This is a genomic window from Gordonia sp. NPDC003429 (assembly GCF_053588575.1).
In genome coordinates, this window is sequence record NZ_JBSFQF010000014.1 from 48,382 (window position 1) to 89,361 (window position 40,980).

Annotated in this window: 35 protein-coding genes; 16 read left to right on the plus strand and 19 right to left on the minus strand. The window is 67.6% G+C overall.

Translation table 11 applies throughout. From position 1 onward, the window contains the following. Positions 1-47 precede the first annotated feature (47 nt). Genes mtrA through lpqB form a run of 3 tightly spaced genes read left to right on the plus strand, consistent with a single transcriptional unit; the run spans position 48 to position 4,245 of the window. A complete protein-coding gene (mtrA, locus tag ACWDSI_RS16190; protein ID WP_449745398.1) occupies positions 48-734 on the plus strand; it encodes an MtrAB system response regulator MtrA in 687 nt (228 codons plus the stop codon). Next, positions 731-2,500, plus strand: coding sequence for an MtrAB system histidine kinase MtrB (gene mtrB / locus ACWDSI_RS16195; RefSeq protein WP_449745397.1), 1,770 nt, complete (start codon positions 731-733; stop codon positions 2,498-2,500). Before mtrA ends, mtrB begins: the two co-directional genes overlap by 4 nt. Continuing rightward, positions 2,497-4,245 (plus strand): MtrAB system accessory lipoprotein LpqB, encoded by a 1,749-nt coding sequence (lpqB, locus tag ACWDSI_RS16200; RefSeq protein WP_449757171.1) that lies wholly within the window; start codon positions 2,497-2,499, stop codon positions 4,243-4,245. The genes mtrB and lpqB overlap by 4 nt, the downstream gene beginning before the upstream one ends. Positions 4,246-4,287: 42 nt before the next feature. Here the strand turns inward: lpqB and ACWDSI_RS16205 are convergent, their stop codons facing one another. Continuing rightward, the gene (locus tag ACWDSI_RS16205; RefSeq protein WP_449757172.1) at positions 4,288-5,001 is read right to left on the minus strand and encodes a ComF family protein; all 714 of its coding nucleotides are present in this window, start codon (positions 4,999-5,001) and stop codon (positions 4,288-4,290) included. A 441-nt stretch (positions 5,002-5,442) separates the two neighbouring features. Between ACWDSI_RS16205 and hpf the strand changes: the two genes are divergently transcribed. The 10 genes from hpf to ACWDSI_RS16255 all read left to right on the plus strand — a co-directional run bounded on the left by hpf (position 5,443) and on the right by ACWDSI_RS16255 (position 18,954). Next, the gene (gene hpf / locus ACWDSI_RS16210) at positions 5,443-6,216 is read left to right on the plus strand and encodes a ribosome hibernation-promoting factor, HPF/YfiA family (RefSeq protein WP_449745394.1); all 774 of its coding nucleotides are present in this window, start codon (positions 5,443-5,445) and stop codon (positions 6,214-6,216) included. 114 nt (positions 6,217-6,330) lie between these two features. Beyond that, the gene (gene secA / locus ACWDSI_RS16215) at positions 6,331-9,180 is read left to right on the plus strand and encodes a preprotein translocase subunit SecA (protein ID WP_449745393.1); all 2,850 of its coding nucleotides are present in this window, start codon (positions 6,331-6,333) and stop codon (positions 9,178-9,180) included. 45 nt (positions 9,181-9,225) lie between these two features. Continuing rightward, positions 9,226-9,813: an Rv3235 family protein gene (locus ACWDSI_RS16220; RefSeq protein ID WP_449745392.1), complete on the plus strand. Its 588-nt coding sequence runs from the start codon at positions 9,226-9,228 to the stop codon at positions 9,811-9,813. 110 nt (positions 9,814-9,923) lie between these two features. After that, positions 9,924-11,363, plus strand: a complete 1,440-nt coding sequence (locus ACWDSI_RS16225) for a wax ester/triacylglycerol synthase domain-containing protein (RefSeq protein WP_449745391.1) — start codon at positions 9,924-9,926, stop codon at positions 11,361-11,363. A gap of 181 nt (positions 11,364-11,544) precedes the next feature. Beyond that, entirely contained in the window at positions 11,545-12,111 is a 567-nt protein-coding gene (locus ACWDSI_RS16230) for a DUF6912 family protein (RefSeq protein WP_449745390.1), read from the plus strand. Positions 12,112-12,194: 83 nt separating this feature from the next. After that, positions 12,195-13,310, plus strand: a complete 1,116-nt coding sequence (locus ACWDSI_RS16235) for a ferredoxin reductase (RefSeq protein WP_449745389.1) — start codon at positions 12,195-12,197, stop codon at positions 13,308-13,310. Between the two features lie 129 nt (positions 13,311-13,439). Continuing rightward, on the plus strand, positions 13,440-14,552 hold the full coding sequence (locus ACWDSI_RS16240; protein ID WP_449745388.1) for a GNAT family N-acetyltransferase: 1,113 nt from the start codon (positions 13,440-13,442) through the stop codon (positions 14,550-14,552). Between the two features lie 157 nt (positions 14,553-14,709). Further along, on the plus strand, positions 14,710-16,194 hold the full coding sequence (locus ACWDSI_RS16245) for an FAD-dependent oxidoreductase (protein ID WP_449745387.1): 1,485 nt from the start codon (positions 14,710-14,712) through the stop codon (positions 16,192-16,194). 165 nt (positions 16,195-16,359) lie between these two features. Next, positions 16,360-17,676 carry a fatty acid desaturase family protein gene (locus ACWDSI_RS16250; RefSeq protein WP_449745386.1) on the plus strand — a complete coding sequence of 439 codons (1,317 nt, stop codon included), beginning with the start codon at positions 16,360-16,362 and terminating at the stop codon, positions 17,674-17,676. A gap of 63 nt (positions 17,677-17,739) precedes the next feature. Beyond that, a complete protein-coding gene (locus ACWDSI_RS16255) occupies positions 17,740-18,954 on the plus strand; it encodes a fatty acid desaturase family protein (RefSeq protein WP_449745385.1) in 1,215 nt (404 codons plus the stop codon). Here ACWDSI_RS16255 and rsgA read toward each other — a convergent pair. The 5 genes from rsgA to ACWDSI_RS16280 form a co-directional block, all read right to left on the minus strand. Next, positions 18,948-19,958, minus strand: a complete 1,011-nt coding sequence (rsgA, locus tag ACWDSI_RS16260; RefSeq protein ID WP_449745384.1) for a ribosome small subunit-dependent GTPase A — start codon at positions 19,956-19,958, stop codon at positions 18,948-18,950. The genes ACWDSI_RS16255 and rsgA overlap by 7 nt on opposite strands. A 52-nt stretch (positions 19,959-20,010) precedes the next feature. Further along, the gene (aroA, locus tag ACWDSI_RS16265; RefSeq protein WP_449745383.1) at positions 20,011-21,276 is read right to left on the minus strand and encodes a 3-phosphoshikimate 1-carboxyvinyltransferase; all 1,266 of its coding nucleotides are present in this window, start codon (positions 21,274-21,276) and stop codon (positions 20,011-20,013) included. A 25-nt stretch (positions 21,277-21,301) separates the two neighbouring features. Further along, on the minus strand, positions 21,302-21,688 hold the full coding sequence (locus tag ACWDSI_RS16270) for a VOC family protein (RefSeq protein WP_449745382.1): 387 nt from the start codon (positions 21,686-21,688) through the stop codon (positions 21,302-21,304). A gap of 76 nt (positions 21,689-21,764) precedes the next feature. Continuing rightward, positions 21,765-21,992: a hypothetical protein gene (locus tag ACWDSI_RS16275; RefSeq protein WP_449745381.1), complete on the minus strand. Its 228-nt coding sequence runs from the start codon at positions 21,990-21,992 to the stop codon at positions 21,765-21,767. A 36-nt stretch (positions 21,993-22,028) separates the two neighbouring features. After that, entirely contained in the window at positions 22,029-23,729 is a 1,701-nt protein-coding gene (locus ACWDSI_RS16280; protein WP_449745380.1) for a nucleobase:cation symporter-2 family protein, read from the minus strand. Between the two features lie 75 nt (positions 23,730-23,804). Between ACWDSI_RS16280 and ACWDSI_RS16285 the strand changes: the two genes are divergently transcribed. Both ACWDSI_RS16285 and ACWDSI_RS16290 read left to right on the plus strand, forming a co-directional pair. Continuing rightward, entirely contained in the window at positions 23,805-24,314 is a 510-nt protein-coding gene (locus ACWDSI_RS16285) for an NUDIX domain-containing protein (protein ID WP_449745379.1), read from the plus strand. Next, positions 24,311-25,168 (plus strand): class I SAM-dependent methyltransferase, encoded by an 858-nt coding sequence (locus ACWDSI_RS16290; protein WP_449745378.1) that lies wholly within the window; start codon positions 24,311-24,313, stop codon positions 25,166-25,168. The genes ACWDSI_RS16285 and ACWDSI_RS16290 overlap by 4 nt, the downstream gene beginning before the upstream one ends. A 9-nt stretch (positions 25,169-25,177) precedes the next feature. Here ACWDSI_RS16290 and ACWDSI_RS16295 read toward each other — a convergent pair whose 3' ends face one another. Beyond that, positions 25,178-25,939, minus strand: coding sequence for an SDR family NAD(P)-dependent oxidoreductase (locus ACWDSI_RS16295; protein ID WP_449745377.1), 762 nt, complete (start codon positions 25,937-25,939; stop codon positions 25,178-25,180). A 30-nt stretch (positions 25,940-25,969) separates the two neighbouring features. Further along, the gene (locus ACWDSI_RS16300; protein WP_449745376.1) at positions 25,970-27,727 is read right to left on the minus strand and encodes an acyl-CoA dehydrogenase; all 1,758 of its coding nucleotides are present in this window, start codon (positions 27,725-27,727) and stop codon (positions 25,970-25,972) included. A 177-nt stretch (positions 27,728-27,904) separates the two neighbouring features. Between ACWDSI_RS16300 and ACWDSI_RS16305 the strand changes: the two genes are divergently transcribed. Further along, positions 27,905-28,492, plus strand: a complete 588-nt coding sequence (locus ACWDSI_RS16305; protein ID WP_449745375.1) for a TetR/AcrR family transcriptional regulator — start codon at positions 27,905-27,907, stop codon at positions 28,490-28,492. 158 nt (positions 28,493-28,650) lie between these two features. Here ACWDSI_RS16305 and ACWDSI_RS16310 read toward each other — a convergent pair whose 3' ends face one another. From ACWDSI_RS16310 to ACWDSI_RS16360, 11 genes are all read right to left on the minus strand, one after another. Further along, positions 28,651-29,805, minus strand: a complete 1,155-nt coding sequence (locus tag ACWDSI_RS16310; RefSeq protein ID WP_449745374.1) for a M20 family metallopeptidase — start codon at positions 29,803-29,805, stop codon at positions 28,651-28,653. Then, a complete protein-coding gene (locus ACWDSI_RS16315) occupies positions 29,802-30,476 on the minus strand; it encodes a DUF1028 domain-containing protein (protein WP_449757173.1) in 675 nt (224 codons plus the stop codon). Before ACWDSI_RS16315 ends, ACWDSI_RS16310 begins: the two co-directional genes overlap by 4 nt. Then, complete coding sequence (locus ACWDSI_RS16320) at positions 30,473-30,925, minus strand: RidA family protein (RefSeq protein ID WP_449757174.1); 453 nt, start codon at positions 30,923-30,925, stop codon at positions 30,473-30,475. Before ACWDSI_RS16320 ends, ACWDSI_RS16315 begins: the two co-directional genes overlap by 4 nt. Beyond that, complete coding sequence (locus ACWDSI_RS16325) at positions 30,922-32,211, minus strand: flavin-containing monooxygenase (RefSeq protein WP_449757175.1); 1,290 nt, start codon at positions 32,209-32,211, stop codon at positions 30,922-30,924. The genes ACWDSI_RS16320 and ACWDSI_RS16325 overlap by 4 nt, the downstream gene beginning before the upstream one ends. Before the next feature lie 152 nt (positions 32,212-32,363). Then, a complete protein-coding gene (locus ACWDSI_RS16330; protein WP_449757176.1) occupies positions 32,364-33,278 on the minus strand; it encodes a carbohydrate kinase family protein in 915 nt (304 codons plus the stop codon). Beyond that, the gene (locus tag ACWDSI_RS16335; RefSeq protein ID WP_449757177.1) at positions 33,275-33,931 is read right to left on the minus strand and encodes a class II aldolase/adducin family protein; all 657 of its coding nucleotides are present in this window, start codon (positions 33,929-33,931) and stop codon (positions 33,275-33,277) included. Before ACWDSI_RS16335 ends, ACWDSI_RS16330 begins: the two co-directional genes overlap by 4 nt. Positions 33,932-34,012: 81 nt before the next feature. Continuing rightward, positions 34,013-35,764 (minus strand): sigma-54-dependent Fis family transcriptional regulator, encoded by a 1,752-nt coding sequence (locus tag ACWDSI_RS16340; RefSeq protein ID WP_449745368.1) that lies wholly within the window; start codon positions 35,762-35,764, stop codon positions 34,013-34,015. A gap of 246 nt (positions 35,765-36,010) precedes the next feature. After that, a complete protein-coding gene (gene groL / locus ACWDSI_RS16345) occupies positions 36,011-37,660 on the minus strand; it encodes a chaperonin GroEL (RefSeq protein WP_449757178.1) in 1,650 nt (549 codons plus the stop codon). A 101-nt stretch (positions 37,661-37,761) separates the two neighbouring features. Next, a complete protein-coding gene (locus ACWDSI_RS16350) occupies positions 37,762-38,823 on the minus strand; it encodes an NAD(P)-dependent alcohol dehydrogenase (protein ID WP_449757179.1) in 1,062 nt (353 codons plus the stop codon). Then, positions 38,820-39,650, minus strand: coding sequence for an iron-sulfur cluster assembly protein (locus ACWDSI_RS16355; RefSeq protein ID WP_449745365.1), 831 nt, complete (start codon positions 39,648-39,650; stop codon positions 38,820-38,822). The genes ACWDSI_RS16350 and ACWDSI_RS16355 overlap by 4 nt, the downstream gene beginning before the upstream one ends. Then, the gene (locus tag ACWDSI_RS16360) at positions 39,647-40,708 is read right to left on the minus strand and encodes an amidohydrolase family protein (RefSeq protein WP_449745364.1); all 1,062 of its coding nucleotides are present in this window, start codon (positions 40,706-40,708) and stop codon (positions 39,647-39,649) included. Before ACWDSI_RS16360 ends, ACWDSI_RS16355 begins: the two co-directional genes overlap by 4 nt. Positions 40,709-40,980 lie beyond the last annotated feature (272 nt).

A 40,980-nucleotide genomic window follows, 5' to 3' on the forward strand; every position in this document is an offset into this window, starting at 1 on the left:
GGCGCCCGGCGCGTCGATCACGGTGGTTGGGTCACAAAAGTGTCACCATGGACGCCATGAAGCCTCGCATCCTCGTCGTCGATGACGACGCCGCGCTTGCCGAGATGCTGACCATCGTGCTGCGTGGCGAAGGCTTTGAACCGTTCGTGGTCTCCGACGGTACCCAGGCACTGACCGCGGTCCGCGAGATCCGCCCCGACCTCGTGCTCCTCGACCTCATGCTGCCCGGGATGAACGGCATCGACGTCTGCCGCGTTCTGCGAGCCGATTCGGGCGTGCCGATCGTGATGCTCACCGCCAAATCCGACACCGTCGACGTGGTGCTCGGCCTCGAATCGGGCGCCGACGACTACATGGTGAAACCGTTCAAGCCCAAGGAACTCGTCGCGCGAGTGCGCGCCCGGTTGCGGCGCAACGACGAGGAACCCGCCGAACTGCTCTCCATCGGGCCGGTCGAGATCGACGTTCCCGCCCACAAGGTGACCCGCGACGGTGTGCCGATCTCGCTGACCCCGCTCGAGTTCGACCTGCTGGTGGCACTCGCCCGCAAACCCCGGCAGGTGTTCACCCGCGATGTCCTGCTCGAGCAGGTGTGGGGTTACCGTCACCCGGCGGACACTAGACTCGTCAACGTGCATGTCCAGCGTTTACGGGCGAAGGTCGAAACCGACCCGGAGAATCCCGAGGTCGTCTTGACGGTGAGGGGGGTCGGCTACAAGGCCGGCCCGCCGTGATCGGCCGTTCTCGACGACGCGTCAACAGCACCTTCGGTCGGTTCACCCGCACCGCAGCCGGCATCGGAAGGGCTTTCGGGCACCTCTGGCGCCGATCTCTTCAATTGCGTGTGGTGGTGTCGACCCTGGCGCTGTCATTTGTGGTGCTCCTGATCTTGGGTTTCGTGCTGATGAGCCAGATCACCGACCGGTTGCTGGAGGTCAAACTCAGCGCCGCCACCGAGGAGGTCGAACGCGCGCGGGTCGCCGTGGAACGCGACCTGGCCAGCGGCGACGGCAACACCTCGGTCCAGAACAGGTTGCGGCAGACACGCTCGCTGCTCACCGACCGTGACGTCGACACCGGCCAGACAGCGGGGACCGTCGGCACCTTCGACACCGTGCTTCTCGTGCCCGGAACCGGACCCGACGGCTCGGAATCCGGAGTGGGCCCGATCTCGGAGATCCCGCGCAATTTGCGTGACATGGTGCAGGGCGGGCAGATCGCCTACCAGTACGCGTCGGTGCCCAACGGTTCGGGTGGACAGATCCCGGCGCTCATCGTCGGATCGCCGACCAACTCGTCGGTCCCCGGCCTCGAGCTGTACCTGGTGTTTCCCCTCACCAGCGAGCAGAACACCGTCGACCTGGTGCGCGGCACCCTGCTGACCGGTGGTGTGGTGTTGCTGGGGCTGCTCGCGGCGATCGCCTGGCTCGTGTCGCGGCAGGTGGTGATCCCGGTGCGATCCGCGTCGCGGATCGCGGTGCGTTTTGCCGACGGTCGCCTCAAGGAACGTATGCCGGTCCGCGGCGAGGACGACATGGCGCGGCTGGCGATGTCGTTCAACGACATGGCCGAGAGCCTGTCCAAGCAAATCACCCACCTCGAGGAGTTCGGTGGGCTGCAACGCCAGTTCACCTCCGACGTCAGCCACGAGCTACGGACCCCGCTGACCACCGTGCGCATGGCCAGTGACGTGCTCTACGAAGGCCGCGACGATCTCGACCCCGTGCGCAAACGCTCGGTGGAACTGCTCGACAAGGAACTCGACCGCTTCGAGACGCTGCTCAACGAACTCCTCGAGATCTCCCGGCACGACGCGGGTATGGCCGAACTGGCCGCCGAGCGCATGGACATGGCCATCCCCATCGACGGGGCGCTGGCCACCGTCAGCAGACTCGCGCAGGACACCGACACCGAACTGATCCTCGACCTGCCCACCGAGCCCGTCATCGCCGAGATCGATCCGCGCCGGGTGGAGCGCATCCTGCGCAACCTGCTCGCCAACGCCATCGACCACAGCGATCGCAAACCGGTCACCCTGACGATGCGCTCGGACGGTGACGCCGTCGCGATCACGGTGCGTGACCGCGGCATCGGACTGCGTCCCGGCGAGGAGAAGCTGGTCTTCAACCGGTTCTGGCGTTCGGACCCGTCGAGATTCCGCAGGTCCGGAGGCACCGGCCTGGGTCTGGCGATCAGCATCGAGGACGCCCGCCTGCACCAGGGCCGCCTGGAAGCGTGGGGAGAGCCCGGAAACGGCGCCAACTTCCGGCTCACCCTCCCGCTCATCCGCGGGCACAAGGTGCTCGGCAGTCCGCTTCCGCTCAAACCCGTCGGCTCCGGCGCGCGGACGTCCTCGCGGAGCACGCCCGCCCTCGAGGCGCACGAGTCCCCGGCGCTGGCCTCGGGAACGGGCACCAGCTCATCTCCGTCCGGACCGCGATCACCGGCAGCACCCCAGTCGCCCGCGGCATCCGGCGAATCCGGGAGCGGCCAGCGGTGAACACACGCACTCACCCGTGGTGGCCGGTCTTGGCCGTCGTGCTCGCCGTCCTCGGATTGGTCACGGCATGCGGCGGCGTCCCCAACAGTTCGTCGCCGCAGCCGATCACCTCGTTCAAACGCGAGGCGCCGACCAATGCCGTGCCGGTCCCGCAATCCGACATGGACCCCGAGGCGCTCGTCCGCGCGTTTCTCAAGGCCACCTCCGATCCCGCCGACGGGCACGCCGCGGCCCGACGGTTCCTCACCCGCACCGCATCCCCGCAGTGGGACGAACGCGGTGACACGATGATCCTCGACGAGATCAACACGTTCGTCGATCAGCGCAGCCAGCAGTCGGTGCGGATGCGGCTGGTCGGCGACAACGTCGGCACCCTCAAGACCGACGGGCAGCTGGTACCCGCCACCGGGCGGGTGGAGACCACCATCAGCCTCGTCCGGGTGGGTGATCAGTGGCGGATCGACGGCCCGCTACCCGACGGCGTGATGATCGACCGCACGCAGTTCGAATCCGCCTACCGTGCGGTCTCCCTCTACTTCACCGACCGCACCCGCCAGCATCTGGTCTCCGACCCGCGGTGGTTGTTCGCCGGGCTCGACTCCGATCCCACCACGATCATCAACGAGCTCATCGCCGGTCCGGCCCAGGACCTCGACGCGGGGGTGGACACCGCGGTCCCCGCCGGAAGCTCGTTGCGCGGACAGGTGACCTCCATCTCCGGGGGAGGCGTGCGGATCGAACTCGTCGGGGTGGGTGACCAGTCCATCCGGGACCGGACGATGCTTGCCGCACAACTCATCTGGACACTCAACGGCGCCGACATCGGCGGCCCGTACGTCATCGACGCGGACGGGGCGCCGCTGGTGGCCGATCGGGCTTCGGGCTGGCAGACCGCCGACGTCAAGTCCTATGACCCCGCGGCGGTGCCGAGCACGGACGTCGGCCTCAACATCATCAGCGCCGGCGGGCTGCTCAAGGTGACCGACACCGGAACCACGCCGTCGGGCGGCACGCTGGGAACAAGCCGGCAGGTGCGCTCGGCAGCGATCTCCGCCGACGGTTCCGAGGTGGCGGCGGCTTCCGCGCGGGACGGCAACCCCGGGCTCGATCTGGTGGCCGGTCCCTACGGGGGCAGCACCGCCGCGGTCGCCTCCGGCGGTTCGATCACCCGCCCGTCCTTCGGCGGATACGGCAACGACACCTTCTGGGCGGTGATCGACGGAAAACCGGTCCGGGTGACCCGCGATCCGCAAAGCGGCGCGGTGGTCGTATCCCAGGTGGACGCGATCGCGGTGCAGACCGTGGTCCGCGGTCCGATCACCGAACTTCAGGTGTCACCCGACGGTGTGCGGGTCGCCATGATCGTGGGAGGCCAGGTCGTGTTCGCGATCATCGCCGCCAACGAGGACGGTCAGGTCGCCCTGTCCAGTCCACGGATCGCCGCCTACAACATCGGAAACCGCGCGGTGTCGCTGGACTGGGCGTCGGCGAGCACTCTCATGATCGCCCGCGACGCGCCGGATTCACCGGTCGTCCAACTCGCCATCAACGGCACGCCGGCGGCGGGCCTGATCAGCGGTAACATCGCGCCGCCGGTCCGGGCGGTGGTGGCCGACACGACGACGGTCTACATCGGCGACGAACGCGGCGTGCTCCGCCTCGGCAGCACCAACGGCCAACCCGATCAGTATTGGACCGAGGTCGAACCGGCGATGTCGCCCGGCGCCATCCCGGTCCTGCCCTGACCCCGTACTGGCCTGACACCGGGCTGGCCTGACACCGAGCGCTCACGCACCCGCGATCACCAGGACGAGGTCCACCCCGATGTCGCCGGTGGCCAGTACCCGCACCGATTCGGCAGCGGTGGCACCGGTGGTGAGCACGTCGTCCACCAGCACCGTGACTGCCGAGGGCACCACCCGCGCCGACGAGGATGGCCGAGACGACGCGTCGCGGCGCAGCAGCACACGGTCGCGCAGATTCGCCGAACGCTGTCTCGCGTCGAGACCGGCGGAGTCGCGCCCGCCGGCGCGAATCACGAGCAGCGGACACACCGACACGCGCGGCCCGAGGTGGCGTGCGGCGCTCGCTGCGATCGCCGTCACCGGGTCGCCGCCGCGGCGTCGCGCCGCCAGTCGCCGGGTGGGTGCCGGGATCAGCCGCAGACGACCGGCGTCGGGAAGCTCGCCCCACCGGGCCAACTGCACCAGCGCACCGGCCAGGGCGGCTCCCAGCGGGTTCGCGAGATCGCGTCGACCCCGCTCTTTGAGTGAGATCACCGACCGGCGGTACGGTCCGCGGTGGCGACCCAGTGCCCAGACCGGCGCACCCACCGGGATGCGTGGCTGCAGTGACACCGGCGCGTCGGCCAGGCGCGTGGCACATCGGGCACACCACGAGGTGCCCGGCGCCTCACATCCGCCGCATGTCACCGGCAGCACCAGGTCGGCGCCGGCACGCACCACCGCGGCCACCGAAAACTGTGGTGACGACTTGGCCATCGGCCCATCATCGCGTTCGGTGAGGGTCCGCGCGGCGTCATATCGCCTCACCGACGACCATCCGGTGGACGCGAACTCGTCTGTGGATCGCCCGGTCGGGGACGTTGGTCCCGATTCGCTGAGAACTTCATGATCACGGGGGAGAAAGATGGCCGGGAGGCAAACTTCCGACTACCGTCATAAGTGCAGCAAGTAGCCGAGACGTCCTCGGGAGGTGAGGCCCCTGACAGTGGGTGTCAGCCGTCCGGCTGGCATGAATGAAAGTCGGCATCTCACGTGGCACCGTCACCGTGGCCCTCCCCGCAGCGGACGTCAGTCACAGCCGAAGCTGCCTTCCCCCAACGTCTTTCGCCGACGCTCGGAGAAGATCGGCCGGGTTGTTCTCGCCGTGACGGCCATCGCTCGTGAGGATGCGGACGACAGATCCCAGGAGGTAGTTGAATGTCTCAAGTCATCCATCGCAAGGGTCAGCGGGAATCGAAAGTCCTCGGCGGCAATTCGGCCGACGACAACTACGATCCCGAATTCGCCTTTGTGCGACCCCCCGGAACCGTCGAATCGGAGGAGCCCGAAGAACCCAATGCCAAGGTCGTGTTCAGCGGCCGCAACGTCGAGATCCCCGAGCACTACCGCATCTACGTCGGCGACAAGCTCGCCCGGCTCGAACGATTCGACCCCACCCTCTTCCGCTTCGACGTGGAACTCGACCACGAACGCAACCGTCGTCAGGCGAAGGCGTGTCAGCTGGTGGAGATCACCGCGATGGGCAAGGGGCCCGTGGTCCGCGCCCAGGCGTGCGGTGAGAACTTCTACGCCGCGCTCGAATTGACGCTCGACAAGCTCGAGTCGCGTCTGCGCAGGGTCAAGGATCGTCGCCGGGTACACCATGGCAATCGCCGGCCGATGTCGGTGGCCGAGGCCACCGAGGTGGGCGCGCCGCCGTTACGCGGCGACCAGCTCGTGGCGCAGGACGTGCCCGACACGTCGTCGAACGCCGAGGAGAAGACCTGGGACGACGGGGTCACCGAGCACACGCCGGGGCAGATCGTGCGGATCAAGGAGCATCCGGCGGTACCGATGTCGGTGGATGACGCCCTCTACGAGATGGAACTCGTGGGGCACGACTTCTTCCTGTTCCACGACAAGGAGACCGATCAGGCGACGGTGGTGTACCGCCGTCACGCCTTCGACTACGGCCTGATCCGCCTGGCCTGAGCGCCGGTCGGTCAGGTTGCGTTCAGGCGACCTCGCTACCATGGATTCCGGTCTGTGTTTGCGCACAGGCCGGATTCCGTGTGTAAGCGACATGAGTAAGGGACTCGATCCACGGTGCTGAACAAGCTGCTGCGCGTCGGTGAAGGCCGCATGGTCAAGCGACTCGATGCCATCGCATCGCACGTCGAAGCTCGCTCCGACGAGGTGGAGGCACTCACCGACGAGGAGTTGCGTGCCAAGACCGACGAGTTCCGCGAGCGCTACAGCGAAGGCGAATCCCTCGACGAACTGCTGCCCGAGGCCTTCGCGGTGGCCCGCGAAGCGGCCTGGCGCGTGCTCGACCAGAAGCACTTCCACGTGCAGATCATGGGTGGCGCCGCACTGCACTACGGCAACATCGCCGAGATGAAGACAGGTGAGGGCAAAACCCTCACCTGCGTGCTGCCCGCCTACCTCAACGCCATCTCCGGCGACGGTGTGCACGTGGTGACCGTCAACGACTACCTCGCCAAGCGCGACTCCGAGTGGATGGGCCGCGTGCACCGCTTCCTCGGGCTCGACACCGCGGTGATCCTCACCGGCATGACCCCCGAACAGCGGAAGGTGGCCTACGCCGCGGACATCACCTACGGCACGAACAACGAGTTCGGCTTCGACTATCTGCGCGACAACATGGCCCACGCGCTCGAAGAACTCGTCCAGCGCGGCCACAACTACGCGATCGTCGACGAGGTGGACTCCATCCTGATCGACGAGGCACGTACCCCGCTGATCATCTCCGGTCCCGCCGAGGGATCGAGCAAGTGGTACAGCGAGTTCGCCCGGATCGCCCCGCTGCTCGAGCGCGACGTCCACTACGAGGTCGACATCAAGAAGAAGACCGTCGGCGTGCACGAGGCGGGCGTCGAGTTCGTCGAGGACCAGCTCGGCATCGACAACCTGTACGAGGCGGCCAACTCGCCGCTGGTCAGCTACCTCAACAACTCGATCAAGGTCAAGGAGCTGTTCCACCGCGACAAGGACTACATCGTGCGCAACGGCGAGGTCCTCATCGTCGACGAGTTCACCGGTCGTGTGCTCGACGGACGCCGCTTCAACGAGGGACTCCACCAGGCCATCGAGGCCAAGGAGCACGTGGAGATCAAGGCCGAGAACCAGACCCTGGCCACCATCACGCTGCAGAACTACTTCCGCATGTACGACAAGCTCGCGGGCATGACCGGTACCGCCGAGACCGAGGCGGCCGAGTTCGACCAGATCTACAAACTCGGTGTGCTGCCCATCCCCACCAACAAGCCGATGATCCGCAAGGACGAGACCGACCTCATCTACAAGACCGAGGAGGCCAAGTTCGCCGCGGTGGTCGACGACATCACCGAGCGCCACGAGATCGGGCAGCCGGTGCTGATCGGTACCACCAGCGTGGAGCGCTCGGAATACCTGTCGCGGCAGCTCAAGAAGCGCGACATCCCGCACAACGTGCTCAACGCCAAGTTCCACGAGCAAGAGGCGCAGATCATCGCCGAGGCGGGCCGCAGCGGCGCGGTCACCGTGGCCACCAACATGGCCGGTCGCGGCACCGACGTGGTGCTCGGCGGCAACCCCGACATCATCGCCGACACCCGGCTTCGCAAGGCGGGCCTCGATCCGGTGCGCACCCCCGACGACTACGAGGCGGCGTGGGAAGAGGCCATCGAACTCGCCCGCGCGGAGGCGGCCGAGGAAGCCGAGGCCGTCCGTGAGGCCGGGGGCCTCTACGTGCTCGGTACCGAACGGCACGAGTCGCGCCGCATCGACAACCAGTTGCGCGGACGATCCGGCCGTCAGGGCGACCCCGGCGAGTCGCGGTTCTACCTCTCCCTCGGTGACGAACTCATGCGACGGTTCAACGGCGCAGCGCTCGAGGCCATCATGAACCGCGTCAACCTGCCCGACGACGTGCCGATCGAGGCCAAGATGGTCACCAAGGCGATCCGCAGCGCGCAGACGCAGGTCGAGCAGCAGAACTTCGAGGTCCGCAAGAACGTCCTCAAGTACGACGAGGTGATGAACGAGCAGCGCAAGGTGATCTACGCCGAGCGCAAGACCATCCTCGAGGGCACCGATCACAGCGAGCAGATCCAGCAGATGATCGACGAGGTCGTCGCCGCCTACGTGGCGGGTGCGACGGCCGAGGGCTACGCGGAGGACTGGGATCTCGACGAGTTGTGGACTGCGCTTCGGTCGCTGTACCCGATCGAGCTCGACGCCAAGGAGGTTGTCGGCGAGAACGAGTACGGCGAACGCGACGACATCAGCGCCGAGGAACTGACCGAGACGCTCAGCGAGGACGCGCACAAGGCCTACGCCGCGCGCGCGGAGGAGATCGAGCAGATCGGTGGGCCCGACGCGATGCGGCAGCTCGAGCGGACCATTCTGCTGAGCGTTCTCGACCGCAAGTGGCGCGATCACCTCTACGAGATGGACTACCTGCGTGAGGGCATCCATCTGCGGTCGATGGCCCAGCGGGACCCGGTGGTCGAGTACCAGCGCGAGGGGTACGACATGTTCACCGGCATGCTCGAGGGGCTCAAGGAGGAGACCCTGCAGTTCCTGTTCAACGTGCAGGTGCAGGCCGAGCCGGCTCCAGTGGTGACGCCGGCGTCGGCGGCGGCCACAGCCGCCGCGGCAGCCCGCCAGCCGGCGATGGCCGGTGCCACAGCCCAGGGCAGCGGCTCCGGCGAGGGCTCGTCGTCGCAGGCGCCCGCGGCGCTGCGGGCGGTCGGCGTGTCCGACGAGTCCGAGCCGCCGATGACGTACTCGGGCCCCGACGAGGGCGGCGGCACCGCGGTGCACTCCGAGGACGAGGAACTCGACGACCCGGCACTGGTGTCGGCGAACCGCCGTGAGCGTCGTGCCGCCGCACGGGCCAACGCGAAGGGCACCCGTCCCAAGCCGCCCAAGTCCAAGCGCCGTCAGGGGTAGAAAAACTCATGGGAACCGAGTGGGCCCCGCCCGCGTCGGATTTCCATGGACTCCCCACGCATCCGGATACTGCCGGCCCCGTCGTGTGAACGCGCCGGGTCGGCGGTAGGTCTCGTCGACCCGCACCACGACTCCACCCTGCACCACGACCGCACCCCGTCGCGTCCTGCGGCGCCGCCGGTACCGCAACGGCCGCCATCCCAGGTGCCCCCTACCGGCTCACGGACGGTGGCCGCGGCCACGCTGGAGGCCCGACGGTTCGCAATCGCGACGGTCTCGTTGGCGTTCGAAGTGATTGATCGGCGTCGCTCACTGACCCACGTGCAGCCACGTGTCGCCCCGGCGGTACTCGACCAGCTCGGGGTACTCGTCCGGACCAACGTCGCCCGCTCCGGCGCCGACGGCGCCGACGGCGCTCGCATGCGGCGCGTCCACATCCAGATGTGCGGCTCGGGGGCGGCGGAGATCTTCGGCAGCTACGCGAGGGGACCGCGGGTGCGGGCATTCGCCGGACGCATCGAGCGGCTGCCGTGCCGGGTGCGCACACCCCAGTCGCCCGGTGACCGGCGCTATCAGAACACCGCGACCAAGGTCGAATACCGTTGGCAGTTGGTGTCTTTCATCCTCGCGTAACACGACTGGCCGCGGATGACCCGGATCGGCACCACCACGGGCCACGCGCACCGCCGACAGATCTGGGCGACCGCATTCGCCGTGCGCATCCGCGGCGATAGGATCGGTCGGTGGCGAACCGTCTGTCCGCGCGTGAGGCGGTCTCGTATTTCCTCGACGACGCGGGAACCACCACGCACCTGGGCGCGCTGCTGATCCTGCCCGGCGATTCGGGCAAGAAGCGTTCTGCGCCAAAGCCCGTCACGATCGGCTCGCTCGACTATCCGTCGCTCGCGCGGCTGGTGGAGAATCGGCTGCAACTGGCTCCCCGCTACCGGCAGGTGGTCCGTGAGGTCGCGTTGGCGCTCGGGCGGCCGGTCTGGATCGACGATCCCGACTTCGACATCAACTTCCACATCCGCCGCTCGGGATTGCCGAGGCCGGGAAACATGGGCGATCTCGACGACCTGATCTCCCGGGTGATGTCACGGCCACTCGATCGCAGCAGACCCTTGTGGGAGATGTACCTCATCGAAGGGCTCGCCGACGGCGGGCTCGCGATCCTGACGAAATCGCACAAGTGCCTCGTCGACGACGGCGATCGCGAGATCAGCACACTGATCTGCGACGACACCGCCCAGACCGCGGCACTGCCCGCCGATCTGTGGATGCCCGGCACGCCGCCCGGGGCTGCCGAACTGGCGATCGGGGCGATCACCGAGACGTTGGCGCGACCCGGCGAACTCATCGATTCGGTACTCGGGGGCAACGGTTTGCTGGGCGAGGCGCGCGCGGTGGTGTCGGGTGTGGCGCGCCGCGCGGGGAGGGTGGTGCAGCAGCTCACCGACTCCGCCCCGTCGAGCGTGCTCAACACCCCCGGATCGTCCACTCGGATGTTCACCGTCGCCACCGCACCGCGGCGCGGCGTGGCCAAGATCGCCGAGCGATACCGGTGCACGGTCAACGACGTCGAACTGGCCATCATCACCGGGTCGATGCGCCGCTGGCTGCTGTCGGTGGACGCGATGGGCGAGTTCGGTGACACAGTGCGTGCCATGCTGCCGTTGGGTGCGCGCGAGAAGGGCGTCACCGCCGATCCTGTTCCCGACAGCTGGATCAACGTGGACGAACCGACTTTCGTCACGGATCTGCCGGTGGGCGAGTCCAACCCGCAGGTTCGGTTGGCGCAGGTGGCGGGGCTGGCACATCGGTACTCGCAGTCGTCGCGTCGGGTGTCGAGTGGGGCGCAGCCGCTCTTCGCCGAACTCGGGGTGGTCCCCTTCGGCGAGTTGAGTTCGCGTGCGTTTCGTTCGCTGGACCGACGGGGGTACAACGTGCCGGTGTCGATGGGCACCGCACCCATCTCACAGCGCTACGTCCTGGGACGGCCGGTCGGCAGCCTCTACGCGGTGCCCAATCTGGTGAGTGGGCGGGCCCTGGCGGTCAGCGTTGTGGAGTACGTCGACCACCTCGGGTTCGCGTTCATCGCCGATCGCGGGGTGATGACGGATCTACCCGAAATGGCCGAGTACGTCACCGAATCGTACGAGGAACTCGTCGAGGGCAAGTGACGCGATCGCACCGACGGCATCACCGGGGCGGGTGCCATCCGCCCGCGCCTGTGGTCATCCGCCCGCGCCTGAGGCCATCCGCCCGCGCCTGTGGTCATCCGCCCGCCCGGGTGCCGCGCGGCGACACTAGGCTGAGATCTCAGAGTGTGAGTGCCGGTGTCGGCGGGGAGGAACGCAAGCGATGAGGGTGTACTTTCCGGCGACTTTGACGATGCTGATGGCACTCGCCGAGACCGGTGAATTCCGGCCGGTCGGCGGCACCGGCTTCGCCCTGACCCCGGCGCTGCGTGAGTCGTATGTGTCCGGCGACGACGAGGAACTGGCCGAGGCGGCGGTCCGCGAGGCGGCGCGTGCGTCGTTGCGGCTGCTGGCCGGTGAGCCGCCCGAGGCGGGTGATTCGTCGGCCGCCGCCGATCTCGAGGCCGATGCGCGCACCACGAAGCCCGGCGACACGCCGCGGCTTCCTCCGCGCCGCGCGGTGGTCGCCGCAGACGTCACCGAGGTCACCCTGCGCCCCGAACTCGACGACGCCGTGGTGAAGGTGGCCGGTCCGGTCCCGACCTCGGCGATCGCCTCGATCCTCGTCGACGGCGCCGACGCCGAGGACTCGGTGCGGACCGCGGTGATCGTGGTGGATGCCGCCGATCTCGGCGACGAGGATGCCGAACTCGCGATCGGTGACGTGGAGGACCACGACTTGGGGTGGTACGCCACACAAGAACTGCCGTTCCTGCTCGATCTGCTGTGACTCCTGCACGAGCCGCGGCGATCCCGATGAGCTAACCTACGGAAGCGTAGGTTGGCTTCGGCGGTGAGGAGATGTGGTCGGCGATGAGCTGGTTGGAACGCTTCGAGGCACCGGTGGCCGACGTCGCCGCCCGCCACCGGGGTGCGCAGTGGGTGCGCGCGGCGGTGTCGCGGGTCACCACACCGCTGTTGCCCGACGACTATCTCCACCTCGCCAATCCGTTGTGGTCGGCGCGCGAGCTGCGCGGCAAGGTGGTGTCGGTGGTCCGGGAGACCGACGACACCGCGACGATCCGGATCCGTCCCGGCTGGGGCTTCTCGCTTGACTACAGCGCCGGTCAGTACATCGGGATCGGGGTCCTGGTGAGCGGCCGGTGGACCTGGCGCTCGTACTCACTCACGTCCGTCCCCGATCTGACCCGCACCGACAAGACCATCGCGATCACCGTGAAGGCGATGCCCGAGGGGTTCCTGTCCAGCCACCTGGTCAACGGACTCTCGCCGGGCACCGTGGTCCGGCTGGCGGCGCCGAAAGGGGAGTTCGTGCTGCCCGACCCGCTGCCGTCGAAGATCCTGTTCCTCACCGCGGGCAGCGGTGTGACACCGATCATCTCGATGCTGAGAATGATGCGGCACCGGCAGCAATCCGGCGACGTGGTGCTCATCCACTCGACTCCCACCGACGCCGACCTGCTCTTCGGCGACGAACTGGCCGACATGGCGGCGTCGGGTCTGTTGGACCTGCACGTGCAGCACACCCGCAGCGACGGCAAGCTGACCCCGGATCTGCTCGCCGAACTGTGCCCGGACTGGCGCGAACGCGCGACGTGGGCCTGCGGCCCGGGCGGCTTCCTCGACATGCTCACCACCGCGTACGACGACGCCGGCGTGCCCGAGCTCCTGCACATCGAACGCTTCGCACTGGAGCGGGGTGCGGTGGGTGCCCAGGGCGGTGAGGTCACTTTCTCCCGAAGTGGCCGGACCGCCACGGCCGACGGCGCGACCACCCTGCTGGAATCGGGCGAATCCGCCGGCGTGATCATGCCGTTCGGATGCCGGATGGGAATCTGTCAGAGTTGCGTGGTGATGCTGGAGAAGGGCTGCGTACGCGACCTGCGCTCGGGCGTCGAACACGTCGAGGGTGAACGAATCCAGACGTGTGTGAGCGCGGCGGCGGGGGATTGCACCCTGGGCGTGTGAGACACGCGGACCGGCGAACATGCTGGTCGGCGACTCGTGCGGAGCGGGCAGCGTCCGTATTGTCCACCTCCTGCCGCGTCGACGCGTAGGCTCTTCGGGTGAAACAGTCGACCACGGAGGAGAATCCGCGTGCGAACTGAACTGACCGAGTTGACCGCGACGAGTGATGTCCCGGTATGTGATGACGGCACCGTCACGCTGCGTGCCCATCAGGCCGACGACGTCGATCGGATCGTCGAGTACGCCACCGACCCGCTGACCATGCGATGGGCGAAGATGCCGTCGCCCTACGGGCGCTCGGACGCCGAGCGGTTCATCGTCAACGCGCTGCAGGGCTGGCGCGACGGCACGTCGATGATCTGGGCGATCGAGCACGACGGCCGATTCGTCGGCAGCGTCGACCTCCGTGGACCCGGGCGCGTTGTCGACATCGGCTTCGGGCTGCACCCCGATGCCCGGGGGCAGGGTCTTGCGCGGCGCGCGATGGTGCTCGCCATGGAGTACGCCGTGGCCGAACGCGACGTCGAGGTCGTTCGGTGGCAGGCCGCCGAAGGAAATCTGACGAGTCTGCGCGCCGCACATGCTGCGGGCTTCACCCTGGTGGGACGCTTGCCCGACTGGCTTGAGATGAACAGCGGTGTGGTCGACGCCTGGTGCGGAAAATGGCATGCGGGCGACGGTTTCGAGCCCACAACCGTATGGCGCGCAACGACTTTCGAGACCGATCGGTTCCGTCTGCGACCGCTCGAGCCCAAGGACGACGAACGTATCCGGGAGACGCTCGATGATCCGATCTCGCGGAAGTACCTGTTCGGCCGGCCCGATCCGCTGACGCTCGAGCATGCCGCGGCCGAGCGGACCCGCAAGTGGTGGACGGCCGCACGAGGCGAAACGTGCACCTGGGCCGTCGCCGACAAGGAGACCGACGACTACCTCGGTGACATCTCGCTGTTCAAGATCGATCCCGTGGTCGGTGCGGAGGCGGGCTTCTACACGCACCCGGAGGCGCGTGGCTCCGGTGTGCTGGGGGAGGCCTTTCCGGCTGCCGTCGAGCACAGCTTCGATGTCCTGGGGGTGCGGCGGCTGACGATGCTCGCAGCGGACTCGAACGAGGGCAGCAAGAAGCTCGCGCAGCGCGCGGGATTCCATGAGTTCGGCGTCCAGCCGCTCGCCGCGAGCTCCGACGGCCACATCGAAGACCTCGTCGGATACGAGCTGCTCCGCGAGGAACTCGCCGACTGACCCGGCGGAGCAAGCGCCCTTCGGCTCACCGGCGGGGAACTCGATGCGGATTACGGTGTGTCCCCGAAAGCTGGGGCTTTTGCCCGCCCCGCGTCGGTGGGAGGCTGACGTGGAGGGCGGGCGAGCCGCCACCGTAAGCGGTGAGACCGGAGGAACCATGGCTGCGTCCAACGACCTCGAATCCGATGAGTTCCGCCATGTCGACCTCTGCATCGTCGGTGCGGGTGTGGCCGGCTTGAACGCGCTCGCGGTGGCCACCGGGTATCTCGACGCGGGGCAGCGCGTCGCACTCGTCGATCGTCGTGAGAACGCGGGCGGGATGTGGAACGACACGTATTCCTATGTGCGGCTGCATCAACCCTACGAGTTCTTCACCGCCGGCGATATCGCCTGGCAACTGCGGCGCGCACCTGAGTATCTCGCCACCAAGCCGGAAGTGCTCGGGCACCTCCGATACTGCCGCGACGTATTGTCCGATCGCGTCGGACTCGAGGAGTACTACGGCTGGAGCATGGTTGGCTACGACGAGGACTCCGACGGGGTCACGGTCCAACTCAGCGGACCCGACGGTCGGCGACAGATCATCCGAACGCCCCGGTTGATCAACGCCTTCGGATTCGATGTCACGCCGAACAAGCCACTGGCACTGTCGAGTTCGCAGGTCAACTCGGTCTCGCCCGATTCCTTCGACTTCACCGAGAGGCGATTCGCCGAGAGTCACACCCCGGTGTGGATCGTCGGCGGCGGCAAGACCGCCATGGACACGGCGGCGCTGATCATGGCGCGCAATCCCGGTCGTGAGGTGAACCTGGTGGCCGGTGCCGGGACGTTCTTCAACAACCGTGAGGCCGTGTTCCCGGTCGGTGTGCGCAGGTGGTTGGCAGGCAGAACCGCCAGTCAGGTGTTCGGCAAGTACGCCGACATGTACGACGGCACAAACGATCAGCAGGTCACCGACGCCTACCGCCGGGTCTATGGGATAACACCGATGCGGGAGGCCGAGAGGTTTCTCAACGGGAACCTCTCGCCGTCGGAGCGAGATGCGATCTCCGCCGGGCTCAACAGCACGGTGATGGATTATCTGTCCGACGTCGTCGACCGGAATGATCTGCCGCAGTTGGTGTTCCGTAGCGGCGAGGAGGTGCCGACGGTCCCGGGGAGTTGGGTGGTGAACTGTACCGGCTACATCCTGCGCGAGAACACGACTGACGCGCCGTATGTGTCGGCGGGCGGTCGTGTGGTCACCATCCATTCCGGGTCGGCGATTGCCCAGTTCTCCACGTATGCGTCCTATTTCCTCACCCACCTCGCCTTTCTGGGCAAGCTGGACTCCACGCCGCTCTACCAGACCGACCTGACCGTGGTGACGCGCAACCATTCGCAGTCCTCGGTCGGCATCGGGTGCTGTCTCGCGATGTACAACCTCGGCTTGATCGCCGATGAGGTCCCGCTGCGGGTTTTCACGAAATGCGGGGTTGACTTCGACCGGTGGGCACCGATGCCCCGGCGTCTCGCGGCGTCGGCCCAGTTCATGCTGACCCATCGCCGCAAGCGCGAGCACTACCGCGCCGCGTTGGACACTGCGGCGCAGCGGCTCGGCATCCGATGCGGCCCGCTCGTCGGAGTCGGCGCCACATCCTGACCGGTCCTGACCGGGCACTCCTCACACGGGTGGACAGTCCTCCCCGAATAACCTACGCTTGCGTAAGTTACGGAGTCGTAGGCAGGCGTGGTCGTAGGCAGAAGACGTCGGTACAGCCCAAGCTCCGTCGGACCGTGACCACCGGCAAGCAGGGAGGGCGCTTTCATGGCGATCACCGACATTCCCGAGTACGCGCATCTGAGCAAGGCCGACATCGAAGAACTCGGCCGTGAACTCGATCAGATCCGGGCCGACATCGAGGCCGACCGCGGCGAACGCGACGCCCGCTACATCCGCAACACCATCCGGGTGCATCGCGGCCTCGAGGCGGTCGGTAGGGCACTGATCGTCGGCTCGTCATCGCGGCCACTGTGGTGGGCGGGCGCGGGCACCCTCGGTGTCGCCAAGATCATCGAGAACATGGAACTCGGCCACAACATCATGCACGGCCAGTGGGACTGGATGAACGATCCGGAGGTCCACTCGACGTCGTGGGAATGGGACAACACCGACCCGTCGGCGCATTGGAAGCACACCCACAACTACATCCATCACAAGTACACCAACGTGCTGGGCATGGACGACGACGTGGGTTACGGGTTGCTGCGCGTCACCCGTGACCAGCGTTGGCGGCCTTTCTATCTCGGCAATCTCGCCTACAACACGCTGCTCGCGTTGCTGTTCGAGTACGGCGTGGCCGCGCAGCATCTCGAACTGGGCAAGAAGCGGCGGACCGAGGCCGACAAGGAGCAGTTCCGCCGCGACCTCGCCGACGTCGGCCGCAAGATCGGTCGACAGGTGACCAAGGACTACGTGATCCAGCCGGCGCTCGCCGCGGCCGTGACCGGTCGCCGGGTCGGCTACCGCAGAGCGTTCGGCAAGGCCGCCACGGCCACGCTGACGGCCAACGTGATCCGCAACCTGTGGACCAACGCGGTGATCTTCTGCGGTCATTTCCCCGACGGGGCAGAGAAGTTCACCAAGCAGGACGTCGACAGCGAAACCCAGGCCGAGTGGTATCTGCGGCAGATGCTGGGCAGCGCCAACTTCCGCAGCGGCTTCCTGCTCGCCTTCATGAGCGGCAACCTCTCGTACCAGATCGAACACCACATTTATCCGGACCTGCCGTCGAATCGGCTGGCCGAGATCTCGGTGCGGGTGCGGGAGCTGTGCGACAAATACGACCTGCCCTACACGACCGGCTCGTTTCCGCTGCAGTACGCCAAGTCGTGGCGGACCATCGCGAAGCTGTCGCTACCGGACAAGTACCTGCGCGCCACGTCCGACGATGCCCCCGAGACCGCATCGGAGCTCCGCTTCAAGGCCGACCTGCCCGCCGGTGCCCGGCTGCGGCCCACGATCGACCCGCACAGCGGCCGTCGACGCGGTCTGCGCTCGGCGATCGAAGCGTTGCGGGGACGACGTCGACGGGCACGCGGCAGCGTCTCGGCGCAGGCGACGATCCACGACCGCGCGGCCTGATCTAGGGACTTCCGACTTTCGGCTCTTCGTCGGGCACGACGATGTGGGCCATAATGGAACGCAATGGCGATCACCGACATCAACGAGTATGCGCACCTGACGGCTGCCGACGTGGAGGCGCTGGGTGCCGAACTCGACGCCCTGCGACGGGAGGTCGAAGCCGACCTGGGCGAGCGCGACGTGCGCTACCTGCACCGAACGATCCGCGCCCATCGCGTGCTGGAGGTGGTCGGGCGCGCGGCGCTGCTGGGCAGCAATCGGCGGTCGTTGTGGCTGCTCGGCACCGGGGCGTTGTCGCTGTCGAAGATCATCGAGAACATGGAGCTCGGGCACAACGTGATGCACGGGCAGTGGGACTGGATGAACGATCCCGAGGTGCACTCGTCCACCTATGAGTGGGACATGGTGTGCGCCGCGCCGCACTGGAAGCACTCGCACAACTACATCCATCACAAGTACACCAACGTCGTCGGGATGGATCACGACGTGGGCTACCGGACTCTTCGGGTCACCCGTGACGAGCCGTGGGAACCCAAATTCCTGTTCCAGCCACTGACAAACGTGGCGCTGGCGGCGACATTCCAGTGGGGGATCGGACTGCACGACCTCGAACTGTCCGATGTCGTACGGGGCAAGAAGCCCAAAGAGGTCGCGATCCCGCAGATCAAGACGTTTCTGCGCAAGATCGGCAAACAGGTCGGCAAGGATTACGTGCTCTTCCCGGCGCTGAGCGGACCCAACTTCGTGCACACGCTCACCGCCAATCTCACCGCCAACCTGATCCGCAACCTGTGGGCGTACGTGGTGATCTTCTGCGGACACTTCCCCGACGGTGCGGAGAAGTTCACCGTCGAGTCCCTCACCGACGAGACGCCGGGCCAGTGGTACCTGCGTCAGATGCTGGGCTCGGCTAATTTCCGCGCCGGCCCCGCCATGGCGTTCATGTCGGGGAACCTGTGCTACCAGATCGAGCACCACCTCTATCCCGACCTGCCGTCGAATCGGCTGGCCGAGATCGCCGTGCGGGTACAGGCGCTGTGCGAGAAGTACGACCTGCCCTACTCGACGGGCTCGCTGTGGATGCAGTACCTCAAGACGTTGCGGACGATCAACAAACTCGCGCTGCCCGACGAGTTCCTGCGCGACACCTCCGACGACGCACCCGAGACCGCGTCGGAGCGTCGCTTTGTCGGCATCGACCGCGCGATCGGACTCAAGACCGCGCTCTCGGAGGTGCGACACCGGCGGCGGTTGCGTCGCCGGACACGCGCTCACTGATCGTCGAGCCCCCTGCTGAGAACCGCCCGCAACAGTCGACGCACCGCCATCGCCCGACGGTGGGACGGCCCGGTGAGCTGATCGAGTGCGCACTCCGGGTCGGCAGGTGGCCCGAGGTGGGTGCACCCGCGCGGACAGTTCTCGACCGCCTCACGCAGATCGTCGAAGGCGTCGACGATGTCGTCGGGTCCCACGTGCGCGAGCCCGAACGAGCGGATCCCCGGGGTGTCGACCACCCACGTCCGTGGCCCGCCGCCGGGCAGTGGCAGCGCCACCGACGCGGTGGAGGTGTGTCGGCCCTTGCCCACCCCGGAGACCACGCCGGTCGCCCGATCCGCATCGGGCACAAGACGATTCACCAAGGTGGACTTGCCCACCCCGGAGTGTCCGATCAACGCGGTGAGGTGGCCGCGCAGCAGTGCCAGCACGTCGTCGAGGGGATCGTCGCGTCCGGCGCGGACGATGGGGATGTCGAGACCGTCGAACGATTCGACGAACCCGGTGGGGTCGGCGAGGTCGGTCTTGGTCAGGCACAGGATGGGTTCGAGCCGGCCGACGTAGGCGGCGGCCAGCGCGCGTTCGACGAATCCGGTGCGCGGGGGCGGGTCGGCGAGTGCGGTCACGATGAGTAGCCGGTCGGCGTTCGCGACGACGATCCGCTCGTAGGGGTCGGTGTCATCGGCCGTGCGGCGCAACACCGTTCGGCGCTCGGCCACCCGCACGATACGCGCGAGGGTGTCGGCCCTGCCGGACACGTCGCCCACCACGTCCACCTCGTCACCGACGACGATCGGGGTGCGGCCGAGTTCGCGCGCACGCATCGCCACGACGTGCGCGTCGGGATCGCCACCGAGTGCACAGCCCCACCTGCCCCGGTCCACCGACACCACCATCGCCTGTTCCGCGTCCTCGTGGGAGGGGCGGGTCTTGGTGCGCGGGCGGCTGCCCTTGCCGGGACGAATCCGCACATCGGATTCGTCGTAGCTGCTCGCGCGCCGGCTCACCGTCAGGCCACCACCGTGATCATGGCCACCGTGATCATGCGAGCCGCCCCGGTCACGGCTGCCCGATCATCTGCTGCCACATCCCGGGGAAGTCGGGCAGGGTCTTGGCGGTGGTCTCGATGTCGTCGACGGTGATCGCGTCCACCCGAAGCCCCAGAATCGCACCCGCCGTGGCCATCCGATGGTCGGCGTAGGACTGCCAGTGCGCCCCGTGGAGTTCGGCGGGCCGGATGATCAGTCCGTCGTCGGTTTCGGTGATGTCCCCACCGAGGCGCCCGATCTCGGTGGCGAGTGCGGCCAGCCGATCGGTCTCGTGGCCACGCAGGTGCGCGATGCCCGAGAGCACCGATTCGCCGTCGGCGAGGGCGGCGAGGGCGGCGATCGTCGGCGTGAGTTCCCCGATGTCACGCAGATCGCGGGTGATGGGCGACAGCCGCCGCGGGCCGCGCACCGTCAGCACACCGCCGTCGAGTTCGGCGGTGCACCCCATCTCGACGAGGATGTCGACGATCTGCGCGCCGGGCTGCGTGGTGGTGGCCGGCCAGCGCGGCACCCCCACCGTGCCGCCGGTGACCGCGGCGGCGGCGAGGAACGCCGCGGCGTTCGACAGGTCGGGTTCGCAGGCCACGTCGACCGCGGTGATGGTTCCCGGGGCCACCCGCCACGTGTCGGGCTCGGAGGTGTCCACCGCGACGCCCGCGGTCGCCAGCATGTCGACGGTCATGTCGATGTGAGGGGTGGACGGAACCGGTGGGCCGACGTGCTCGATGGTCATGCCCTTGTCGAAACGCGCGGCGCTGAGCAATAGTCCGGAGACGAACTGGGACGATCCGGAGGCGTCGATGGTGACGGTGCCGCCCGGCGCCGACCCACCGCCGTGCACGGTGAACGGGAGAGCATCACCGTCCACGTCGGCGCCCAGTGCGCGCAGCGCGTCGAGGATCGTGGCGAGTGGTCGGGTGCGTGCCTGCGGGTCACCGTCGAACGAGACGTCGCCATGCGCGAGTGCCGCCACCGGAGGCAGGAACCGCATCACCGTTCCGGCAAGCCCGCAGTAGACGTCACCGCCGTGCAGTGGCGCCGGTTCGATCGACACGGTGGTGGGGTCGGCGGGATCGACCCGCACGCGTGCGCCCAGTGCGGTGAGCCCGGAGAGCATGAGGTTGGTGTCACGGCTGCGCAGGGTGCCGGTGATGGTGGACGGACCGTCGGCGAGTGCGGCGAGCACCAGCGCCCGATTGGTGATCGACTTCGAGCCGGGCAGCGCCACCACGGCGTCGATCGGCTCGGTCACCGTGGGGGCGGTCCAGATGCTCATGCGCTCCAGTCTCGCACGGGCACCATCAGCGGTTGTCGAGCCGCAACGGGTGGTTGGCGGGAACCTCCACCAGGATGAGGAGTCTGCCGTCGGGGTCGTTGAGGTGCATCTCGATCAGTCCCCACGGTTCGGTCAGCGGCTCCCTGACGATCTCGACCCCGGCGGCCCGCACTTCTCGTGCCACGGCGTGAACGTCGCGAACCTGCAGCCACAGCGCAGCCCCCGATGCGTGATCGGTGGGCAGGTCGGCGCTCATGTGACCGGGAACCTCGATCAGGCCGTTGCCCGCGTGGAACACCAGTCCACCCGGATATTCTCGGGCCACCGCGAGGTGTAGGCGGTGCCGGTAGAAGAACTGGAGCTTCTCCGGGTCGCGCGACCGCAGCAGGATGCGGCTTGTCAGGACCTCCATGCCCTCTGTCTACACGGTTACCGATCGGTCGGACGCGAGATCTCGCATGGCGAGTCGCGGTGATCGGGGTGTGCGGTCACTGACCTTCGGTGGTCCCGTCGGTGCCGCCGAGTGCGTGACCGCGGTTGAGGTCGTTGCCGTGACGAGCCGCCTCGTAGATCGCCTTTTCCCGTGCGATGCGGTCGGTCTCACCGATCGGTTTCGCATCGCCGAAGGCGAAGGCCGATTCGTGCGGCGCCTCGTGCGGGATGTCGGGGTCGTCGACCTCGGGGTCGACGTTCTCGGGTTGCGGGCTAGTGGACATAGGTCAACGATAGGCCTGCAGCGGTGCCCGCACGTGTCATGTGGTGGCGTCCTCACCACGACTGGAGAACTTTCCGTCGGTGACGTCGTCCCACTGGTCGAACAGACGTTTCACCTTCGGGTCGCCCTGGCTCTTGATCCAGTCGCAGAGCTCCCGGGGCGTCGACGGATTGGTGACGATGAACGGGTGCAGACCCGCATCGTGTTCGGCGAGGATACGCAGCGTTTCGGGGCTGGTGTTCGGGTCGGCGGCGGCGAGCGCGTCGCGCGGGTCGAACGCGGCGCCACGCGGGGCATCCGATCCCGCGACCCCGGCGTTGTCGCCGGCGATGTCGATCTCGCCGGTGTTGTGGTAGTCGACCGGGTCGGTCGAGGTGCTGCGCCAGTTGAACACCAGGTTCAGCACGATCGCGCAGATGGCGCCGGCGGAGATGCCCGAATGGAAGATCGTCTGGAACCAGTCGGGGAACTTGGCGTACAGGTCGAGTGCGACCGGGATCTTGTCGTCATTGGTGTACGAGAGGCTTGCCTCGGTCAGCATCGCCACGCCGACCGAGATCGCCACGACCAGGATGTTGGAGTTGTTGAACTTGACCTTGGTGAGCGTGCGGACACCGCTCGCGGCGACCATGCCGAACAACGCCACGCCCGCGCCACCGAGGACCGGCTGCGGGATTCCCTCGATGATCGCCGCCATCTTCGGGATCAGGCCCAGGATCACCAGGATTCCGCCGGCGCAGGTCGCGACGTGGCGTGACTTGACGCCGGTGATGGCCACGAGTCCGACGTTCTGGGCGAACGCCGTGTACGGGAAGGTGTTGAAGATGCCGCCCAGCACGGTGCCCGCACCGTCCGCGCGCATGCCGTCGGCGAGGCGTTGCGGAGTGATCTTCTCGTCGACGATCTCACCGACTGCCACGATGTCGCCGGTGGTTTCGGTCATGATCACCAGGGCCACGATGATCATTGCGATGATCGAACTCAGGTCGAAGCTCGGGAAGCCGAAGTAGAAGGGTTCGGGCACCGCGAACCACGAACTCGAACCCACGCCGCTCCAGTCGGTCATCCCGAACGGGATGGCGATGAGTGTGCCCGCGACGAGTCCGAGGAGGATGGAGACGCGTTTGATCGCCGGGGTACCGAACCGTTCCAGCAGGATGATGATGAGCAGGGTGAGGAATCCGAACGCGATCGATTTGGGTGCGCCGAAGTCCTCGCCGGACGACACCCCGCCGCCGAACCAGCCGGCGGCCACGCTCATCAGCGATATGCCGATGATCAGGATGATGGTCCCGGTGACCAGCGGTGGGAAGAATCTGATGAGCCGCCCGACGATGGGTGCGACGAGCATCATGAACACGCCGCAGGCGATCACCGACCCGTAGATCGCGGTCATGCCGTGGTTGAGGCCGATCGTGATCATCGGTCCCACCGCGGCGAACGTGACACCCTGCATCAGCGGCAGCCGGACACCGAACCGCCAGAAGCCGACGGCCTGCAAGATGGTGGCGATGCCGGCCACGAACAGGTCGGCGGTGATCAGATGCACGATCTCGTTCGCCTGCATCTGCCCGGCCGAGACCATGGCCCCACCGACGATGAGCGGCACGGCCACCGCCCCCGCATACATGGCCATCACGTGCTGAAGGCCCAGGGGGAACAGCTTGGTCAGTGGTGGGATCTCGTCCACCGGTCGATCGGTCTGCTTGCCGTGCTTGATCGTGTCGAGAACCGCCATGCTCTGTATCTACTTTTTGTACGTTTCGCTTGTGCCGCACCTGTGTGACGACGATGTTTCCGACACCGGTGGACAATGGTCCGCGTGGCAGCACACGGTCTCCGACGCAGCGCCGGACTCCTCGTGTACCGAAGGCGTGGCGCCGGGGGGCCGGTGCCGTCGACCGCCGGTATCGAGGTGCTGATCGCTCATCCCGGCGGTCCGCTGTGGGCCCGGCGTGACGACGGTGCGTGGTCGATACCCAAGGGTCTACTCGAGCCAGGGGAACGCGAATACGAGACGGCCCGCCGCGAATTCGCCGAGGAGATCGGTCAGCCGCCGCCCGAGGGGCCGATGATCGAGCTCGGCGAGGTGCGACTGGCCAGCGGCAAGGTCGTCGTCGCCTTCGCAGTCGAGGGAGACCTCGACGTTGCCACCGTCACCAGCAACACGTTCGAGATGGTGTGGCCGCCGCGCTCCGGGCGTATTCAGAGCTTCCCCGAGATCGATCGCGCCCAGTGGTTCGTGCCCGCCGACGCGAAGAGGAAGCTCAATCCGGCGCAGGCGGAGTTCGTCGATCGCCTGCTCGCTACGGTGAAGCGGTGACTGGTGAAGCGATGACCGGCGGCGCGGGGGACTCGCCGCTGATCGGGCTGTTCAATTCCGTCGGCACCCGATTCGACGTGCTGACCCCGCAGCTGTGGGGACCGGTGGGCCACGCGCTTGTGGAAGCCGTCTCGATCCGCCCGGCCGAGCGGGTACTCGACATCTGCTCGGGTACCGGAGCAAGTGCGCTGCCCGCTGCGCGGTCGGCGGGACCCGGTGGCCACGTGGTATCCGTCGACTTCGCCGGCGAGCTTCTCGACGTCGCGCGACGCAACGCCGTCGCACAAGGACTCGACGGGATCGAGTTCGTCCGCGCCGACGTCACCACGCTCACGCCCGGAGTGCCGCCGTGCGCGGAGGCGTTCGACGCGATCGTCTGCTCCTTCGGGGTGTTCTTCCTCCCCGAGATGGACGACGCGGTCCGCCGGTTGCTGACCCTGCTACGGCCCGGCGGTCGCATGGGCGTATCGATCTGGCACACGGGTTCGATGCGCGAGTTCAGCGAGGCGTTCTTCGACTCGGTCACCGCGATCGCCGGACCCACGTCGCACCGCGGCCCGCGCAGTGCGGGAGCGGAGAGTCCCATCGCCCGCATCGACACCGAACCGGCTGTGTCGCAATGGTTCACCTCGCTCGGCGCGCGTGCCGTCGAGACCTCGGTCTTTCGTCTCCGCATCCCCTGCACCGATGAGTTCGCCTGGTCGATGGTGGGCAACAGCGGAATGCGCGGTGCGCTCGCGCCCCTCACCGCCGATCAGGTGGACGAGATCCGCACCGATTTCCTGGCGCGGCTGGCCGAACGCGATGTGGCGGAGGTCAATTGCGACACCCTGATCGCGGTTGCCACCGTCTGACCACGGGTGCTAGGTGATGGTGATGCCGCCGTCGACAGCGATGGTCTGACCGGTCACGTAGCCGCCGGCGGCCGAACTGAGCCAGATGGCGGTGGCGGCCAGCTCAGCGGGATCACCCATGCGGCCCACGATGACCCGGGGCATCTGCGAGTCGATGTAGCCGGGTACGTAGGTGTCGGTCATCTCGCTCTCGAAGAAGCCCGGGGCCAGGGCATTGACGCGGATACCCTTGCGCGCACCCCACTGCTGGGCGAGGTCGCGGGTGAGTCCGACGATCGCGGCCTTGCTCGCCGAGTACGCGGCCTGTGGCAGGCCGGCGGTGGTGAGGCCCAGGATGCTGGAGATGTTGACGATGGAGCTTCCGGGCTGCATCGCCCGCGCGGCGGCCTGTGCCATCCAGTACGAGCCGTTGAGGTTGATGTCCACCACCGACCGGAACTGGTCGGGGGTTTCGCGGGTGGCCGGCACGGCGGTCCCCACACCGGCGTTGTTGATGAGGATGTCGACACGGCCGAAGGTCTCCATCGCCGAGTCGATCGCGTGCTGGCACGCCGCCGGATCGACGACGTCGGTGGTCACCGACAAGGCTTTGCGGCCCCGGGCCTCCACCGCGGCGGCGGTCGAGGCCAGCCGGTCGGCGCGGCGGGCGGCGAGTACGACGTCGGCTCCCGCCTCGGCGAAGGCGGTCGCGAAGGCCACCCCGAGCCCGGACGAGGCGCCGGTGACGACGACCACCTTGTCGGTCACGCTGAACAGATCGAGCACAGACATTTCGGTTCCTCTCGAGAAGGGTCGGGGGGTTCAGAAGATCTCGGGCCGTGCGTCGAGGGTGGTGCGGTCGAGCGCGGCCAGCAGGTCGAACTGGGCGTCCACCTTGGGTAGCTCGTAGGTGAAGAAGTACTGTGCCGCGGCACGTTTGCCATCATAGAAGTCGCCGGCGCAACCGTCGGCGGCCAGCAACTGCTCCAACCACATCCAGGCGACGACGATGTGTCCGGTCGCCTCCAGATATGCGGTGGCGTTGGCCAGCGACACCGCGACATCGCCGGCCGACCACACCTGCGCGGTCACCGACACCAGCCGGTCCACCCGGCGGCGCAGCATGTCCGCCCAGCGTTGGGCATCGGCCGATTCCGCGGCCCGCGCGATCGTCGCCCCGATGGTGTCGGCGAGCAGCCGCAGACCGGCGCCGCCGTTCATGATCACCTTGCGGCCCAACAGATCCAGGCCGTGAATGCCGTGCGTGCCCTCGTGAATGGGATTGAGCCGGTTGTCGCGGTAGAACTGTTCGACCGGGAACTCCCGGGTGTAGCCGTAACCACCGTGAATCTGGATCGCCAGGTCATTGGCGGCCAGGCACCATTGCGAGGGCCACGATTTGGCAATCGGGGTCAGCACGTCGAGCAGCAGACCCGCGGTGGCGGCTTCCGCCTCGTCGCCGGTCTGCTGCTGGTCGACGAGTTTGCTGCTGTAGAGGCCGAGCGCCAATGCGCCCTCCACATAGGATTTCTGGGCCAGCAACATGCGTTTGACGTCGGCGTGCTCGATGATCGGGACCGGCTTGCTGGTCGGGTCCTTGTGGCCGATGGGCCGTCCCTGGGTGCGGACCCTGGCGTACTCGAGTGATGCGAGGTAGCCGGCGTAACCCAGTGCGGTGGCGAGGAATCCGACGCCGATGCGCGCCTCGTTCATCATGTGGAACATGTAGGCCAGGCCCTTGTGTTCCTCGCCGACGAGATATCCCACTGCGCCGTTGCCGGTCTCGCCGAGGTTCAGCAGGCAGTTGGTGGTGGCGTGCTGACCCATCTTGTGATTGAGGCCGACCAGTGCGACGTCGTTGCGGGTGCCGTCGGTCAGGTATTTGGGGACGATGAACAGCGAGATGCCCTTGACGCCGGGCCCGCCGCCGGGCGCCTTCGCGAGGACGAGATGCACGATGTTCTCGCCGAGTTCGTGGTCGCCCGCGGAGATCCACATCTTGGTTCCGGTGACCCGGTAGCTGCCGTCGCCGGCGGGGACGGCCTTGGTGGTGATGTCGGCAAGCGACGATCCGGCCTGTGGTTCCGACAGGCACATCGTGCCGAAGTAGCGCCCCTCCACCATGGGTCGCACCCAGGTGTCGATCTGCTCGGGAGTGCCGTACTCGGTGAGCAGGTTGGCGTTGCCGACGGTGAGAAATGCATACGACGACATCGCGGCGTTGGCCGCCTGGAACCAGGCCATCGCCGCGCGGTTGACCACTGTGGGCAACTGCATGCCGCCGAGATCCTCGTCGAAGGGGCCGGCGATCAGTCCCGCCTTGAGGAACTCGGTGATCCCGCCGGTGATCTCATCGGGCAGCACGACGGTGCCGTCGTCGCCCACGTAGGGCTCCGCCACGTCGCCGATCTTGTTGGCGGGCGCGAAGCATTTGGTCGCGATGTCGGCGGACAGGTCGAGGACGGCGTCGAAGGTCTCGCGAGTGTGCTCGGCGAATCGTGCACGCGTGGTCAGCGATTCCACGTCGAGCCATTCGTACAGCAGGAATTCGAGGTCGCGGCGGGACAGGGCCTCGGCCATGGCACTCCTTCGGGTGACGTCGGGGACATTCACGAACGGGGGCATTCGCGAAAGGGGGCATTCACGAACGGGGGCATTCGCTAAGCGGTCGCTCATTTCTGAGCACTCGCTTATACTGCCCTGATGGCGGCCGGGGGTCAAGGTCGCGCGCATTGACGACCTGGGAGGAGAGGGACGGTGGCGGCTGGGGTGCGTGAATCGGTGGCAGCTCAGCGCATCCGGGCAGCGGCCACCGCGTCGTTCGCCGAGTTGGGTTACTCCGGTTCGTCCACCCGGCAGATCGCGGCACGTCTGAACATGAGCGCCGCCGCGATGTACCCGCACTTCCGGTCCAAGGAGGAACTGCTCTACTCGATCGCGCTGGAGGGACACCAGGGTGTGTACGACACCCTGGCCGCCGTCGACGACGCCCAACTGCCGTATCGGGCACGGCTGCGCGCGGTGGTCGGCGCCTTCGCGCGGTGGCAGGCCGAGCATCATCAGCTCGCCAAGGTGGTGCAGTACGAACTCGGGGCACTGACCCCCGAGCACTTCCGCGCCATCGCTGCGGTGCGACGGAAGACCACCGCGATCCTGGATCGCATCGTGTCGGCCGGGGTACAGGCGGGGGAGTTTGGTGCCGACGATCCAGGCGACGTGGTGCTGGCGATCTCGTCACTGTGTGTCGACGTGTGTCGCTGGTTCCCCAGTCGGGGCCACGATGATCCGGCGGCACTGGGTGAGGTCTATGCCCGCATGGCTGAGCGCATGGCACTCGCCGATTGAGCTGTCCCGCACGCTGATTGAGCTGCCCACCCGCTCCTACGTCGATCACGGGTGCGCTCCCGCGGCGCCATTTCCTTCCCGCGCATCGAATCACGTGCGCGGGAGGGAAATCGATCCGCGGGAGGCAGTGCTCTCGTGGGGCGAGGTGCGTTCCGTGCTCAGACGCCGAGCAGCCGGTGCCGTAGGGGAGTGTCGGCCGCGGCGTCGACCACCGTACCCGCCAGCGCCAGCGCGCCCTGCGCGATCGCCACCTCGGCCGCGGGCGTGAGGGTGGCGGCGGCGAACTCGGGCTGATGGTTGACCGCGGGCAGCGAGTCGATGCCGATGTACGGGTGGATCGCCGAAATCTGTTGTGACACATTGCCCATGTCGGTGGAGGCCCGTGCCATGGTGGCGTCGGGTCCCGTGCCGAACCGACGCCCTGCCGCCACGGCACGCCGCTCGTAGCAGGCCAGCAGATCCTCGTCGGTGCGGAACTCGGCGTACGGCCTGGATTCGGGGGTCACGGTGAGTTCGGCGCCGGTGGCCAGTGCACCCGCCTCGAAGCAGCGCAGCACCTTTGGCTCCACCTCGGCGAGTTCGGCCAGCGTCTCGGCCCGCACATACCAGCGGCCCTCGGTGTGTTCGGCGATGGCGTTGGGTGCCTCACCGCCCCGGGTCATCATCCCGTGCACTCGCACCGACGCCGGAAGCTGCTGTCGCAGAAGGCCGATCGCCACTTGCGCGATGGTGAACGCGTCGGCCGCGTTGACACCTCGTTCGGGGTACGCGGCAGCGTGGGCGGATTTCCCGCGATAGTCGATGTGGCTGTGGGAGACGGCAAACGGCTGTGCCCGCGCAACGTCGGCGGGACCGGGATGAACCATGGCCGCCGCGTGCTGCCCGACGAACCCGCCGCGCTCGAGCAACTCGATCTTGCCGCCGCCGCCCTCCTCGGCGGGCGTCCCGATCACGGAGAGGGTCAGGCCGAGGTCGTCGACGAGCGGAGCGAGCGCGGCCGCGGCACCCACGGTGATGGCGGAGATCAGATTGTGGCCGCACGCGTGCCCGAGTCCGGGCAACGCGTCGTACTCCGCGCAGAGTGCGACGTGCAGATCGCCGTCGCCGATCCGCGCCGCGAATGCGGTGTCGAGGCCGCAGAAGCGTTCGGTGACGTCGAAGCCGTACCCCGCGAGCCGGGTCGCCACCTGCGTGGCCGAACGAACCTCCTCCCAAGCGATCTCGGGATGATCGTAGAGATCCCGGGACAACTCGATCAGTGCGGGCAACGCGGTGTCCACGCCGCTGCGCAGCGCCGCGTCCAGGCCGCTCACCGGTCGCCCGGCACGCCGTAGGAGGGGGCGCGCGTGGGATCCACGCCACGTACCCGGTAGTCGTTCTTCTGTGGCCGCCACACCTCCCACAGGCGGTCGAGTTCGGCGAGGGGATCGTCGGCATGGTCGACGCGCAGATCGGTCACCGGCCAGGGCACATCCGATACGACGCTCAGTCCGGCGGAATGCACCGGTCCTTCCTCCCCGCCCGCGGCCAGCGCCGCGTGGAGACCGTCAAGCAGGCGTCGCTCGAAGTCCTCCGCCGCGCTGCGCGTGAAACCGCTGAGCAGCGTGTCGATCACGTCGGCGTCGGCGAGCAGATTGCCGGCTGCGACGGCCTGATGCCCGCGCACCTGTGCGTGCACCCCGAGACTGCGCGCTCCCGAGTGGGCGGCGGTGCCGCCCGCGGTGTCGACGACCGTCACCTGCCGATACTCGGGGAACGGTTCGGTGGCCAGCGCAGCGTCGAGTGCGGTCTGGGCGTCGGCGCCACCGGCGATCAGGTCGAGGATCTGCGGACCCAGAGCGGGATTGGTGACATTCTGCGATGCCACCACCCCGACGCCCGCTCGCGGATGAGCGCACCGTGCGGCCACCGCGGGACTCGACGAACACACGATGATCCCGAACGAACCGGTGGCGGGGTCGCGGGCGACCAGTGACATGGTCATCGCGCGGCGCCTTCCGGGTCGCTGAGGACGGCGGTGGCGTCGATCTCCACGAGCCACTCCGGGCGCGCCAGCGCGTGGACCACCAGCCCGGTCGACACCGGGTACACACCCTTGAGCCAGCGACCCATCACCCGGTAGACGGTTTCGCGGTAACGGATGTCGGTGAGGTACACCGTGACCTTGACGATGTCGCGCAGCGAACTGCCCGCCTCGTCGAGCAGCATGGCGATGTTGCTCATCGCCTTCTCGGTCTGCGCGGCGACGTCGCCGATGCCGACCGATTCGCGGGTGTCGAGGTCTTGCCCGATTTGTCCGCGCAGGTACACGACGCCGCCGGCGACCACCGCCTGGCACAGGTCGTTGTCCAGGTTCTGTTCGGGGTAGGTGTCACGGGTGTTGAACGGCCGTATCCGGGTGTGGGTGACCTCGGGACCGGTGGCTGCGCTCATGCCGATACTCCTGTCCGAGCGGTGCAGGGGGTCTGGGTCTGCGGACGGTACGCGAGGTAGCCGCGTTGGATGGCGATCTGGTCGGCGAGGTATCGGGCGTCGTGCCACACCCCCCAGATGAAACTCGAGCCGCGCCGGGACAGCCAGGGCAGTCCCAGGAAGTAGATGCCGGGCTCCGGCGACACGCCGCGCTGGTGGCGTGGCCGACCGTTCTCGTCGACGGCGGCGTCGACCTGCAACCAGTCGTAGTCGTAGGCGAATCCGGTGGCCCACACGATCGATGTCACGCCGGCGGCGCCGAGATCGAGTGCCGCGATCGGGTCGGTCACGCATTCGGGCAGCGGCCCCAACGCCCGGGCCAGCGGCTCGGCAGGCAGGTCGAGACCATTGCGGGCGATGTGCTCGTCGGCCTCGTCGAGCATGGAAAGATATGTGGCGTCGCCGTTCTCGATGTTGATGCGCAGGTCCGGAGCGAAACGCATCACTCCCGCGTCGAAGTGTTCGGCACGGCCGAACAGGGTGATCCCGTCGGCGGCGAGATCGCGGAAGTCCACCGTGTGTCCGCCGCGTGCCCCACTGACCGCGATGGTCACGTGCTCCGCGCCGGCCGGAGGTGTCGCGGCATCCCACTTGCCCAGAACGCCGAGCCACCAACAGAAGTCGCGGCCCCGATAGTGCCGCGGTGGTCGATCGTGCGGTCCCACGGCGAGATACACCTCGCGACCCGATGAGCGCAGTTCGTCGGCGATCTGGACCCCTGATGAGCCGGCGCCGACGACGAGCACCGCACCGGCCGGTAGCTGCTGCGGATTGTGATAGTCACTCGAATGCAACTGGTGCAGTCCTGCGGTGTCGGGCACCAACGGCGGGATGACCGGCTTCTGGAATGCGCCGGTCGCCGACACCACGAAGCGGGCGTCGATGATTCCCTCGGAGGTCTCGACCCGGAAACCACTCGCGCCGTTGGTCTTCCGCACCGAGATCACCTCGACGCCGGTGCGGATCGGTGCGTCGATCCGTCGCGCATAAGCGGCCAGGTAGTCGGCGACCTCGTCCTTGGACGCGAAGGCGTCGGGATCGATGTCGAACTCCATGCCGGGGAAGCGATCGTGCCAGGCGGGGCCGTTGGCGACGAGCGAATCCCACCGCCACGTGCGCCACCGCTCGGCCACCCGGTCGCGTTCGAGAACCACGTGCGAAATGCCCTGCGCACCGAGGTGTTCACTCATCGCGATGCCGGCCTGCCCGCCACCCACGACGACAACCTCGATCGGGTTCTGCGTCATCTCGGCCTCCACTGGTCTGGCATCTGCGGTGTCGGTATTCATGATTCTCGTCCACCTCTGCATCTGTACAGCGGATAGATCTGGGGTATTACATCGGTTGGGCCGAAGTAGCGGCATGGTGGTGCCTCAGCGATGCATCGAGTGGCATGCCGTCAGGCGGTCGCCGCCCCCGACATCTCGGCCCACGTGAAGCCGCCGTGATCGCTGCCGAGTCCCTCGGCCACCTGTCCGGCCACCGCGCAGCCGACCTGGGCCGATTGCAGCAGCGACAGCCCGTGTCCGCGAGCCACCAGGAATGCCGCGGAGAAGGCGTCGCCGCAGCCGCTGGTGTCCACCACATCGACGCCGGCGCGGGCCGGGGCGTGTTCGGCGTCGTCGGCCGTCACCACCCATGCCCCGTCGGCGCCCGCGGTCACCGCCACACAGGAGACGCCGCGAGCGATCAGCGCGCGCGAAGCGGTCACCAGATCGTCCTCGCCGGTCAGCCCACGCACCTGATCGTCGTTGGGCAGCAGGTAATCCAGCCGCGACAGCACGGGTTCGAGCCAGGCGAGCATGCCGGCGTTGCCGTCGGCCAGGATGTCGGCGGATATCGTGACCCCCGCAGCCCGGATGTCGTCGATCACCGGGGCGAGCTCGGGCGGATTGAGCAGTTCCGGAGCCCCGAGGTGGACGTGGTCGGCGCCGGTGAGCAGGTCGATCGGGAGCTCGGCAAGCGGATAGGCGAGATTCGCTCCGGGCATGTGCAGGGCCGGGCGGTCACCGTTGGGTCTGATCGGCAGCACACTCATCGACGTCGGCAGGTCCACCCGCACCAGATGCGTGGTGTCCACTCCGAAGCGCTGCAATGCCGTGGCGAGCATTCGGCCCGGATCGTCGTCGCCCACCGCGCCCACCGTCGCCACCTCGGCGCCCAGTTTGGCGGCGGTGAGAGCGGTGCCGCCCGCCGGGCCGGCCGGCGACATCCGGATGTGCTCGACGAGCGCTGCGCCTTGACCGGCGGGGATGTGCTCGACGGGCGCCGCCAGCACATCGAGTACGTGTGCGCCGACGGTCACCAGCCTCATCGGTCGTGTCCGGGGAAGGGCGTGTACTGGCGTCGCGCCGCGGTGGCGACCACCTCGGTCAGTTGTGCGGAGTCGAGGACGGCCGGGGTGCCTGCGGGCAGCGAGCGCAGATACACCTCGGCCAGCCAGTCCAGCAGTTCGATGTGTTCGCAGGCGGTTTCGAGGTTGCCGCCGATGGCCACCGACCCGTGGTTGCGCATCAGCGCCGCGGTGCGTTCGTGCAGCGCGGTGGTGACCGCGTCGCTGAGCTCCTGGCTGCCGAACACCGCGTAGGGAGCCACCCGCACCGAGCCACCGATCATGGCCGCGGTGTAGTGGATCGGCGGCAACTCGTCGACGATGTTGGCCAGTGCCACCGAGGCGACGGGATGGGCGTGTGCGACTGCCGAGGCCGACGTGGTGCGGTAGATGTCGAGGTGGAATCGCAGTTCCGACGTGGGCCGGTAGGGGGTGGGGACCACCACCGAACCCTCGAGGTCGACGATGACGAGCTGCTCGGGTTTCACCGACTCGAGGCGGCATCCGGACGGGGTGAGGAGGACGGCGTCCTCGACGCGGATCGACAGGTTGCCGCCGGTTCCCACGGTCAATCCGGCCGCCGCGAGTTGATGAGCGGCGGCACACAGCGATTCCCGCTGCTCGTCTATGTCCACGACTTCGACGGTAGTCCTCGGCGGGTGGTCGTGACAGCCCGTGGCGCCGACGATCTCAGGCGTCGATCTCGGGCGTCGATCTCAGGTGTCGATGCCGAACTCGCGGATCTTGCGGTAGATGGTGGCCCGGGAGATACCGAGCGCGTGCGCCGCCGCGGCCTTGCTGTGTGCGTTCTCTTCCAGACTGCGCACGATCGCGTCGCGTTCGAGTGCTTCGATGCGGGTGAGGGTGTGCCGGGTGAGCGCGCGGCACCGCGGCGGCAGTTGGCGTACCCCGATCACGCCGGAGCGCTGGTGGGTCACCACCTCGCGAAGGATCTGGCGCAGTTCGGCGACGTTGCCGGGCCACGGATACCTGCTGAGCTGGGTGATGGCCTCGGCGGACACCGACAGCTCGCGGCCACGGGTGAGTTGGCGCAGCAGTGCGGGGATCAGATCGTGGAGGTCCTCGATGCGGTGGCGCAGCGGCGGGATCTCCACCGTGTGGGCGAAGAACGGCATCACCGTCGACTGCACCATGGTGGACGGGGCCGATCCGGCGTCGACGCCGGTGGTCACCCCGATCCAGCCGGCGTGTTCGCGGCCGGGCAGCATGTCGGCGATTGCCGCCACCGCTTCGTCGGGTACCCGGTCGAGATCGGTGATGATGATGCAGAAGCCGTCACGTTCGAGTTCGGTGGCCAGGGTGTCGAGGGTTTCCTCGGCGGTGAAGTCGTCGGCGGCGAACACCCGTGTGGTGCTCCGCACGTGGCGGTCACAGCAGGCACGCAGCACGGTGCTGCGGCCGGTGCCCGGCTCACCGGACACCGCCAGCCATTCGCCGGCGCCGACGGCACGCGAGATCTGCTCGCACGCCAGCCGCCACGAGGAGCTGTGGCCCGCAACGCCGGGCAGGGTCGCCCGGGCCGGACGAGCGGCCGCCGCCGGTGCGGGTGCGGTGTCGAGCAGATGTACGCGAAATACGGCGATCTGGGCTGCGGCGTCGGAGAACTCGGCGACCGGTGAGAGTCGCGCCACCTGGCCACTGGGCAATGCGTTGACCCGCTGGGCGGCCGTGGCGACGAGCGAGTGGTCGACGGCCTGCTCGAGGATCGCGAGCTGATCGCGCGGATCCACCGACAAGCGCAGGCGGCGGTTCATCAGCACCACGTCGCCGGCGATGGCCAGCACCATCGCCTGGGGCGCTCGTCGGCAGGTGGCGAGGTAGGCGTTGAGCAGCCGCGACTCGCGTTCACTTGCCTGCGACATCATGCGCTGCACGATCTGCGCCGTCGCCGACTTCGCCAGCGACATCAGCAGCGAGCCCGACTCGTCGTCCCACCCCGTCAGGTCCAGCGCCCCCACCATCGCACCCGAGACCGGGTGGATGATCGGCACGCCTGCGCAGGACAGCTGGTCGAGGCAGCCGGCGTAGTGCTCGGCACCGGCCACCAGGGTGGGCTTGCGGGTCTCGAGGGCGGTACCGATGCCATTGGTGCCCGCGAACTCCTCGCTATAGCTGTAACCGGGGGCGAGATTCACGTCGTCGAGCATCGAGCGGAGACGACGATTCGCCGACGCGCGCGACAGCACCACACCGTCGGGTGAGGTCAGGATGACGCTGACCGCATCGTCGGCGAGGTCGTCGACGAGTGCGGAGAGCACCGGCCGCGCCGCGGAAACCAGAGGACTCTCGAGGTTGGGTTCGCGGACGAACGGCAACTGCAGACGATCGGCATCGACGTTGAAGGAACGTGAGCGGCGCCACGAGGTGGAGATGGCCTCCCGGACCGCGGCGTCCAGGTCATCGTCGCTGAGAAAGCGCTCGCGGGCGCGCGCTACCTCCCGGGACATCGCAGCATCGCGGGTTGGTCGGGCCTGGTCGTTCTGGCCTGGGCTGGGCTGACATTTCACCGAGCGCGTGGACTCCTCTGTGATCTAGATCTCACCTCTGCTCCCGAGTGTATCCGAACGGGACCGGTCACCGAACCGGTTCGCACGTGGGGAGGGCCGGTCGCGATCAACGCCGAGGACACGTGTGCGTGTCCGGATCGCGACCGGCCCAGTTCTGGGGCCGACGAGGTCAGGGATGGTTCACGGTCAGTAGATGTTCGACGGGCGGACCATGCCTTCGGCGAGATCGCCGAACCCGGGTGCCGGGATGGCGCCCGGGTTGATCATCACCTCTTCGACCACCGCGGTCTCTGTGGTGATCAGCAGTGCTGCGATGGAGGCGGCGCTCTCCAGCGCGGCACGCGTCACCTTGCACGGATCGATGACGCCCTCGTCGAACATGTCGCCGTACTCGCCCGAGAGCGCGTTGAATCCGTGCCCGAGGGGCAGACCGGTGACCACGTTGACCACCTCGTCGCCGTCGAAGCCGGCATTGGTGGCGATCCACCGCAGCGGCTCGGCCAGCGACCGGCGCACCACGTCGATGCCGACCGCCTCGTCGCCGGTGGCCTCGAGTGATTCGAGCGCCCGGTGTGCCTGGGCCAGCGCGGTGCCGCCGCCGGACACGATGCCGGCCTCCACCGCGGCGCGGGTGGCGGCCAGCGCGTCCTCGACCCGCAGCATCCGTTCCTTGAGTTCCACGCTGGTGACGCCACCCACCCGGATCACCGCGACCCGACCGGTGAGCCGGGCGATCCGCAGTTCGAGTGCGTCGCGGTCGGCGTCGATGCGGGCGCGCTCGAGTTGGGCTTCCAGATGCCGGACGCGGGCGTCGACGAGGTCCTGTTGTCCGTGCGCGCCCACCATGGTGGTCTCGTTCTCGGTGACGGTCACCCGGTCGCACGTGCCGAGGTGGTCGATGGTGATCTCGTGCAACTCGATGCCGGTGTCCTTGGCCACCACGTGCCCGCCGAGTGCCACCGCGAGATCCTCGAGTTCGGCGATGCGCCGATGCCCGAATCCGGGGGCGCGCACCACCACCGACTGCATCGTCTTGTGCATGTTGCCGCCCACGAGTAGTTGCAGGGCGGGGCCGTCGACGTCCTCGGCCAGCACCAGCAGCGGGCGGTCGGCGCGTTTGGCCGTTTCGATCGCCGGCATCACGTCCTGCACCGAGGTGATCTTCTTGTTGGTCAGCAGCACCACCGGGTTGTCCAGGACCGCTTCCATGCGTTCGGGATTGGTCACCATGTACCCGGAGATGTAGCCGTGGTCGAACTCGATCCCGTCGACCACATCCACCGCAAGTCCGATGGTGTCGCTCTCCTCGGTGGTGATGACCCCGGTGCGGCCGACGTGTTCGACGGCGGCCGCGATCACCTCGCCGATCACCTCGTCGTCGCTGGCCGCCAGTGACGCGATCCGTTCCAGGTCGCCGCGTCCTCCGATCTGCACTGCCTGTGTATCAAGGGATTCCACCACCGCGGTCACCGCACGTTCGATGCCGCGGCGTACCCGCATGGGGTTGGCGCCCTGTTCGACGGCACGCAGCCCCTCGCGCACCATCGCCTGGGCGAGCACGGTGGCGGTGGTGGTGCCGTCGCCGACCACCCCGTTGGTCTTCATCGCCACCTCCTTGACCAGTTGGGCGCCCATGTTGGCGAACGGGTCGCGCAGCTGGATCTCACGGGCGATGGTGACCCCGTCATTGGTGATGGTCGGTGGGCCGGTCAGTTTCTCCAGCACCGCATTGCGTCCCTTGGGACCCAAGGTGACCTTGACCGCGTCGGCGAGGGCATTGACGCCCCGTTCCAGCCGCAGCCGCGCTTCGGCGTTGTAGCGCAACTCCTTGGCCATGTTCTCGTCCTTCTTTCGATGTGTGTTCTCAGGTGGTTTGGGGGAGGGGTGATCTCGACAAGCTCGATCAGCGAAGGGGCTCGATCAGCGAAGGGGCCCGATCAGGGGATCAGGATCGCCCGGCCGCGTACCCGGCCGGAATCCAGATCGTCGAGGGCGCTCTGAAAGTCGTCGAGCGCGTAGGTTGCGGTGTGCAGTTTGACCTTTCCCTGTGCGGCGAGTGCCATCAGCTCGGTGAGGTCGTTGTACGAACCCACCAGATTGCCGATGAAATTGATCTCGGTGGAGATGATGTCGATCGTGGGGACGTTGATGTTCTCGCCGTAACCGACGACGAAGTAGTTGCCCGCGCGGTGCAGCATCGCAACACCTTCGGCGGTCGCGCCGCCCTCACCGACGAAGTCGAGGACCGCCTCGGCGCCCTTCCCGTCGGTCAGATCCAGGACCTGCTGCACCTGCGTGCTCTGCTGATTCGGCCCGCTCGCCTCGCTCCCGGCGCCGTCGGCGACGATGCCCTTGTGGGCACCGACCTCCACGGCCAGTGCCACCGCCTCCGGATTGCGGTCGACCACCACGATGGTCACCCCGGAGATGGCGGCCAGAACCTGAATTCCGATGTGGCCCAGGCCTCCTGCCCCGATGACCACGCAGGTGTCACCGGGCCGGGTCATCGCGGCCACCTTGGCCGCGGCGTGGTAGGCGGTCAGGCCGGCGTCGGCGAGGGCCGCCACGTCCGACGGTTCGAGCGAATCGTCGATGCGCACCACGCTGCGGGCCGTCGTCTTGAGATAGTCGGCGTATCCGCCGTCGGTGTCGATGCCCGGGAAAAGACTGTTCTCGCAATGCACGTCGTCGCCCGCCCGGCAGGCGCGGCACAGCCCGCAGGTGATCAGCGGATGCAGGATCACCTTGTCGCCGACGGCGACATTGGTGACGGCGTCACCCACCGCCTCGACCCACCCGGCGTTCTCGTGGCCGATCGTGTACGGCAGGCTGACACCGCTCTTCTCGGCCCACTGGCCCTCGAGGATGTGCAGATCGGTGCGGCACACACCGGCACCGCCGATCCGCACGATCACGTCGAGCGGTCCGGTGATCTGTGGATCGGGAACCTCGTTGAGTTGCAGTTTGTCGTGATAACCGACGACCTGTACGGCCCTCATGATGACCTCTCCTCGGTGGAATGTGATGTGGTGGTCGCGCCTGCGGCCGAACGGATGTCGGTGATCACCGGTCCGCTGGTGCCGTCGCATTCGCCGTCGTCGGCATACCGGGTGGCCAGCAGGCCGCGGCAGAAGTGGGAGTTGCCCTCCATCGAGATGCGCACCGACCGCGCGAACCGCAGCCGCAGCGGCACCTGGTCGGCGGGCAGCGGGTGGCCCTCCTCGTCGACCACGACCCGCGCATTGGGGCAGACACCCAGACCGATCTGCACCCGACGACGCAGCAGCGCGTACTTCGACCGCCCGTCCGGGAGGTCGCGCAGCAGCAGGTGACCGCAGTCCTCCACGCCGCACCGGCCCGACGAGATCAGCGGGGCCACACAGCGTTCCATCGCCGCGGTGTGTGCCTTACGCAGAAACGTCATGCGCAGCTCGTCGAGATCGTCTTGCGCCTCGACACCGAACGTGCCCTTGTATCCGGCGTGCGCGGCGAGACCGGCGTTGATCTTGTCGGAGTCGTGATGATCGTCGAGCATCACCCGCACCTCGCCGATGCCGTCGACACATTCGAGGGCGTCGAGTGCGTCCGATGCCATCAGGTAGGCGAAGTTCGGCGAGCAGAACGAGGTGGGCAGCCGCAGGTGAACGGTGACGCCGCGGTCGTCGAGGAACACCGACCGCACGAAGTTGAGGTCGGTGATCGGCTCGTCGAGTTCCGGGTCGAGCACCGTGCCGAGTGCGGCGAGCACCGCAGACGGCAACGGCTGTGCCGCCTCGAGCGGGGCGTCGTCGGCGTGGACGTGCCCGTGATCGGCCAGCGCGGTCATGCGTTCACCGGATCGTGTGCGGCGGCATCCGGCGCTCCCGGGGCCACCTCGGCACCCGGATCGGCGGCGGCGGTCGGGATGCGCAGCTCCTCGGGCACCTCGATGTGCGGGTAGAGAGCCGCAGCATTGAGTCCCAGGATCTTTCGCTTCTGGTCAGTGGTCAGCGGAGCGTATTCGGTCATGTCCTCGGGGATCTGGAAGTCGACGAACCGCTCCACCAGCCACTGGGGGGTCCACAGCGCGTAGTCGCTGGCGAAGAGGATCTTGTCCTCACCGATCCAGTACATGAGTTCACCGATGATCTGCGCGAAGTACCGGGGTCGGGTGTGGATGAACGGGATCGCCACCGCCAGACCGCCGTACACGTTGGATTCCTGGGTGGCGATCCAGCAGAAGTCCTCGAGCCGGGGGAGTCCGACGTGCTCGATGATGAAGTTCAGATCGGTGTAGTCGGTGGCCACCTTGTCGACGTCGGCAACGTCGAACGCGTCGCGGTCCAGCGGACGGATGGTGGGGCCCTTGTGCACGTGAACGTTCTTGATACCCAACTCGATGCACTCTTCCAGATAGCGCCGCGACCAGTGGTCGTCGAGTTTGTAGCCACGCGAGTCACCGTGCCACTCGGCGGTGTAGAGCTTCACCCCGCGCAGGTTCATCGTCTCCGCGTCCTTGCGCAATTGCACCAGGCCGTCCTCGCCGTCGCGCGGATCATAGGCGTGGTTGTAGGTGAGCTTGTCGGGATTGTCGGCGGCCAGCTTGAGCGAGTCGTCCACCTGCGCGAATCCGTTGACGTAGAAGTCTTTCAGGATGGTCGCCTGGAAGATCGCGTGGTCGGCCGGGCCGTCGACGAACAGATCCTGCATCAGGCGGTCGGCGCCGTAGTAGCAGTAGGTGTCGTAGTCCCACACCTGTTCTTCGGGGCTGAGGTTGCGGTGGTAGTCGTAGAAGCAGTCGATGAACTGTTTGCCGTGGATGTTGCGCTGGTTGGACTCGCGGCCGTCCCACAGGTGGACGTGGGCATCGACGATGAAGTACTTCTCGCCATTCTTCTCGTACATCTTTCACTCGCTCTCTCGCGGCGTTGTCGGGGGCTGTGGGGCTGAAAGAAACTGGTGCTGAAAGAAACTGGGTCTGAAAGAAACTGGTCCTCCAGACCATCTCCGATGATGGTGATCGTCGCCGGGGCCGAACCGAGGTCACGGTCCCGGCGACGATGTCTCTAGGAGGTTGCGGTCTCTAGTGTCGCGTGTCGTTAATTAGTTTATGGTTCGTGGTTTGAGAGAATTGGCTATGGCGAATTCTGCGGCCCCGGCTCTTGGCCTGCGTGATG

Coding starts and splice junctions, on each gene's coding strand:
- mtrA (WP_449745398.1), top strand. CDS start 48: ATGGACGCCATGAAGCCTCGCATCCTCGTCGTCGATGACGACGCCGCG.
- ACWDSI_RS16205 (WP_449757172.1), bottom strand. CDS start 5,001: ATGGCCAAGTCGTCACCACAGTTTTCGGTGGCCGCGGTGGTGCGTGCC.
- hpf (WP_449745394.1), top strand. CDS start 5,443: ATGTCTCAAGTCATCCATCGCAAGGGTCAGCGGGAATCGAAAGTCCTC.
- ACWDSI_RS16220 (WP_449745392.1), top strand. CDS start 9,226: ATGGACTCCCCACGCATCCGGATACTGCCGGCCCCGTCGTGTGAACGC.
- ACWDSI_RS16230 (WP_449745390.1), top strand. CDS start 11,545: ATGAGGGTGTACTTTCCGGCGACTTTGACGATGCTGATGGCACTCGCC.
- ACWDSI_RS16235 (WP_449745389.1), top strand. CDS start 12,195: ATGAGCTGGTTGGAACGCTTCGAGGCACCGGTGGCCGACGTCGCCGCC.
- ACWDSI_RS16245 (WP_449745387.1), top strand. CDS start 14,710: ATGGCTGCGTCCAACGACCTCGAATCCGATGAGTTCCGCCATGTCGAC.
- ACWDSI_RS16250 (WP_449745386.1), top strand. CDS start 16,360: ATGGCGATCACCGACATTCCCGAGTACGCGCATCTGAGCAAGGCCGAC.
- ACWDSI_RS16255 (WP_449745385.1), top strand. CDS start 17,740: ATGGCGATCACCGACATCAACGAGTATGCGCACCTGACGGCTGCCGAC.
- aroA (WP_449745383.1), bottom strand. CDS start 21,276: ATGAGCATCTGGACCGCCCCCACGGTGACCGAGCCGATCGACGCCGTG.
- ACWDSI_RS16270 (WP_449745382.1), bottom strand. CDS start 21,688: ATGGAGGTCCTGACAAGCCGCATCCTGCTGCGGTCGCGCGACCCGGAG.
- ACWDSI_RS16275 (WP_449745381.1), bottom strand. CDS start 21,992: ATGTCCACTAGCCCGCAACCCGAGAACGTCGACCCCGAGGTCGACGAC.
- ACWDSI_RS16280 (WP_449745380.1), bottom strand. CDS start 23,729: ATGGCGGTTCTCGACACGATCAAGCACGGCAAGCAGACCGATCGACCG.
- ACWDSI_RS16285 (WP_449745379.1), top strand. CDS start 23,805: ATGGTCCGCGTGGCAGCACACGGTCTCCGACGCAGCGCCGGACTCCTC.
- ACWDSI_RS16295 (WP_449745377.1), bottom strand. CDS start 25,939: ATGTCTGTGCTCGATCTGTTCAGCGTGACCGACAAGGTGGTCGTCGTC.
- ACWDSI_RS16300 (WP_449745376.1), bottom strand. CDS start 27,727: ATGGCCGAGGCCCTGTCCCGCCGCGACCTCGAATTCCTGCTGTACGAA.
- ACWDSI_RS16315 (WP_449757173.1), bottom strand. CDS start 30,476: ATGACCATGTCACTGGTCGCCCGCGACCCCGCCACCGGTTCGTTCGGG.
- ACWDSI_RS16320 (WP_449757174.1), bottom strand. CDS start 30,925: ATGAGCGCAGCCACCGGTCCCGAGGTCACCCACACCCGGATACGGCCG.
- ACWDSI_RS16325 (WP_449757175.1), bottom strand. CDS start 32,211: ATGACGCAGAACCCGATCGAGGTTGTCGTCGTGGGTGGCGGGCAGGCC.
- ACWDSI_RS16330 (WP_449757176.1), bottom strand. CDS start 33,278: ATGAGGCTGGTGACCGTCGGCGCACACGTACTCGATGTGCTGGCGGCG.
- ACWDSI_RS16340 (WP_449745368.1), bottom strand. CDS start 35,764: ATGTCCCGGGAGGTAGCGCGCGCCCGCGAGCGCTTTCTCAGCGACGAT.
- groL (WP_449757178.1), bottom strand. CDS start 37,660: ATGGCCAAGGAGTTGCGCTACAACGCCGAAGCGCGGCTGCGGCTGGAA.
- ACWDSI_RS16350 (WP_449757179.1), bottom strand. CDS start 38,823: ATGAGGGCCGTACAGGTCGTCGGTTATCACGACAAACTGCAACTCAAC.
- ACWDSI_RS16355 (WP_449745365.1), bottom strand. CDS start 39,650: ATGACCGCGCTGGCCGATCACGGGCACGTCCACGCCGACGACGCCCCG.
- ACWDSI_RS16360 (WP_449745364.1), bottom strand. CDS start 40,708: ATGTACGAGAAGAATGGCGAGAAGTACTTCATCGTCGATGCCCACGTC.